At 72.5% G+C, this 56,889-nt stretch carries 54 protein-coding genes and 1 riboswitch (2 of these 55 running past the window's edge); of the genes, 46 read left to right on the forward strand and 8 right to left on the reverse strand.

All coding sequences use genetic code 11. The annotated features are described in order from the left end of the window. Both VR894_RS02645 and VR894_RS02650 read left to right on the forward strand, forming a co-directional pair. Positions 1-1,246 carry the 3' portion of a guanine deaminase gene (locus VR894_RS02645; protein WP_324649753.1) on the forward strand. It extends 83 nt beyond the left edge of the window, so 1,246 of the gene's 1,329 nt are visible here — the last part of the coding sequence; its start codon lies beyond the left edge, outside the window; its stop codon occupies positions 1,244-1,246. Then, complete coding sequence (locus VR894_RS02650; protein WP_324649754.1) at positions 1,243-2,673, forward strand: NCS2 family permease; 1,431 nt, start codon at positions 1,243-1,245, stop codon at positions 2,671-2,673. Before VR894_RS02645 ends, VR894_RS02650 begins: the two co-directional genes overlap by 4 nt. Before the next feature lie 88 nt (positions 2,674-2,761). On the opposite strand, the gene VR894_RS02655 is transcribed toward VR894_RS02650, so the two are convergent. Continuing rightward, positions 2,762-3,220, reverse strand: coding sequence for a SufE family protein (locus VR894_RS02655; protein ID WP_324649755.1), 459 nt, complete (start codon positions 3,218-3,220; stop codon positions 2,762-2,764). Between the two features lie 6 nt (positions 3,221-3,226). Then, positions 3,227-3,979: an IclR family transcriptional regulator gene (locus tag VR894_RS02660; RefSeq protein ID WP_324649756.1), complete on the reverse strand. Its 753-nt coding sequence runs from the start codon at positions 3,977-3,979 to the stop codon at positions 3,227-3,229. Positions 3,980-4,239: 260 nt separating this feature from the next. Between VR894_RS02660 and VR894_RS02665 the strand changes: the two genes are divergently transcribed. The 15 genes from VR894_RS02665 (at position 4,240) to allB (ending at position 23,507) form a co-directional block, all read left to right on the forward strand. Then, positions 4,240-5,763, forward strand: coding sequence for a xanthine dehydrogenase small subunit (locus VR894_RS02665; protein ID WP_324649757.1), 1,524 nt, complete (start codon positions 4,240-4,242; stop codon positions 5,761-5,763). Next, positions 5,760-8,333 (forward strand): xanthine dehydrogenase molybdopterin binding subunit, encoded by a 2,574-nt coding sequence (xdhB, locus tag VR894_RS02670; protein ID WP_324649758.1) that lies wholly within the window; start codon positions 5,760-5,762, stop codon positions 8,331-8,333. Before VR894_RS02665 ends, xdhB begins: the two co-directional genes overlap by 4 nt. A gap of 1 nt (position 8,334) precedes the next feature. After that, on the forward strand, positions 8,335-9,174 hold the full coding sequence (gene xdhC / locus VR894_RS02675; RefSeq protein WP_324649759.1) for a xanthine dehydrogenase accessory protein XdhC: 840 nt from the start codon (positions 8,335-8,337) through the stop codon (positions 9,172-9,174). Positions 9,175-9,268: 94 nt separating this feature from the next. Beyond that, positions 9,269-10,801, forward strand: a complete 1,533-nt coding sequence (locus VR894_RS02680; protein WP_324649760.1) for a nucleobase:cation symporter-2 family protein — start codon at positions 9,269-9,271, stop codon at positions 10,799-10,801. Then, complete coding sequence (locus tag VR894_RS02685) at positions 10,798-12,150, forward strand: 8-oxoguanine deaminase (protein ID WP_324649761.1); 1,353 nt, start codon at positions 10,798-10,800, stop codon at positions 12,148-12,150. Before VR894_RS02680 ends, VR894_RS02685 begins: the two co-directional genes overlap by 4 nt. A gap of 123 nt (positions 12,151-12,273) precedes the next feature. Beyond that, complete coding sequence (gene uraD / locus VR894_RS02690; protein WP_324649762.1) at positions 12,274-12,777, forward strand: 2-oxo-4-hydroxy-4-carboxy-5-ureidoimidazoline decarboxylase; 504 nt, start codon at positions 12,274-12,276, stop codon at positions 12,775-12,777. Beyond that, positions 12,774-13,112 (forward strand): hydroxyisourate hydrolase, encoded by a 339-nt coding sequence (gene uraH, locus VR894_RS02695; RefSeq protein ID WP_324649763.1) that lies wholly within the window; start codon positions 12,774-12,776, stop codon positions 13,110-13,112. Before uraD ends, uraH begins: the two co-directional genes overlap by 4 nt. A gap of 69 nt (positions 13,113-13,181) precedes the next feature. Further along, positions 13,182-14,114, forward strand: a complete 933-nt coding sequence (gene pucL / locus VR894_RS02700; protein ID WP_324649764.1) for a factor-independent urate hydroxylase — start codon at positions 13,182-13,184, stop codon at positions 14,112-14,114. Between the two features lie 66 nt (positions 14,115-14,180). Continuing rightward, positions 14,181-15,626: an NAD-dependent malic enzyme gene (locus VR894_RS02705; protein WP_324649765.1), complete on the forward strand. Its 1,446-nt coding sequence runs from the start codon at positions 14,181-14,183 to the stop codon at positions 15,624-15,626. After that, the gene (locus VR894_RS02710) at positions 15,623-16,885 is read left to right on the forward strand and encodes a DUF6986 family protein (protein ID WP_324649766.1); all 1,263 of its coding nucleotides are present in this window, start codon (positions 15,623-15,625) and stop codon (positions 16,883-16,885) included. The genes VR894_RS02705 and VR894_RS02710 overlap by 4 nt, the downstream gene beginning before the upstream one ends. A gap of 240 nt (positions 16,886-17,125) precedes the next feature. Beyond that, positions 17,126-17,941 (forward strand): hydroxypyruvate isomerase family protein, encoded by an 816-nt coding sequence (locus VR894_RS02715; RefSeq protein ID WP_416380791.1) that lies wholly within the window; start codon positions 17,126-17,128, stop codon positions 17,939-17,941. Positions 17,942-17,987: 46 nt separating this feature from the next. Then, the gene (locus VR894_RS02720) at positions 17,988-18,866 is read left to right on the forward strand and encodes a 2-hydroxy-3-oxopropionate reductase (RefSeq protein ID WP_324649767.1); all 879 of its coding nucleotides are present in this window, start codon (positions 17,988-17,990) and stop codon (positions 18,864-18,866) included. 24 nt (positions 18,867-18,890) lie between these two features. Continuing rightward, the gene (gcl, locus tag VR894_RS02725; RefSeq protein ID WP_324649769.1) at positions 18,891-20,666 is read left to right on the forward strand and encodes a glyoxylate carboligase; all 1,776 of its coding nucleotides are present in this window, start codon (positions 18,891-18,893) and stop codon (positions 20,664-20,666) included. 1 nt (position 20,667) lies between these two features. Further along, entirely contained in the window at positions 20,668-21,846 is a 1,179-nt protein-coding gene (locus VR894_RS02730; protein ID WP_324649770.1) for a glycerate kinase, read from the forward strand. After that, positions 21,843-23,507: an allantoinase AllB gene (gene allB / locus VR894_RS02735; RefSeq protein WP_324649772.1), complete on the forward strand. Its 1,665-nt coding sequence runs from the start codon at positions 21,843-21,845 to the stop codon at positions 23,505-23,507. The genes VR894_RS02730 and allB overlap by 4 nt, the downstream gene beginning before the upstream one ends. Before the next feature lie 85 nt (positions 23,508-23,592). Here the strand turns inward: allB and VR894_RS02740 are convergent, their stop codons facing one another. Next, positions 23,593-24,438, reverse strand: a complete 846-nt coding sequence (locus tag VR894_RS02740) for a bifunctional allantoicase/(S)-ureidoglycine aminohydrolase (protein WP_324649773.1) — start codon at positions 24,436-24,438, stop codon at positions 23,593-23,595. A gap of 155 nt (positions 24,439-24,593) precedes the next feature. On the opposite strand from VR894_RS02740, the gene bcp reads away from it, so the two are divergent. From bcp to prmC, 9 genes are all read left to right on the forward strand, one after another. Further along, a complete protein-coding gene (gene bcp / locus VR894_RS02745; RefSeq protein WP_324649774.1) occupies positions 24,594-25,070 on the forward strand; it encodes a thioredoxin-dependent thiol peroxidase in 477 nt (158 codons plus the stop codon). A gap of 26 nt (positions 25,071-25,096) precedes the next feature. Continuing rightward, positions 25,097-26,710: a malate synthase A gene (gene aceB / locus VR894_RS02750; protein WP_324649775.1), complete on the forward strand. Its 1,614-nt coding sequence runs from the start codon at positions 25,097-25,099 to the stop codon at positions 26,708-26,710. A 318-nt stretch (positions 26,711-27,028) separates the two neighbouring features. Continuing rightward, positions 27,029-28,330 carry a homoserine dehydrogenase gene (locus VR894_RS02755; protein ID WP_324649776.1) on the forward strand — a complete coding sequence of 434 codons (1,302 nt, stop codon included), beginning with the start codon at positions 27,029-27,031 and terminating at the stop codon, positions 28,328-28,330. Then, a complete protein-coding gene (gene thrC / locus VR894_RS02760; protein ID WP_324649777.1) occupies positions 28,330-29,406 on the forward strand; it encodes a threonine synthase in 1,077 nt (358 codons plus the stop codon). Before VR894_RS02755 ends, thrC begins: the two co-directional genes overlap by 1 nt. Positions 29,407-29,408: 2 nt before the next feature. Beyond that, positions 29,409-30,311, forward strand: a complete 903-nt coding sequence (gene thrB, locus VR894_RS02765) for a homoserine kinase (RefSeq protein WP_324649778.1) — start codon at positions 29,409-29,411, stop codon at positions 30,309-30,311. A 319-nt stretch (positions 30,312-30,630) separates the two neighbouring features. Then, positions 30,631-32,535, forward strand: coding sequence for a transcription termination factor Rho (gene rho, locus VR894_RS02770; RefSeq protein WP_416380803.1), 1,905 nt, complete (start codon positions 30,631-30,633; stop codon positions 32,533-32,535). Between the two features lie 118 nt (positions 32,536-32,653). After that, positions 32,654-32,863 (forward strand): 50S ribosomal protein L31, encoded by a 210-nt coding sequence (rpmE, locus tag VR894_RS02775; RefSeq protein WP_324649780.1) that lies wholly within the window; start codon positions 32,654-32,656, stop codon positions 32,861-32,863. A 149-nt stretch (positions 32,864-33,012) separates the two neighbouring features. Continuing rightward, positions 33,013-34,110: a peptide chain release factor 1 gene (gene prfA / locus VR894_RS02780; protein WP_324649781.1), complete on the forward strand. Its 1,098-nt coding sequence runs from the start codon at positions 33,013-33,015 to the stop codon at positions 34,108-34,110. Next, a complete protein-coding gene (prmC, locus tag VR894_RS02785) occupies positions 34,103-34,999 on the forward strand; it encodes a peptide chain release factor N(5)-glutamine methyltransferase (RefSeq protein WP_324649782.1) in 897 nt (298 codons plus the stop codon). The genes prfA and prmC overlap by 8 nt, the downstream gene beginning before the upstream one ends. Here the strand turns inward: prmC and VR894_RS02790 are convergent. The 5 genes from VR894_RS02790 to VR894_RS02810 are packed head-to-tail and all read right to left on the reverse strand — an operon-like array spanning position 34,953 to position 39,568. Then, a complete protein-coding gene (locus tag VR894_RS02790; protein ID WP_324649783.1) occupies positions 34,953-35,324 on the reverse strand; it encodes a VanZ family protein in 372 nt (123 codons plus the stop codon). The two genes, prmC and VR894_RS02790, sit on opposite strands and share 47 nt — an antisense overlap. Positions 35,325-35,338: 14 nt before the next feature. After that, positions 35,339-36,148 carry an ECF transporter S component gene (locus VR894_RS02795; RefSeq protein ID WP_324649784.1) on the reverse strand — a complete coding sequence of 270 codons (810 nt, stop codon included), beginning with the start codon at positions 36,146-36,148 and terminating at the stop codon, positions 35,339-35,341. After that, positions 36,145-37,878: an ABC transporter ATP-binding protein gene (locus VR894_RS02800; protein WP_324649785.1), complete on the reverse strand. Its 1,734-nt coding sequence runs from the start codon at positions 37,876-37,878 to the stop codon at positions 36,145-36,147. The genes VR894_RS02795 and VR894_RS02800 overlap by 4 nt, the downstream gene beginning before the upstream one ends. Further along, positions 37,875-38,942 (reverse strand): CbiQ family ECF transporter T component, encoded by a 1,068-nt coding sequence (locus VR894_RS02805; RefSeq protein ID WP_324649786.1) that lies wholly within the window; start codon positions 38,940-38,942, stop codon positions 37,875-37,877. The genes VR894_RS02800 and VR894_RS02805 overlap by 4 nt, the downstream gene beginning before the upstream one ends. Before the next feature lie 2 nt (positions 38,943-38,944). After that, complete coding sequence (locus VR894_RS02810; protein WP_324649787.1) at positions 38,945-39,568, reverse strand: hypothetical protein; 624 nt, start codon at positions 39,566-39,568, stop codon at positions 38,945-38,947. A gap of 120 nt (positions 39,569-39,688) precedes the next feature. Further along, a riboswitch (cobalamin riboswitch) is annotated at positions 39,689-39,759 on the reverse strand. Between the two features lie 92 nt (positions 39,760-39,851). Here VR894_RS02810 and VR894_RS02815 point away from each other — a divergent pair. From VR894_RS02815 to VR894_RS02910, 20 genes are all read left to right on the forward strand, one after another. Further along, positions 39,852-40,412, forward strand: coding sequence for a cob(I)yrinic acid a,c-diamide adenosyltransferase (locus tag VR894_RS02815; protein WP_324649788.1), 561 nt, complete (start codon positions 39,852-39,854; stop codon positions 40,410-40,412). Between the two features lie 63 nt (positions 40,413-40,475). Continuing rightward, entirely contained in the window at positions 40,476-41,234 is a 759-nt protein-coding gene (locus VR894_RS02820; protein WP_416380792.1) for an L-threonylcarbamoyladenylate synthase, read from the forward strand. Then, entirely contained in the window at positions 41,231-42,343 is a 1,113-nt protein-coding gene (locus VR894_RS02825; protein WP_324649789.1) for an MraY family glycosyltransferase, read from the forward strand. Before VR894_RS02820 ends, VR894_RS02825 begins: the two co-directional genes overlap by 4 nt. Next, a complete protein-coding gene (locus VR894_RS02830) occupies positions 42,340-42,783 on the forward strand; it encodes a hypothetical protein (protein ID WP_324649790.1) in 444 nt (147 codons plus the stop codon). The genes VR894_RS02825 and VR894_RS02830 overlap by 4 nt, the downstream gene beginning before the upstream one ends. A 332-nt stretch (positions 42,784-43,115) precedes the next feature. Beyond that, the gene (atpB, locus tag VR894_RS02835; RefSeq protein WP_324650045.1) at positions 43,116-43,817 is read left to right on the forward strand and encodes a F0F1 ATP synthase subunit A; all 702 of its coding nucleotides are present in this window, start codon (positions 43,116-43,118) and stop codon (positions 43,815-43,817) included. An 84-nt stretch (positions 43,818-43,901) separates the two neighbouring features. Then, the gene (gene atpE / locus VR894_RS02840) at positions 43,902-44,111 is read left to right on the forward strand and encodes an ATP synthase F0 subunit C (protein ID WP_324649791.1); all 210 of its coding nucleotides are present in this window, start codon (positions 43,902-43,904) and stop codon (positions 44,109-44,111) included. Then, on the forward strand, positions 44,111-44,692 hold the full coding sequence (locus VR894_RS02845) for a F0F1 ATP synthase subunit B (protein WP_324649792.1): 582 nt from the start codon (positions 44,111-44,113) through the stop codon (positions 44,690-44,692). Before atpE ends, VR894_RS02845 begins: the two co-directional genes overlap by 1 nt. Then, on the forward strand, positions 44,692-45,507 hold the full coding sequence (locus VR894_RS02850) for a F0F1 ATP synthase subunit delta (RefSeq protein WP_324649793.1): 816 nt from the start codon (positions 44,692-44,694) through the stop codon (positions 45,505-45,507). The genes VR894_RS02845 and VR894_RS02850 overlap by 1 nt, the downstream gene beginning before the upstream one ends. A gap of 58 nt (positions 45,508-45,565) precedes the next feature. Continuing rightward, positions 45,566-47,200, forward strand: coding sequence for a F0F1 ATP synthase subunit alpha (atpA, locus tag VR894_RS02855; protein ID WP_324649794.1), 1,635 nt, complete (start codon positions 45,566-45,568; stop codon positions 47,198-47,200). Between the two features lie 2 nt (positions 47,201-47,202). After that, on the forward strand, positions 47,203-48,096 hold the full coding sequence (locus tag VR894_RS02860) for a F0F1 ATP synthase subunit gamma (protein WP_324649795.1): 894 nt from the start codon (positions 47,203-47,205) through the stop codon (positions 48,094-48,096). Positions 48,097-48,141: 45 nt separating this feature from the next. Continuing rightward, entirely contained in the window at positions 48,142-49,617 is a 1,476-nt protein-coding gene (gene atpD, locus VR894_RS02865) for a F0F1 ATP synthase subunit beta (protein ID WP_324649796.1), read from the forward strand. 39 nt (positions 49,618-49,656) lie between these two features. Next, entirely contained in the window at positions 49,657-49,947 is a 291-nt protein-coding gene (locus VR894_RS02870; RefSeq protein ID WP_324649797.1) for a F0F1 ATP synthase subunit epsilon, read from the forward strand. Positions 49,948-49,956: 9 nt separating this feature from the next. Continuing rightward, positions 49,957-50,373 (forward strand): DUF2550 family protein, encoded by a 417-nt coding sequence (locus tag VR894_RS02875; protein ID WP_324649798.1) that lies wholly within the window; start codon positions 49,957-49,959, stop codon positions 50,371-50,373. 63 nt (positions 50,374-50,436) lie between these two features. After that, entirely contained in the window at positions 50,437-51,132 is a 696-nt protein-coding gene (nucS, locus tag VR894_RS02880) for an endonuclease NucS (RefSeq protein WP_324649799.1), read from the forward strand. Positions 51,133-51,369: 237 nt separating this feature from the next. Further along, positions 51,370-52,569 carry an N-acetylglucosamine-6-phosphate deacetylase gene (locus VR894_RS02885; protein ID WP_324649800.1) on the forward strand — a complete coding sequence of 400 codons (1,200 nt, stop codon included), beginning with the start codon at positions 51,370-51,372 and terminating at the stop codon, positions 52,567-52,569. Next, complete coding sequence (locus VR894_RS02890; RefSeq protein WP_324650046.1) at positions 52,569-54,035, forward strand: GH1 family beta-glucosidase; 1,467 nt, start codon at positions 52,569-52,571, stop codon at positions 54,033-54,035. Before VR894_RS02885 ends, VR894_RS02890 begins: the two co-directional genes overlap by 1 nt. Further along, a complete protein-coding gene (locus VR894_RS02895) occupies positions 54,035-54,319 on the forward strand; it encodes a hypothetical protein (protein WP_324649801.1) in 285 nt (94 codons plus the stop codon). Before VR894_RS02890 ends, VR894_RS02895 begins: the two co-directional genes overlap by 1 nt. Positions 54,320-54,409: 90 nt before the next feature. Further along, complete coding sequence (locus VR894_RS02900; RefSeq protein ID WP_324649802.1) at positions 54,410-55,276, forward strand: hypothetical protein; 867 nt, start codon at positions 54,410-54,412, stop codon at positions 55,274-55,276. Continuing rightward, complete coding sequence (locus VR894_RS02905; RefSeq protein ID WP_324649803.1) at positions 55,273-55,965, forward strand: aspartate/glutamate racemase family protein; 693 nt, start codon at positions 55,273-55,275, stop codon at positions 55,963-55,965. The genes VR894_RS02900 and VR894_RS02905 overlap by 4 nt, the downstream gene beginning before the upstream one ends. Before the next feature lie 306 nt (positions 55,966-56,271). Continuing rightward, on the forward strand, positions 56,272-56,889 hold the 5' portion of the coding sequence (locus VR894_RS02910; protein WP_324650047.1) for a sugar ABC transporter permease. 243 nt of this gene lie beyond the right edge of the window; the window shows 618 of its 861 coding nt (coding positions 1-618); it begins with the start codon at positions 56,272-56,274; the stop codon falls past the right edge of the window.

Raw genomic sequence — 56,889 nt, forward strand, 5'->3', positions numbered from 1 at the left:
CGTGCACGACGGCGTCGTCGTGGCCCGGACCGACCCGGCCACCGCCCGGGGGGCCTACCCGGGTGACGACGTCGTCGACCTGCGTGACGGTATCCTGCTGCCCGGGCTGGTCGACACCCACGTCCACTTCCCGCAGGTGCGGATCATCGGCGGCCTGGGGATGTCCCTGCTCACCTGGCTGCGAGACCGCGCGCTGCCCGAGGAGGCACGGCTCGCGGACACCGAGTACGCCCGCGGGGTGGCCCGCGACTTCCTCCGCTGCCTGGTGGGGTCGGGCACGACCACCGCGCTGGTGTTCGGCTCGCACTTCGCCGGCGCCGTCGACGCGCTCTTCGCCGAGGCCGAGCACACGGGGCTGCGCCTCACGTCCGGCATGGTGCTGAGCGACCGCATCCTGCGCCCCGAGCTGCTGCAGACGCCCGAGGCCGCGCTCGCGGCGGGGCAGACGCTGGCCGAGCGGTGGCACGGTCGGGGCCGCCTGAGGTACGCCGTCACCCCGCGGTTCTCGCTGTCCACGACCGCCGAGATGCTCGCGGTGTGTGCCGAGCTGATGGGGGACCCCGCCGAGGGCCGGCTCTTCACCAGTCACCTCAACGAGAACCAGGAGGAGGTCGCCGAGGTCCTCGGCCTGTTCCCGGGGAGCCGGCACTACGTCGACACCTACGACCGGCACGGCCTGGTCACGGAGCGGTCGGTCCTCGCCCACAACGTCCACCCCACCGACCACGAGCTCGAGGTGCTCGGGGCGGCCGGGGCGACGATCGCCCACTGCCCGTCGTCGAACGCGGCCCTGGGCAGCGGGCTGTTCCCACTCCGCCGGCACCTGGACGCGGGCGTGCGGGTCGCGCTCGGCTCCGACGTCGGTGCCGGCACGGGCTTCTGCCTCCTCAAGGAGGGCCTGCAGGCCTACTTCGTGCAGCAGCTGCTCGGCGCCCGGGGCTACCCGCTCACCGCCGCCGACCTGCTCCACCTCGCCACCCGCTCCGGCGCGACCGCGCTGGGCCTGGGTGACGAGGTGGGCGACCTCTCCCCGGGCAGGCAGTTCGACGCCGTGTGGGTGCGCCCGCAACCGGGCGGGACGCTGCGGACCGTCCTGCCGCACGCCGCGGACCCGACCGACGCGCTCGGCAGGCTCATCAGCCTCGGCTCACCCGCAGACATCTCCGCCGTCTGGGTCGGCGGCCAGCAGATCCACACCCCGCGACCAGTGCCGGTCGGCGGGGCCTCACCACAGGAGGCATCATGAGCACGACCAAGGAGCACGTACCCACGGGCGCGTCCGCGCCACGGCCGGACGGCACCCGCAAGGGCCGCCTCGCCGGTGGACCGCTCGACCGGTTCTTCGGTGTCACGGCAGCGGGCTCGACCTTCCCCCGGGAGGCCCGCGCCGGCCTGGTGACCTTCCTGACGATGAGCTACATCCTCTTCGTCAACCCCCAGATCCTCGGCGCGGCGATCGACGTCCCGAACGCCCAGGTCCAGCTGCTCATGACGACGGCCATCGCGGCCAGCGTCGGCTGCTTCCTCATGGGGATCGTCGCGCGCTACCCGTTCGCCCAGGCCCCCGGGATGGGGCTCAACGCGTTCTTCTCCTTCACCGTCGTCCTCGGCATGGGGGTGGAGTGGCAGACCGCGCTCGGCGCGGTGTTCATCTCCGGCGTCCTGTTCGTCATCCTCAGCGTCGTGGGCGCGCGCCGGGCGATCGTCATGGCCATCCCGCAGAGCCTCAAGCTCGCCATCATGGCCGGGATCGGCACCTTCCTCGCGTTCCTCGGGCTGCGCAACGCCGGCATCGTCGTCACGGACGAGGCCACGCTCGTCACGCTCGGGGACCTCAGCGCGCCCACCGCGTGGGTGGCGGTCGTCGGCCTCGTCATCATCGCCGTCCTGCTCCAGCTCAAGGTCAAGGGAGCGCTGCTGTGGGGCATCGGGGCGAGCTCCGTCATCGCGGTCCTCGCCGGCGCGCAGGTGTACGAGGGCGGGGAGGACGGCGCGCTCCAGGCCTTCCCCGGGTTCACCGACGGCGTCGTCGCGGCACCGGTCTGGCCCTCCGAGCTCGTCGGACAGCTCGACATCGCCGGGGCCGTGGGCCTGGGCCTGTTCACGGTGGTGTTCACCTTCTTCTTCGTCGACTTCTTCGACACGACCGGGACCCTCACCGGCCTGGCGCAGAAGGCCGGCTACCTCGACGAGCGCGGCGACATGCCGCGCGCCAAGACCGTCTTCGCGATGGACGGGGTCGCCACGATGTTCGGCTCCTTCATGGGCACCTCGACCACCGGCACCTACGTGGAGAGCGCCTCGGGCATCCAGGACGGCGGGCGCACGGGGGTGACCTCGACGGTCACCGGTCTGCTGTTCGTCGTGGCGATGTTCCTCTGGCCGCTCGCCGCGGCGATCCCCGGCGCGGCGACTGCGCCGGCGCTCATCCTCGTCGGGGCGATGATGATGGACGGGATCCGACACATCGAGTGGGACGAGATCTCCGAGGGTGTCCCGTCCTTCCTCGCCATCATCACGATGCCGCTCACCTTCTCCATCGCCAACGGGGTGAGCCTGGGCGTCATCAGCTACTGCGTCATCCAGGCGCTCACCGGTGGAGCGCGCAAGGTGCACCCGGTCCTCTACGTGGTGGCGGCGCTGCTCGCGGCCCGCTACATCTTCTTCGTGTGACCGGGAGCGCCGTGTCGCGGGGGGTGCGGCGTTGCGCGGGAGGGGCGGCACGGGCCGGCGGTGACTGTCGGCCCGTGCCGCTGCTCCGTCAGTCCGACACCCCTTGCGTGCCCACGGCCACCTGCCGCTGGACCCGTGCCAGCAGTGCCGTGAACCCGCGCAGCCGAAGTGGGCTCACCACTCCGTCCAGCCCGAGGGCGCCGGCGACGTCGCCAGGCAGAGCCAGCACCTCACTCGCCGGTGAGCCGTCGAGCGTCGTGTGCAGGACGCCTGCGAAACCGCGCGTGACAGGAGCGTGCGGCGCTGCAGCGACGTGCAGCCGGACCACGGCTCCGGCACCGCTGTGCTCGACGACCGCGAGCACCGACAGCGGGGACTGGCACTCCGTCACGGGCTCGAGCAGCTCGGGGTGGGAGCGGAGGTGCTCGGGCAGCTCGGGCAGGTCGTCGCCGAGCTCGATGAGCAGCGCGACGCGGTCCGGCGGTGCCAACGCCAGGAAGTCGCCGACGAGTGCGGCGAACCGGGCAGGCAGCGCGGCCTCGGACATCGGCGCTCAGCCCACCGAGAGCATCTCGGTGGAGATGTCGGCCGCGACCTCGTGAAGTAGCGGCACCGCTGCCTCGCCGAACTCGTACGTCACGCGGGCTGCGGGCCCCGAGACGGACAGGGCGGTCGGGGTCGGTGCTCCGGGAACCGGCACGGCGAAGCAGCGGACGCCGACCTCCTGCTCGCCGTCGTCGATGCCGTACCCACGTTCGCGCACGGCCGCCATCTCCTCGAGCAGCGCGTCGAGCGTGGTGATCGACTGCTCGGTCGCGGGCGGCATCCCGACCCGTCCGACGATCTCGCGGACGGTGTCGTCAGGCAGCTGGGCGAGCACCACCTTGCCCACGCCCGTGCAGTGGCAGTAGACGCGGCGTCCGACCTCGGTGAACATCCGCATCGAGTGCGAGGAGGAGGCCTGTGCGACGTAGACGGCCATGTCACGGTCGATCATCGCGAGGTTCGCGCTCTCACCCAGCTCGCGGACCAGGCGCTCCAGGTGCGGGCGGGTACCGGCGCCGAGCTGGCGTCCGGCGCTCTCGCCGAGGCGGATGAGCCGAGGGCCCAGCGTGTAGCGTCGCGAGGGCAGCTGGCGGGCGTAACCGCGCATGACGAGGGTGCGCATGAGCCGGTGGATCGTCGGCAGCGGCAGCTGCGCCGCGGCGGCGAGCTCGCTCAGCGCAGCGGAACCGCCGAGGTCGGTGAGCCCCTCGAGAAGGTCGATCACCCGGTCCACGGATTGGACGCTGGAGCCAGCCGACATGAGTCCTCCCGCACTTCGTCAGCAACGAAGGAGGGGCGATCGTCCCACCTTCCACACAACGGAAAGTCTATACCGATGTGGCGACCGCTCGGCGTGACATGTCGTCGACGGGGGATGCGACGCAAGGCCGAAAGCCCGGAGTGACTTATCATATCGCGGAAGTTTTCTTCCATTCATCTTGTGTGGCGCTTCGCGGAGGACTATCGTCCTGAACAAGCACCGTTGCTTGGGCGGTGGGGCAACTCGTCGAGGAGTGACACATGGACCGCAGGAGTATGACGGTCAACGGCCGCACCACGACGATGGACGTGTCCCCGCACGTGCGGCTGCTCGACTACCTGCGGGAGAAGGGTCTGACCGGCGCCAAGGAGGGTTGCGCGGAGGGGGAGTGCGGTGCCTGCGCCGTGCTCGTGGCTCGCCCCGACGGGGACGAGGGCACCCGATGGACCGCGGTCAACGCGTGTCTCCCGCCGGCGCTGGCCTTCGAGGGTCAGGAGATCCTCACCGCCGAGGGGCTGGGCACCGCCCCGGGCGCCTGCCGGGACGGCGATCTGCACCCGGTCCAGCGCGAGATGGCGGCGCGGGGCGGCTCCCAGTGCGGGTACTGCACGCCGGGCTTCGTCTGCTCGATGGCGGCGGAGTACTACCGTCCCGAGCGCACCCTGACCGACGGCGATGCCGCGACGTCCGACGACGACGCCGCGACGGGCCCGTCCGTCGTCGGTGCGGAGCACGCCGCGGACCACGAGGTCGGCCCGAACGGCTTCGACCTGCACGCGCTGTCCGGGAACCTGTGCCGGTGCACCGGGTACCGCCCGATCCGCGACGCTGCCTACGCGCTGGGCATGCCCGAGGAGGAGGACCGGGTGGCGCTGCGGCGGACCATGGCGGCCCCGCCGCCGCTGCCCACGCGCGTCGTCACCGCGGACACCGAGTTCGTCCGGCCGGCCTCGCTGGCCGAGTTGCTCGAGCGGTACGCGGAGAACCCTGACGCCGTCCTGGTGGCCGGTGCCACCGACGCCGGTGTGGACGTCAACATCCGGCACGCTCGCCCAGGCGCCGTCCTGGCCGTCGACCGGCTCCCCGAGCTGCGGACCCTGGAGATCGGCTCGGACACCGTGGAGATCGGGGCAGCCCTCACCCTCAGCGAGATCGAGCGCGGTCTGGCCGGGCGGGTCCCGCTGCTCGCCGAGTTCTTCCCACAGTTCGCCTCCCGCCTCATCCGCAACAGCGCCACACTCGGCGGGAACCTCGGCACGGCCTCGCCGATCGGCGACTCCGCCCCCGTTCTCCTGGCCCTGGACGCGGTGCTCGTGCTGGCGGGTACCGAGGGTGAGCGTGAGGTCCCGCTGGCCGACTACTTCACGGGCTACCGACAGACCGTCAAGGCGCGCGGGGAGATCATCCGCGCCGTGCGCATCCCCGTGCCGCTGGCCCGGCACACCGCGTTCTACAAGATCGCCAAGCGCCGCTTCGACGACATCTCGTCCGTGGCCGTGGCCATCGCCATGGAGCTCGACGGCGGCACCGTCTCCGAGGTGCGCATCGGGCTCGGCGGGGTGGCCGCCACCCCGATCCGGGCGCTCGCCACCGAGGACCTGCTGGCCGGGGCGGCGTGGGACGCAGCGACCGCCGCCCGCGCCGCGGCGTCGATGGCCGCCGAGGGCACGCCGATGGACGACCACCGTGCGTCCGCCCGGTACCGCGCGGCCATGCTCGAGCAGGCACTCCTGCGCTTCCACGCACAGTCCCAGCCGTCCACAGCCATGGAGGTGGCCCGATGACGTCCCTGGCCGACCGTCCCGTCAACCCGGTCGTCGGGCTGACCGTCTCGCACGAGAGCGCCGACCTGCACGTGACCGGTGCGGCGCTGTACACCGACGACCTCGTCGTTCGCACGCCCGCGGCGCTGCACGCCTGGCCCCTCCAGGCCCCACACGCCCATGCGCGCATCACCTCGATGCGCGTCGACCCCGCCTACGACGTCGACGGCGTCGTCAAGGTCCTCACCGCTGCGGACGTCCCGGGCGTCAACGACGCCGGCATCCACCACGACGAGCCGCTCTTCCCGACCGAGGCCCGCTACTTCGGCCACGCGGTGTGCTGGGTGCTCGGGGAGACCCTCGACGCCGCCCGCCGCGGTGCCGAGGCGATCGAGGTCGAGTACGAGACGCTGCCCTCCCTCCTCACGCTGAGCGAGGCGATCGCGGCCGGGTCCTTCCAGGGCGCCCAGCCGACGGTCTCGCGCGGGGACGCCGCCGGCGCGCTCCAGCGGGCCCCGCGCCGGTTCACCGGAGAGTTCGAGTTCGGTGGGCAGGAGCACTTCTACCTCGAGACCCATGCCGCCCTCGCGCACGTCGACGAGGCCGGGCAGGTCTTCGTCCACTCCTCGACGCAGCACCCGACGGAGACGCAGGAGATCGTCGCCCACGTCCTGGGTCTGACCTCCGCCGAGGTCACCGTCCAGCAGCTCCGCATGGGCGGCGGGTTCGGTGGCAAGGAGATGCAGCCGCACGGGCTGGCCGCGGTCGCCGCGCTGGGTGCGGTGCTGACGGGCCGTCCGGTGCGCCTGCGCCTCACCCGCACGCAGGACATGACGATGACCGGCAAGCGTCACCCCTTCCACGCCACATGGGAGGTCGGGTTCGACGAGGAGGGTCGGATCCTGGCCCTGCAGGCGACCATCACCGCGGACGGAGGATGGTCCCTCGACCTGTCCCAGGCGGTGCTCGGCCGCGCCCTGTGCCACATCGACAACGCCTACTTCATCCCCGACATCGAGGTCCTCGGCCGGATCGCGCGGACGAACAAGACCTCCCAGACCGCCTTCCGCGGCTTCGGTGGCCCGCAGGGCATGCTCGTCATCGAGGACATCCTCGGCCGGTGCGCGCCCGCGCTCGGGATCGACCCCGGCGAGCTGCGGAGCCGCAACTTCTACGAGCCCGGCCAGGCGACCCCCTACGGTCAGCCGGTCCGCCACGCCGAACGACTGCACGAGATCTGGGAGCAGCTGACGGACCGGGCCGACATCGCCCGTCGCCAGGCAGCGGTGGCCGAGTTCAATGAGACCCACGCCCACGTCAAGCGCGGGCTGGCGATGACCCCGGTGAAGTTCGGGATCTCCTTCAACCTCACCGCCTTCAACCAGGCCGGTGCCCTCGTCCACGTGTACAAGGACGGCTCCGTCCTCATCAACCACGGTGGTACCGAGATGGGTCAGGGGCTGTACACGAAGATGCGCCAGGTCGCGGCGACCGCGCTCGGAGTGCCCCTGACGGCGATCCGGCACGTCCCCACCCGGACCGACAAGGTGCCCAACACCTCCGCCACCGCCGCGTCCTCCGGCGCCGACCTCAACGGCGGCGCGATCAAGAACGCCTGCGAGCAGATCCGCGAGCGGCTCGCCGAGGTCGCGGCACGCAAGCTCAACATCCATCCCGACGACGTCCGCTTCGTCGACGGCAAGGTCACCGGCATCGGGTTCACCGACACCGAGATGTCCTTCGCCGAGGTGGTGCGCGCCGCCTACCTCCAGCGCGTGCCGCTGTTCGCCGCCGGGTACTACCGCACCGAGGGTCTGCACTGGGACTCCGCCCGCATGCAGGGGGAGCCGTTCAAGTACTTCGCCTACGGCGCGGCAGCCACCGAGGTCGAGGTCGACGGGTTCACGGGCGCCTACCGGTTCCTGCGCACGGACATCGTCCACGACGTGGGCGACTCCCTCTCCCCGTTGATCGACATCGGACAGATCGAGGGCGGGTTCGTCCAGGGCGCCGGGTGGCTGACCCTGGAGGAGCTGCGGTGGGACGTCTCGGACGGCCCCGGCCGCGGCCGCCTCGCCACCCAGGGGGCGAGCACGTACAAGCTGCCGTCCTTCTCGGAGATGCCCGAGCAGCTCAACGTCCACCTCTACGAGCGCGCCACGGAGTCCGGGGTGGTCTACGGCTCCAAGGCCGTCGGTGAGCCCCCGCTCATGCTCGCCTTCTCCGTCCGGGAGGCGCTGCGCCAGGCTGCGATGGCGTTCGGGCCGGCAGACCATGTACTCGAGCTCGCCAGCCCGGCCACCCCGGAGGCGGTCTTCTGGGCGGTGCAGGACGCGCGGGCCGCGGCTGACGGTCCGGCGACCGCCGAGGACGCCCGGGCCGACGCCGCGCCGGGGCCGGTCGAGGACGCCGACAACCTCGGGCTGGTTGCCTCGGGCGACGCCGTCGCTGCCGGACGGGACGGGCGCCTGGCCCACGCCGGCGGGGGGTTCACCGGCCACGGCGACGGTGCGGTCGACACCGGGCACCGGACCGTCGGTGCGGGCGCGGCGGGCAGCGGCGCGACCGTCGCGCGGGCGTCGGACGGCTGACATGGACTGGCTCGAGGCCGCCGCCCGGGTGCGCGCCGACGGCAGGTCCGCCGTGCTCGTCACGGTGTCCGCTGTGCGCGGGCACTCGCCCCGCGAGGCCGGGGCGAAGATGGTCGTCACGACCGACGGCTCCTTCGACAGCATCGGCGGGGGCAATCTCGAGGCGACGGTGACCGACCGCGCCCGGGAGCTGCTCGCGGCCGGTGCGCGCACACCGGAGACGATCACGATGTCCCTCAACGACCGGGTCACCACCCGGCACGGGCGGCAGTGCTGCGGCGGGGAGGTCACCGTGCTCCTTGAGCCGCTGCCCGCCCGCCCGACGGTCGCCGTCTTCGGGGTCGGGCACGTGGGCCTGGAGCTCGCGCGGATCCTCGCCCGGCACCAGCTCATCGTCCACCTCGTCGACTCCCGGGCGGACCAGCTCGACGACGCGGGGGAGCTGGTGGGGCAGATCGCCGACGTGCGGGTGCACCACGCCCCCGCGCCCGAGGCTGTCCTCGCCGACCTGCCCACCGGTGCGCACGTCTACGTCATGACCCATGACCATGCCGAGGACATGGTCCTGTGCGATGCGGCCCTGCGCCGGGGTGACCTCAGCGTCGGGCTCATCGGATCCCGGGCCAAGTGGGCCCGCTTCCGCAAGAAGCTCATCGAGGGCGGCCACCCACCCACCGCGGTCGACTCGATCACCTGTCCCATCGGCGTGGCGACGCTGACCGGCAAGTCCCCGGCCGTCATTGCCGTCTCCGTCGCTGCCGACCTGCTGGCCCGCCTCGCGGCCGACGCCGATCCCCGAGGCCCCACCCACGTCGCCGAGCTGCACGACGTCATCGGCTGACCACTCAGCCCACCACCTGCTCCCGCAGGACCCGCACGACATGTCCGTCATCACGCCTGCCCTGCGCAGGCACCGTCTCGACGAGGAGATCCCCATGAGTAGGAAAGCAGCAGTCCGGGCCGCGCGGCCCGAGGACGAGAAGCTCCCGATCGGCCGGTCGTTCACGTACGGCCTCCAGCACGTGCTCACCATGTACGGCGGCATCATCGCGGTGCCGCTCATCATCGGGCAGGCCGCAGGTCTCGACGACGGCGACATCGCCGTGCTCATCGCCTCGGCCCTGTTCATCGGCGGGGCAGCGACGGTCCTCCAGAGCTGGGGCGTCCGGTTCTTCGGGTCGCAGCTTCCCCTCGTCCAAGGCGTCTCCTTCGCCGGTGTGGCGACGATGCTCGCCATCCTCTCCGGTGGGGGCGGGATACCCGCCGTCATCGGGGCCGTGCTCGTCGCCGGCGCGTTCGGGCTCGTCGTCGCGCCGTTCTTCGCCCAGATCATCCGCTTCTTCCCGCCGGTGGTCACCGGGGTCGTCATCACGACGATCGGGCTCACCCTCATGCCGGTCGCTGCCGGTTGGGCGATGGGCGGCCAGGGCTCCCCGGACTTCGGCTCGGTGTCGAACATCGGGCTCGCGTTCCTCACGTTCGTCATCGTCCTGGTGCTGTCCAAGGTCGGCGTCGCCTCCATCTCGCGGCTGTCCATCCTGCTCGCGATCGTCATCGGCACGCTCATCGCCGCCGTCCTCGGCATGACCGACTTCTCGGGCGTCGGCGACGGTGCGGTCGTCGCCGTCCCGGAGATCTTCGCCTTCGGCGCGCCGACGTTCGAGATCGCCGCGATCATCTCGATGATCATCGTCGTCCTCGTCACCATGACCGAGACGACGGCCGACATCCTCGCCGTCGGGGAGATCATCGGCACCGACGTCGACTCCAAGCGCATCGCCGACGGGCTACGTGCGGACATGCTCTCCTCGACGGTCGCCCCCGTGTTCAACTCCTTCACCCAGACCGCGTTCGCCCAGAACGTCGGTCTCGTCGCGATCACCGGCATCAAGTCCAGGTTCGTCGTCGCGGCGGGTGGCGTCATCATGCTCGTCCTCGGGCTCCTGCCGGTGCTGGGCCGGGTCGTCGCGGCGATCCCCACCCCGGTGCTCGGCGGCGCGGGTGTCGTCCTGTTCGGCACGGTCGCCGCCGCCGGCATCCGGACCCTGGCCAAGGTCGACTACGAGGGCAACATGAACCTCGTCATCGTCGCGTCCTCGCTCGCGTTCGGGATGATCCCGATCGTCGCGCCGACGTTCTACGACGGGTTCCCCGACTGGTTCACGACGATCTTCCACTCCGGCATCTCCTCCGCCGCCGTCATGGCCGTCCTGCTCAACCTGCTGTTCAACCACTTCCGCGCCGGGACACCGACGAACCCGTCCGTCGTCGCGGCCCGCGGGGTCCGGTACATCAGCCCCACGGTCCTCGACGCGCTCGAGGACGGCGACACCGTCCGGAACGGCAAGCTCGTCGACTCCACCGGCGCCGAGATCCCCGTCGCCGGGAAGAACGGCACGCAGGGCGAGGGCTCCCAGGTCAGGCGCGAGGCCGCTCCCCGCAAGGGCAGGCGGGGTGGTCGCCGATGACCGCCCGTACCTGGATCCGCAGCCCGCTGGCCGTCCTCACCCCGGGTGAGGACGCCCGCGGCGGGATCGTCGTCGAGGGGGGCCGGATCATCGAGCTGCTGGCCGACGGCGCGGAGCCCGCCACGCCGTGCGAGGAGGTCGTCGACGCCAGGGAGCACGTCGTCATCCCCGGCCTCATCAACACCCATCACCACTTCTACCAGACCCTCACCCGGGCCTGGGGCCCGGTGGCGAGCGTCGAGCTCTTCCCCTGGCTGACGAACCTCTACCCGGTGTGGGCGCGGCTCACCCCCCGCGACCTCGAGCTCGCCACCACCGTGGCCCTGGCCGAGCTCCTGCTCTCCGGGTGCACGACGGCGGCCGACCACCACTACCTGTTCCCGGGCGGCCTCGACGACGCGATCGACGTCCAGGTATCGGTGGCCCGCCGCCTCGGCATGCGGGCGCACCTCACGAGAGGCTCGATGAGCCTGGGCCAGGACGACGGCGGCCTGCCACCACAGTCCGTCGTCCAGGCAGCCGACACGATCCTCGCGGACTCGCGACGCCTGGTCGAGACGTACCACGAGCGGGGGGAGGGCGCGCAGATCCAGGTCGCGCTCGCCCCGTGCTCCCCGTTCTCCGTCACCCGGGAGATCATGCGCGACTCCGCCGTGCTCGCGGAGGAGCTCGACGTGCGGCTCCACACCCACCTCGCCGAGACCCTGGACGAGGAGGACTTCTGCCTCCAGATGTTCGGGATGCGCACGGTGGACTACCTCGAGTCGGTCGGGTGGCTCGGGGACCGCGCCTGGCTGGCGCACGGCATCCACTTCGACGACGGCGAGATCGCGCGCCTGGGGGCGGCCGGGACGGCGGTGGCGCACTGCCCGACGTCGAACATGCGCCTGGCGTCGGGGACCTGCCGGGTCCTCGAGCTCGAGGAGGCGGGGGTCCCGGTCGGGATCGGCGTCGACGGCTCGGCGTCCAACGACTCCTCGAACATGATCGAGGAGGTGCGCCAGGCGCTCTACATCCAGCGGCTGCGCTACGGCGCCGCCGCCGTGACTCCCGAGCAGGCGCTGGGCTGGGCAACCCGCGGTTCCGCCAGAGCTCTCGGCCGGGAGGACCTGGGGGAGATCGCCGTCGGCAAGCAGGCCGACCTGGCGCTGTTCCGGCTCGACGGCCTGCGGTTCTCCGGGAGCCACGACCCGCTCTCCGCGCTCCTCCTGTGCGGGGCGGACGCGGCGGACCGGGTCATGGTCGCGGGGCAGTGGCGCGTCGTCGACGGTGCGATTCCCGGGCTCGACGTCGAGGCGCTCGTCGCCGAGCACTCCACCGCGGCCCGGCGGATGGTCGCGGAAGTGTGACCCCGCGGCGGGTGCCCCCCGGCGTGGGCCTGGGCGACCCTTGACAGGGATCGCGCGATCGACCTAGATTCGCTGGACGGAATCGTGCTTTCATTGCGTGGAACGACGAGGAGAGGCGGCTCGATGACGAGAAGCGCACTGCAGGACTTCAACACCGCCGACGGCACCGTCGCCCGTCAGCTCCTGCTCGCCTGCGCCGCCGTCCCGCGATGGGCGGACCAGGTCGCGGCGGGCCGGCCGTACGCCGACGTCGAGGCGGTGCTCGACGCGGCCCGCGCCGCCGCCTCACCGTGGACCGACGAGGAGATCGACGCCGCGCTGGCACGCCACCCGCGGATCGGGGAGCATGCCGAGGGGCGGGAGGCAGACGCCGCGCACTCGCGCCGCGAGCAGTCCGGTGTGGACATGTCGGACGCGAGCACGGCCGAGCGGCTGCGTGCGGGCAACCGCGCCTACGAGGAACGCTTCGGTCACGTCTTCCTCATCCGCGCCGCGGGCCGCAGCGCCGAGGACATCCTCGCCGCCCTCGACGAGCGGCTGACCAACGACGAGGCCACCGAGCGTCGCATCGCCGCCGACCAGCTGCGTGAGATCGCCGTCCTTCGACTCCAGGGAGAGCTGTCATGACCTCGCACGTCACCACCCACGTCCTGGACGCCACGACCGGCGTCCCCGCCGCCGGGGTCGGGGTGAGCCTGTCCCGGGTCGAGGGTGACACCGTCACCGTGGTCGCCTCCGGCGTGACCGACGAGGACGGGCGCAACCGCGAGCTCGGCCCGGAGCGGCTGGATCCCGGCATCTACCGGATGAGCTTCGCCACCGGTGAGTACTTCGCCGCGCAGGACGTGGCGACCTTCTACCCGTCGGTGAACATCGACTTCGTCGTCGAGGAGGGGCGCGACCACTACCACGTGCCCTGCCTGCTCAGCCCGTTCGCCTACTCCACGTACCGAGGCAGCTGACCCCGGCCCGGCACCGATGCCGGGCCAACCGCTCGTGCACGACCGTCGCAACTACCGAAGGAGCTAGCCATGACCGCCACCAGCCAGCAGACCGGGACCGTCGTCCTGGGGGAGAACCAGTACGGCAAGGCCGAGGTCCGCGTCATGAAGGTGGACCGGGACCAGCCGCGCCACCGGATCACCGAGCTGTCCGTCACCTCCCAGCTGCGTGGTGACTTCGCCGCGGCCCACACCGAGGGCGACCAGGGCCGGGTCGTGCCCACCGACACGCAGAAGAACACCGTCTTCGCCCTCGCCAAGGACGGCATCACCTCACCGGAGGACTTCGCCATCCGGCTGTCCGAGCACTTCACCAGCAGCTTCGACTGGGTCGCCGGCGGACGCTGGGAGGTCAAGGAGTACGCGTGGGCGCACATCCCGTCCTCGCTGACGACCAACGTCGCCGACGGCGAGCACGACCACGCGTTCGTCAAGGGCGGGACCGAGACGCGCACCGCCGTCGTCCAGCGCGACGGCGACGAGGTCTTCGTCGTGGCCGGCCTGGAGGACCTCCGCGTGCTCAAGTCGACCGGCTCGGAGTTCCACGGCTTCCCCCGGGACCGCTTCACCACCCTGCAGGAGACCACCGACCGCATCCTCGCCACCTCGGTGACCGCCCGGTGGCGCTACACGAGCGCCGACCTCGACTTCAACGCGGTCTACGCCGACGTCCGCCGGGTGCTCCTGGAGACCTTCGCCGACGTCCACTCCCTCGCTCTGCAGCAGACGCTCTTCCAGATGGGCAAGGCTGCCCTCGAGGCCCACCCGGAGATCGCCGAGATCCGCTTCTCGATGCCCAACCTTCACCACTTCCTCGTCGACTTCACGCCCTTCGGCATGGAGAACCCGGGTGAGGTCTTCTACGTCGCCGACCGGCCCTACGGGAAGATCGAGGCCGAGGTCCGCCGCGAGGGTGCGGCCGGCGAGCCGCGCGCATGGGACACCGTCGCCGGCTTCTGCTGAGCCCAGGCCGCCGCGGCCTTCCCGTCCAGACTCACCGCATGCTGAAACGTCCCCGAGAGGAACCCCATGGCCCTGCCCAGTCCCAGCTACACCATCACGTTGCGGGTGGAGGCGCCGGCGACGCAACGCGCGACGAGTGAGATCGTCCACGAGGCGACGACGGCGGGAGCCTCGGTCATGGGTGTGGACATCGCCCAGTCCCACGCGGACAAGCTGGTGGTGGACCTGACGCTCGACACGGTGGACGCCGAGCACGGCGAGCGCGTCGTCGATGCGCTCAACGCACTCGAGGGCGTACGTGTGCTCAAGGTGTCGGACTCGACCTTCCTCATGCACCTGGGCGGGAAGATCGAGGTGACCCCGAAGGTGCCGCTCAAGACCCGGCGGGACATGTCCCGCGCGTACACCCCCGGCGTGGCCCGGGTGTGCCTGGCGATCGCCGACCACCCGGAGGACGCCCGGCGCCTGACCATCAAGCGGAACACCGTGGCCGTGGTCACCGACGGCACCGCGGTGCTCGGGCTCGGTGACATCGGCCCGATGGCCGCGATGCCGGTCATGGAGGGCAAGGCGGCGCTGTTCAAGGAGTTCGCCAACGTCGACGCGTGGCCGCTGGCCCTCGACACCACGGACACCGAGGAGATCATCGCCATCGTCAAGGCGATCGCTCCCGGCTTCGGCGGGGTGAACCTCGAGGACATCTCCGCCCCGCGGTGCTTCGAGATCGAGGCGCGACTGCGCGAGGAGCTCGACATCCCCGTGTTCCACGACGACCAGCACGGCACGGCGATCGTCGTGCTCGCCGCCCTCATCAACGCCCTGCGCGTGGTGGGCAAGGCCATCGAGGACGTGCGGATCGTGGTCTCCGGCGTCGGGGCGGCCGGCTCGGCGATCATCAAGCTCCTCATGGCCCAGGGTGCGCGCGACATCATCGGCTGCGACCGGCACGGCGCCCTGTCGGTGGCGACCGCCGGCGACGACCCCCACCGACAGTGGATCGTCGAGCACACCAACCCGTCCGGCTTCACGGGCACCCTGAAGGAGGGGCTGGTCGGTGCCGACGTCTTCGTCGGTGTCTCGGCCGGGAACATCCTCACCGGCGCGGACGTCGCCCGGATGAGCACCGACGCGATCGTGTTCGCGCTCGCCAACCCCACGCCCGAGGTCGACCCGATCGAGGCCGGCGAGAGCGCAGCAGTCGTGGCCACCGGGCGCAGTGACTACCCGAACCAGATCAACAACGTGCTGGCCTTCCCCGGCCTCTTCCGTGGGCTGCTGGACGCCGGGGCCGCCCAGATCACCGACGAGATGCTCCGCGTCGCCGCGGTGGCGATCGCCGAGGTCGTCGGCCCGGAGGAGCTCAACCCCGCCTTCGTCATCCCGGGCGTGTTCGACACCCGGGTCGCCGAGGCAGTCGCCGAGGCGGTCAAGGCCGAGGGGCTCAAGGAGATCGCCTCCCGCGGCGTCGAGCCGGAGGACTACGACCAGCTCTCCCAGCGGATCTCCCGATGAGGACGTCACTCGACCCGACGACGCTCGCCGCCGTGGAGTCCCACCTCACCGCCGCGGACGAGCACCTCGCCCGCGCCTACCCCGGGGACGACGGCTCCCGGCAGCCGGTCCACACGGTCTACGTCCCCGCCGACCGGTACCACGCCGGACTGGCCCACGAGTGGGGAGAGCAGGCCCGTCGGCTGCTCGCCGACCACGGGGGCACGGGTGTGCTGCTCGACGCCGTCGGCGTGCGGGCGGACCTGCGCGACGTGGTCGCCAGCCAGGTCGAGGAGAAGCTCTCCCGGGAGCCCGTCGAGGACCTGCGGGTCGACCTCGAGGACGGCTACGGCGACCACCCCGACGACGACGAGGACCGCACCGTCCTCGCCGCGGCGACGGCGCTGCGCCAGGACGTCGCCGCCGGGACCGCCACCCCGTTCCTCGGCATCCGCTTCAAGTCCTTCGAGCGGGACACCCGCGCGCGCGGCCTGCGCACCCTCGACATCTTCGTCAGCGAGCTCGCGGGCACGGGCGAGCTGCCGGATGGGCTGGTCGTCACACTGCCCAAGGTCACGTCCGTCGAGCAGGTCGAGGCGATGGTCCTGGTCTGTGACCGACTGGAGGTCGCCGCCGGCCTCCCCGCCGGCCGGATCCGCTTCGAGGTCCAGATCGAGACGCCGCAGGCGATCCTCGACTCCACGGGGACCGCCATGGTCGCGCGTCTCGTCCATGCCGGCGCCGGGCGGGTCAGTGGACTGCACTACGGCACCTACGACTACTCCGCGTCGCTCGGCATCGGCGCGGCCTACCAGTCCCTCGAGCACCCGGCCGCCGACCACGCCAAGGCCGTCATGCAGCTGGCCGTCGCGGGCACCGGCGTCCGACTCTCCGACGGCTCGACCAACGTCCTGCCCGTCGGCGACGGCGACCAGGTGCGCATCGCCTGGGCAAACCACGGGCGGCTCGTGCGCCGGTCCCTCGAACGCGGCTACTACCAGGGGTGGGACATGCACCCCGGGCACCTGCCCAGCAGGTTCGCCGCCACCTACGCCTTCTTCCGCGAGGGCTTCGCGCCCGCCGCGGCACGGCTACAGGCCTACGTGAGAAAGCAGGAGGGTGCAGTCATGGACGAGCCCGCCACCGCCCGGGCGTTGGCGTGGTTCCTGCGCCGGGGCCTGGACTGCGGCGCCCTCGGCGCCGACGAGGTCTCCGACCGTGCCGGCCTCGGGCCCGCGGATCTCTCACGCATGCTCACCCCTTCAGGGGCGGAGAGCTGACGTGCGGCCCCGTGTCGGTGCGCGGCTACAGGCCGGGCGGTTCGGCTGGTGCCGGCACCGCGGCACGGCCCGCGGTGCGTGAGCCACTGGGCGGCTGAGTGCAGCTGCCCCACGGCCCGATCGGAGCGGTGCTCCGGTCGGGCCGTTCTGCTCCGTCCGGAGCTCTTGACTCCCTTCGGGGGCGGCCGTACTGTTTCAACACGAGAAACTTATCTTTCACAATCCGGAAAAGAGTCGAGGATGACGGCGAAGATCCCGTACACCGTGAACTGCTCGATCCTGCTCACCGAGCTCCCGCCGAGCGAGCGACCCGCCGCCGCGCGGGCTGCGGGGTTCGACGGCGTGGAGTTCTGGTGGCCCTTCGCCACGTCCACCCCGGCCGCGGACGAGGTCGACGCGTTCGTCGCGACGCTCCGGGACGCCGGCGTGCAGCTGACCGGCCTCAACTTCAACGCCGGTGACATGCCCGGAGGTGACCGGGGCCTCATCTCCTGGCCGGAGCGCTCGGCCGAGCTGCGCGAGAACCTCGATGTCGTCGCCACCATCGGCGAGCGCACCGGGTGCCGCGCCTTCAATGCGCTGTACGGCAACCGGGTACCCGGTGAGGACCCCGCAGCTCAGGACGAGCTCGGTACTGAGAACCTCGCCCTCGCCGCCTCTGCGGTGGCACGCATCGGTGGGACGGTGCTGCTCGAGCCCGTCTCCGGCGCCGACGCCTACCCCCTCAAGACCTCTGCCGACGTCGTCGCCGTCCTCGACCGGGTGCGCGACGAGCACGGTGCCTCGAACCTCGGGCTGCTGCTCGACGTCTACCACCTCGCCGTCAACGGTGCCGACGTGGAAGCGGAGACCGAGGCGTACCGCGAGCGGATCGCCCACGTCCAGATCGCCGACGCCCCCGGGCGGGGGGCTCCCGGTAGCGGAGAGCTGCCGATCCGTCGGTGGATCGACGAGCTGCGTGGCGGTGGCTACTCCGGGCCGGTCGGCCTGGAGTACAAGACCGCGGACGCCGACCCCTTCGCCTGGCTCCCGCGCGCGGAGCGCGCTACCCGCTGAGCCGGGCACTCGACCACCCCACACCTCGACCCGGAAGGGAAGCACGATGAGCACCATCGCCTTCATCGGCCTCGGCATCATGGGCAGCCCGATGGCCGTCCACCTGCAGAACGCGGGTCACGCCGTCGTCGGCTACAACCGCAGTCCGGAGAAGACCGAGCCGCTCGTCGCCGCCGGCGGCCGGGCGGCCGCATCGGTGGCGGAGGCCGTCAGGGACGCCGACGTCGTCGCCATCATGGTGCCTGACTCCCCGGACGTCACCGAGGTCCTCGCCGCCGACGACGGCGTTCTCGCCAGCGCCCGGCCCGGCACTCTCCTCATCGACTTCTCCTCCATCCGCCCCGACGTCACGGTGACGCTCGCCGGGCAGGCCGCCGAGCGCGGCTTCCGCTACCTCGACGCCCCGGTCTCCGGTGGTGAGGCCGGTGCCAAGAACGCTGCCCTGTCGATCATGGTCGGCGGCTCGGCGGAGGACTTCGCCGCTGCCGGGGACGTCTTCCAGGCGGTGGGCAAGACCATCGTGCACGTCGGGCCGACTGGGTCCGGGCAGACCGTCAAGGCCGCCAACCAGCTCATCGTCGCCGGCCACATCGCGCTGCTCGCCGAGGCAGTCGTCTTCCTCGAGGCCTACGGCGTCGACACCGCCGCCGCCGTCGAGGTCCTCGGAGGCGGGCTGGCCGGGTCTGCGGTACTCAACCAGAAGGCGTCGAAGATGCTCGACCGCGAGTTCACCCCCGGGTTCCGGATCGACCTCCACCACAAGGACCTGGGCATCTTCACCTCCGCCGCCCGTGAGGAGGGCGTCGTCGCCCCTGTCGGGGCGCTCGTCGCCCAGCTCATGGCCGCCGCCCGCGCGACCGGCGACGGCTCGCTCGACCACTCCGGCCTTTTCCGTGCGATCGCCCGCCTGTCCGGGCGCGAGTGACCTGAACCAGACTAAGGAGACATGATGCCTCGGATGAGAGCAGTCGACGCCGCGGTCGCCATCCTCGAGAAGGAGGGCGCCACCCAGACCTTCGGTCTGCCCGGTGCGGCGATCAACCCCTTCTACGACGCCATGCGCAGGCACGGCGGCATCAAGCACGTCCTCGCGCGGCACGTCGAGGGCGCCTCGCACATGGCCGACGGCTACACGCGTGCCGCCCACGGGAACATCGGCGTGTGCATCGGCACCTCGGGACCCGCCGGCACTGACATGATCACCGGTCTGTACGCCGCGTGGGCGGACTCGATGCCGATTCTCTGCATCACCGGGCAGGCGCCCGTCGCCAAGCTCGACAAGGAGGACTTCCAGGCGGTCGACATCGCCTCGATCGCCGCCCCGGTCACCAAGATGGCCAGGACCGTGCTCGAGGCCGGGCAGGTGCCCGGCGTCTTCCAGCAGGCGTTCCAGCTCATGCGGTCCGGGCGTCCCGGCCCCGTCCTCATCGACCTGCCGATCGACGTCCAGATGACCGAGATCGACTTCGACCCGGACACCTACGAGCCGCTGCCCGTGCTGCGCCCCGAGGCGAGCCGCGCCCAGGTCGAGAAGGCCCTCGACATGGTCCTCGCCGCTGAGCGCCCGCTGCTCGTCGCCGGCGGTGGCGTCGTCAACGCCGGCGCGGAGGCCGTGCTCGTGGAGCTGGCCGAGATGCTCAACGTCCCGGTCATCTCCACCCTCATGGGCTGGGGTGCCATCGCCGACGACCACCCGCTGTCGGCCGGCATGGTCGGCATCCAGACCTCGCAGCGATACGGCAACGCCACGTTCCTCGAGTCCGACGTCGTCCTCGGCGTCGGCAACCGGTGGGCCAACCGGCACACCGGCGGGCTGGACACCTACCGTCGTGGCCGCACCTTCGTCCACGTCGACATCGAGCCCACCCAGATCGGTCGCGTCTTCACCCCCGACTACGGCGTGGTCTCCGACGCCGGTGCCTTCCTCCGCACCGCGCTGGAGATCGTGCGAGAGCGCCGGGCCGCGTCCGTGCTCCCGGACTACACCCAGTGGGTGAGCGACAGCCAGCTGCGCAAGCGCACCCTGCAGCGCAAGACCCACTTCACCGACATCCCGATCAAGCCCCAGCGCGTCTACCAGGAGATGAACCGCGCCTTCGACCGCGAGACCGTCTACGTGACGACCATCGGCCTGTCGCAGATCGCCGGCGCTCAGTTCCTCCACAGCTATGCCTCCCGGCACTGGATCAACGCGGGGCAGGCCGGCCCCCTCGGCTGGACCGGGCCCGCAGCGCTGGGCGTGGTCGCCGCGCTGCCGGCGAAGAACGTCGTCGCGCTGTCCGGCGACTACGATTTCCAGTTCATGATCGAGGAGCTCGCCGTCGGTGCGCAGCACCACCTGCCCTACGTCCACGTCGTCGTCAACAACGCCTACCTGGGCCTGATCCGTCAGTCCCAGCGGGCCTTCGACATGGACTACCACGTCTCCCTCGCCTTCGAGAACATCAACTCCGCCGAGACCGACGGGTACGGTGTCGACCACGTCAAGGTTGCCGAGGGGCTGGGCTGCAAGGCCATCCGGGTCAAGGACCCGGAGGACCTCGAGGGTGCCTTCGCCCGGGCCAGGGCGATGGCGGAGGAGTTCCAGGTGCCCGTCGTCGTCGAGGTGATCCTCGAGCGCGTCACCAATATCGCCATGGGTGTCGAGCTCGACGGCGTCAACGAGTTCGAGGACCTGGCCCTGTCGGCCCAGGACTCCCCGACCGCGATCGCACTGCTGGACTGACATGTCGCCGCGCGTGCTCCTCGCCCCCGACAAGTTCAAGGGTTCGCTCAGCGCCGCCCAGGTGGCCGCGCACCTCGCGGCCGGCCTGCGGAGGGCCCACCCCGGCATCACGGCGGACGAGCTGCCCGTGGCGGACGGGGGTGAGGGGACCGTCGAGGCGGCGCTTGCGGCCGGCTACCAGCCGGTCGGGCTCACGGCCACCGGCCCCCTGGGCGCGCCGGTCCCCACCCGCTACGCCCGCCGAGGTGCCACGGCCGTCGTCGAGATGGCGGCCGTGACCGGCCTGGAGATGGTCGAGCCGAGCACGACGACGGCTCGGACGGCCACCTCCCGCGGGCTCGGCGAGCTCGTCGCCCACGCCCTCACGGCCGGCGCCACCACTGTCGTCATCGGCGTGGGCGGATCGGCGAGCACCGACGGCGGCGCCGGGATGCTCGCCGCGCTGGGAGCGCGCCTCACCGGCCCCGCCGGGCGGCTGCCCGACGGCGGCGGCCCGCTGCGCGACATCGTCGCCGTCGACCTCTCCGGCCTCCACCCGCGGCTGGCCGCCGCCGAGATCGTCCTGGCCAGCGACGTCGACAACCCCCTGCTCGGCCCCGCCGGCGCCGCGGTCGTCTACGGCCCGCAGAAAGGCGCCGACAGCGGGACGGTTCGCGAGCTCGAGGATGGGCTCACGGCCTGGGTCGCGGCCCTCACGGCGGCGGAGGTGGACGGCGCGCGGGAGCACGCCGAGGCGCCGGGCGCCGGGGCGGCCGGGGGAGTCGGGTACGCAAGCCTCCTCCTCGGCGCGACCCGCCGACCCGGCGTCGAGGAGGTTCTCGACCTCACGGGCTTTCACGACCACCTCTCCAGGGCGGACCTGGTCGTCACCGGAGAGGGAAGCCTCGACGAGCAGTCCCTGCACGGCAAGACCCCGCTCGGCGTGGCCGCGGCAGCCGCGGCCGCCGGCGTCCCCACCATCGCCGTGTGCGGGCGCACCACCCTCACACCCGCCCAGGCGGCCGAGGCCGGTATCCGGGCTGTCTACGCCCTCACCGACATCGACCCCGACGTCACCCGATGCATCGCGCAGGCCGGCCCGCTCCTCGAGCGTCTTGCCGAGCGGATCGCCGCCGAGCAGCTCCGCCCGACCACGCGCCTCACCAGCAACCGTGAACCCTCCGGAGGAGATCCCAGATGAGTGACGAGAAGCGTGGCGAGCAGGCCGCCGACGAGGAGGCACCGACCGGTTCCCAGGGGACCGGCCAGTCGGCCGCCCACGGTGACACGACGTCGCTCACCGACGTCGCTCGCGACAACGCGGCCTCCTCGGTGACGACGTCGGGGCGCGGGGCCGCCGCGTTCGAGGCGGAGCAGGCCCGCAAGGAGGCGGTCAGCGAGGACGTCAACGACCCGGAGCGCATCCGCGCCCAGATCCGCGAGTTCCGCCGTGAGCACGGCCTCGCGGACACGGCCGACGGAGCGACGACCGGCGCCACCGGATCCGGCGCCGTCGTGGGCGACCGCAGCCGCTTCGACCTCGTCGTCCGCGGCCGGCGCGTCCTGGGGAGGGCGGGCTTCCAGCCCCGCGAGGTGGGGGTGGTCGACGGCCGGATCGCCGCGATCGAACCTCTCGGTTCCGGTCTGCACGGCGAGCGGGTCGTCGAGCTGAAGGACGACGAGACGCTCATCAGCGGTCTCGTGGACGCTCACGTGCACGTCAACGAGCCCGGTCGCACCGACTGGGAGGGCTTCGCCAGCGCCACCCGCGCAGCAGCCGCCGGTGGTGTCACCACGATCCTCGACATGCCGCTGAACTCCATCCCCTCGACGGTGAACGGGCCGGCGCTGGAGTACAAGCGCCTCGTCGCCGCACCGCAGGTGTTCGTCGACGTCGGGTTCTGGGGCGGGGCGATCCCCGGCTCCAAGGCTCACCTGCGCGAGCTGCACGACGAGGGCGTCTTCGGCTTCAAGTGCTTCCTGCTGCACTCCGGTGTCGACGAGTTCCCCCATCTCGAGCCGGACGAGCTCGAGGAGTACCTCGAGGAGCTCACCGGCTTCGGCGCCATGATGATCGTCCACGCGGAGGACTCTCGGGCCATCGATCGGGCGCCCCACGCGGAGGGCGACCACTACCGGAGGTTCCTGGCATCCCGCCCGCGGGGAGCGGAGAACCTCGCGATCGCCGAGGTCATCGAACGAACCCGATGGACCCGTGGTCGCGCGCACATCCTGCACCTGTCCTCCTCGGACGCCCTGCCGATGATCCGCAGCGCGAAGGCTGACGGCGTCGACCTCACCGCGGAGACGTGCCCGCACTACCTCACCCTGCTGGCGGAGGAGATCCCCGACGGCGCGACCGCCTACAAGTGCTGCCCGCCCATCCGCGAGGTCGACAACCGCGAGCAGCTGTGGGAGGGGCTGCTGGACGGGACCATCGACTACATCGCCAGCGACCACTCTCCCTCGACGCTGGAGCTCAAGGATCTCGACAACGGTGACTTCGGTGTGGCCTGGGGCGGAATCTCCTCGGTCCAGCTGGGCTTGCCGATCATCTGGACCGAGGCGCGGCGCCGCGGCATTGCCCTCGAGCAGGTCGTCGAGTGGATGTCCGCCCGTCCCGCCGCCCGCGCCGGCATGCTCCGCAAGGGCAGGCTCACGCTCGGCTACGACGCGGACCTGGCGGTGTTCGCCCCCGACGCCACCTTCGTCGTCGAGGCCGGCAGGCTGCACCACAAGAACCCCATCACCCCCTACGAGGGCAAAGCGCTGTCCGGCGTCGTCCGCCGCACCTTTGTCCGGGGCGCCGAGGTGGACTTCCAGACGCCCCACGGGCGCCTCCTCCGCCGCGGCGAGGCCTGAGCCCCACACCGGACCACGCGCCGTCGGCCGCCCCGGGCGAGGCTGACCGCCGGCTGCCGGGACGTGGCGGGCCGATGGCCGCGTCTCAGCGGTGCATGCCACCGAGCCCGAGCCGGACGTGCCGGTTGACGTCCTTGTACAGCAGGTAGCGGAAGGGCCTGGGCCCGCCGGCGTAGCAGGCCTGAGGGCAGAAGGCGCGCAGCCACATGAAGTCGCCGGCCTGCACCTCCACCCAGTCCTCGTTGAGCCGGTAGACGGCCTGGCCCTCGAGGACGTAGAGCCCGTGCTCCATGACGTGGGTCTCGGCGAACGGGATGATCCCACCGGGCTGGAAGGTCACGATCGTCACGTGCATGTCGTGCCGCACGTCGTTCGGGTCCACGAACCGCGTGGTGGCCCACTTTCCCTCCGTGTCCGGCATCGGGGTCGGCTCGACTTCCTGCTCGTTCGTCACGAAGGACTCGGGCACGTCCACCCCGTCGACCCGCTGGTACGCCTTGCGGATCCACATGAACCGCACGGGTTCCGAGGCGTGGTTGCGAGCCGTCCACTCCTCGCCGGGCGCGAGGAAGGCGTACCCGCCCGGCGTCATGCGGTGCTCTGCGCCGGGGGCCCTCAGGGTGAGCGTCAGCTCGCCCTCCATGACGAACAGGACGGCCTCGGCGCCGGGATCGTCCTCGGGGCTGTCGGAGCCTCCGCCCGGTGCGACCTCCATGAGGTACTGGGAGAACGTCTCGGCGAAACCCGTCAGCGGTCGGGCGAGCACCCACAGGCGCGTGCCCTCCCACAGTGGCAGGTTCGACGTGACGATGTCTCGCTGAGTGCCCCGGGGGATGACGGCGTACGCCTCGCGGAACATGGCCCGGTCCGTCAGGAGGTCGGTCTGCGGCGGGTGGCCGCCGTGGGTGGCCCAGTAGGTGCGCTCGGCCATGGGTGGCTCCTCTCGGGACGCGGAGGAGGCCTTCCGAGAACCGGTCCGCCCACCGCGCAGGTCACGGCAATGTCGCTCACATGGTCCCACGCGGTGATGCGTCTCTGGACCTAGATATGGAATGATGCTTCCATAGTCCGAAAAGGAGAGGTGTTATGGCGAAGCTCACAGCGGGGGACACCGCCCCCGACTTCACGCTGCCCGATTCCGACGGCGACCAGGTCACGCTCAGCGAGCGGATCGCCGCGGCGGAGCGCGGCGTCGTCGTCTACTTCTATCCCAGGGCGGGCACCCCCGGGTGCACGACGGAGGCCTGCGACTTCCGGGACAACCTCGCCTCGCTCGCGGGGGCGGGCTACGCCGTCATCGGCATCTCGGCCGACCCGCTCGAGGACATCCGGGCCTTCGTCGAGGCGGAGCGCCTCACCTTCCCGCTGCTCTCCGACGCCGACCACGCGGTCGCCGACGTCTACGGCGCGTGGGGCCTCAAGACCGTCGGCGACCGCACCGTCGAGGGCGTGCGCCGCTGCACCTTCGTCGTCGAGCGTGACGGCACGATCCGCAGCGCACAGTACGACGTCGACGCGCAGGGGCACGTCGCCGCACTCCGCGACCAGCTGGTGCGCGCCTGAGCGCCCACGCGGGAACCCACCGAGCCATGACAAACGAAGGAGACAACGTCGTGAACCTTCCCGACGGCCTGACCATCACCAAGGAGTCGGGCGAGCGTGACGCCGAGGTGCTGACGCCGGCGGCCCTCGAGCTCATCGTCGAGCTCCACCGGGCGCTCGGCGACCGGCGCCTGGAGCTGCTCGCCGCCCGCGGTGAGCGACTGCAGCGGATCGCCGCCGGCGGGACGCTCGACTTCCTGCCCGAGACCGCGCACATCAGGGAGGACGACTCGTGGCGTGTCGCCCCGCCCGCCCCCGGGCTCGTCGACCGCCGGGTCGAGATCACCGGCCCGACCGACCGGAAGATGACGATCAACGCGCTCAACTCGGGCGCCAAGGGATGGCTCGCGGACCAGGAGGACGCCAACACCCCGCAGTGGAGCGCGGTCGTGGGCGGACAGCTCAACCTCCTCGACGCCATCAACCGGACGATCGACTTCACCGCGCCCGATACGGGTAAGGAGTACAAGCTCCGTCCCGATGACGAGCTCCCGACGATCATCGTCCGCCCCCGTGGGTGGCACCTGCCGGAGAAGCACATCCTCGTCGACGGGCGCGAGGCATCGGGGTCCCTCGTCGACTTCGCCCTCTACGCCGCGACGGCGGGCCGGCGGCAGATCGAGAAGGGCATGGGCCCCTACTTCTACCTGCCGAAGATGGAGTCCCACCTCGAGGCCCGGCTGTGGAACGACGCGTTCGTGCTCGCCCAGGACGCGCTCGGCATCCCGCAGGGCACCATCCGCGCCACGGTCCTCATCGAGACCCTCCCGGCGGCCTTCGAGATGGAGGAGATCCTCTACGAGCTGCGCGACCACTCCGCGGGCCTCAACGCCGGGCGGTGGGACTACCTCTTCTCGGTGATCAAGACCTTCCGCACGCGGGGCGAGGAGTTCCTCCTCCCGGACCGCAACCAGATCACCATGACGGTGCCCTTCATGCGTGCCTACACCGAGCTGCTCGTGCGTACGTGCCACAAGCGCGGGGCGCACGCCATCGGCGGGATGGCCGCGTTCATCCCCAGCCGGGACGAGGAGGCGAACGAGGCGGCCTTCGCCAAGGTGCGCGCCGACAAGACACGTGAGGCCAACGACGGCTTCGACGGCTCGTGGGTGGCCCACCCCGGGATGGTGGACCTGTGCAAGGAGGTCTTCACCTCCGTACTCGGCGACCGGCCCAACCAGATCGACCGCACCCGCGAGGAGGTCGAGGTCTCGGCGGCCGATCTCCTCAGCGTCTCGCAGACGCCCGGGACGGTCACCGAGGAGGGGCTGCGCAGCAACATCTCCGTCGGGATCCAGTACCTCCACGCCTGGCTCGGCGGGCTCGGCGCGGTCGCGATCTTCGACCTCATGGAGGACGCCGCCACTGCGGAGATCTCCCGCTCGCAGGTGTGGCAGTGGCTGCACAACGGCATCACGCTCGCGGACTCCGGTGAGCAGGTGACCCGCGAGCTCGTCGACCGGCTGGTCGAGGAGGAGGTCGCCAAGCTGCCGGGCGACGCCGCCGACTACGCAGAGGCGAGGGCGACCTTCCTCGAGGTCGCCGTCGCGGACGACTACGTCGACTTCCTCACCCTGTCCGCGTACGAGCGGATGCCGTAACCGCCCTCCGACCTGCCCCCCACCTCACCGAGAGCCGGATTGTCGCGCGACAATCCCGCTCTCGGCGTGAGGGGGCCCTGCCCCGTCCCGCCGTCATCTCGCGGAGCGTGGGATTCTGCGCGCGACAACTCTGCTCTCGACGTGGGGAGCGACAACTCTGCTCTCGACGTGGGGAGGGACAACTCTGCTCTCGACGTGGGGAGGGGTGGGCACGCCGACCAGCTCTTCTCCTCGTCCACCGCCGAGGAGTGGACCCGGTCCACGACGACGGGCGCGCACCCCTATCCTGGCCGCGGCACCGAGACAGAGGAGTAGTCGATGAGTGAGCGGGCGCTACGCGTCGCCGTGCTCGGGTGCGGGACCGTCGGGACCGAGGTGGTGCGCCTCCTGCACGAGCAGGCCGCCGACCTCACCGCGCGCACCGGCGCCCGCCTGGAGGTCGTGGGGATCGCCGTGCGGGACACCACCGCACCGCGCGCCGAGGTCGTCGACACCCGGCTCCTGACGACGGACGCCGCGGGCCTCGTGCGTCGCGCCGACCTTGTCATCGAGCTCGTCGGCGGCATCGAGCCGGCCCGGTCGCTCGTCCTCGAGGCACTCGGCTCCGGCGCGAGCGTCGTCACCGCGAACAAGGCGCTGCTCGCCGCGCACGGCCCCGAGCTCTACGAGGCCGCCGAGTCCGCGGGCGTGGACCTCTACTTCGAGGCCGCGGTCGCCGGAGCGGTCCCCGTCGTGCGGGGCGTGCGCGAGTCCTTCGCGGGCGACCGCGTCGACCGGGTGCTCGGGGTCGTCAACGGCACGACGAACTTCATCCTCGACGAGATGACCTCCCGGGGCGTGGGCTTCGGCGAGGCGCTCGCCGACGCCCAGGCCCTCGGCTACGCCGAGGCCGATCCCACCGCGGACATCGACGGCCACGACGCCGCCGCGAAGATCGCGATCCTCGCCTCGCTCGCCTTCCACACCCGGGTGAGCATCGACGACGTCCCCGTCGAGGGGATCCGCTACGTCACCGCCGCGGACGTCGAGGCCGCGGGCCGGGGCAAGCACGTCATCAAGCTGCTCGCCATCGCCGAGCGGCGGATGACGACGGACGGCGAGGGCATCTCCGTGCGCGTGCACCCCGCCCTCCTGCCGCTCGACCACCCGCTCGCCGCGGTGCACGGCGCCTACAACGCCGTCGTCGTCGACACCGAGGCTGCCGGCCGGCTCATGTTCTACGGGCAGGGCGCCGGGGGAGCGCCGACGGCGTCCGCGGTCCTCGGCGACGTCGTCGCCGCGGGACGCAACCGGGTGTCCGGCGGGCGCGGCCCGAGCGAGTCGCGGTACGCCGCGCTGCCGCTCCTCGGCGGGGACCAGGTGACGACCCAGTTCCAGCTGCGGCTCGAGGTCGCCGACGTCCCCGGCGTCCTCGCGGCGATCGCCGGGACCTTCGGCGAGCACAAGATCTCGATCCAGACCGTGACCCAGGAGCAGGCCAGCGCCGTCGACGGTGCCGCCGTGCTCATCGTGGTCACGCACCGTGCCAGCGAGGCTGCGCTGGCCGCGACGGCGGACGCCGTCGCCCGAATTCCGTCGGTCAAGCGAGTGCTGGCCGTGACCAGGGTGGAGGACGTCTGATGGCACACCAGTGGCGTGGCGTGATCACCGAGTACGCCGACCGGCTGCCGATCGAGCCGGGAGACCCCGTGGTCACCCTCGGGGAGGGCGGCACGCCGCTCGTCCCGGCCCCCGTGCTGAGTGCACGCGTCGGCGCCGAGGTTCACGTCAAGGTCGAGGGCGCCAACCCCACCGGGTCCTTCAAGGATCGCGGCATGACGATGGCGATGTCGAAGGTCGCGGCCACCGACACCGAGATGGTCGTGTGCGCCTCCACCGGAAACACCTCCGCCTCCGCGGCCGCCTACGCCGTGCGGGCGGGGCTGCGTTGCGCCGTCGTGCTGCCCGCCGGCAAGATCGCCGCGGGCAAGCTCGCCCAGGCGATCGTCCACGGGGCGACGCTCGTGGCCGTCGACGGCAACTTCGACGACTGCCTCACCATCGTCCGCTCGCTCGCCGAGGACTACCCTGTGGCGCTGGTCAACTCGGTCAACCCGTTCCGGCTGCAGGGCCAGAAGACGGCGGCCTTCGAGGTCGTCGACGCGCTCGGCGACGCACCGGACATCCACGTGCTGCCCGTCGGGAACGCCGGCAACATCTCGGCCTACTGGATGGGCTACCTGGAGTATGCGAGCGACGCTCCCGGCCTGCCCGCGCGCGCCACCCGCACCCCGCAGATGTGGGGGGTGCAGGCCGAGGGCGCCGCGCCGCTCGTCAAGGGCGCTCCCGTGGAGCACCCCGAGACCATCGCCACCGCCATCCGGATCGGCAACCCGGCGTCGTGGACGCTCGCGGAGGCCGCCCGCGACGAGTCCGGGGGTTGGATCGACGCGGTGAGCGACGCGCAGATCCTCGACGCGCAGGCGCTGCTGGCCCGTGAGGTCGGGGTGTTCGTCGAGCCCGCCTCCGCGGCGAGCGTGGCCGGACTGCTCCAGGCCGCCGAGCGCGGCCTCGTGCCCGCCGGGGCCACGATCGTGTGCACGGTGACCGGCAACGGCCTCAAGGACACCGCGACCGCGCTCGGCGCCACCGTCGTCGACCCGGAGGTCGTCGCGCCGCAGCCCGCCGCCGCGGCCCGGGCCCTCGGGCTCGCCTGACCGTGGCACGGCTCGCTCGCGACACGGTGCGGGTCGAGGTCCCCGCCACCAGCGCCAACCTCGGCCCCGGCTTCGACGCGCTCGGCATCGCCCTCGGCATCGTCGACGACATCGACGTCCGGGCGACCACCGGCCTCACCCACGTCACGGTGACCGGCAGTGGTGCGGGCTCGCTGCCGGAGGGGGAGAACCACCTCGTCGTGCGGGCCGTCCGGGCGGCGCTCGACCACGCCGGGGCCCCCCAGGCCGGGCTCGAGCTGCGCTGCCACAACCGCATCCCGCACGGCCGCGGCCTGGGGTCCTCGGCCGCCGCCGTCGTCGGCGGGCTGGTCGCGGCGCGCGGGCTCGTCGCCGAGCCCGAGGCCCTCGACGACGACACCGTCCTCGCCCTGGCCACCGAGTTCGAGGGGCACCCGGACAACGCGGCACCGGCGATCCTCGGTGGCGCGACGGTGGCGTGGTCCGACGCGCGCGGCCCGCGAGCGGCTCGGCTCGACGTCGGGCCCCACGTGCGTCCGACCGTGCTCGTCCCGCCGGGTGAGCTGCTCACCGGCACGGCCCGCTCCGTCCTGCCCCGGCAGGTGAGCCACGAGGACGCCTCCTTCAACGCCGGGCGCTCCGCGCTGCTCGTGCTCGCGCTCGACCAGCGTCCCGACCTCCTCCTCCCGGCCACCGAGGACCGTCTGCACCAGCGCCAGCGCGCGGTCGTCATGGAGGAGTCGCTCCGGGTCGTCGACACCCTGCGCGAGCTGGGGCTGCCCGCCGTCGTGTCCGGGGCCGGCCCCAGCGTGCTCGTGCTCGCGGAGACCGACGAGGCCCACGTCGCCGCCTTCGTCCGGCACGGCTGGCGGGTGTACACCCCGGGTGTCGCCGACCGGGGTGCGCGCATCGTCACCGGCGACTGACCGCGGTCGCGACCGGTCGAGTCGCGGGCCCACCAGGCGCGTGGGAACACCTCTGGCGCCGCAGCCCGGCTGTTACACTCGTCGTGCACCGGCTCTGCAACGACCGCATCCCCGTGTGGGCCTCCCGTGATCGAGCCGGGGTACACCCCGATCTCATGTCGCGCTCTGCGGTCATCGAGCGGAACTCCACACACATACCCGGCACTCTCGCGTGCCGATCACCTGGCCCCGTGGGGGCGCCGAGGGAAGGAACCTCGTGACAGAACAGCTTGATGCCGCCGCTACCCCGACCGGGTCCGCGCGCGGCTCGCTGAGCACCATGCGGCTGGCCGAACTCCAGGCGCTGGCCGGCGAGATGGGACTCAAGGGCACCGCCCGGATGCGCAAGGGCGACCTCGTCGCCGCGATCCGGGAGGCCCGTGGCGGTGACGGCAAGCCCGCCAACGGGCAGGCGGGCGCCACGCGCGCCGCCGCGGCGGCCCGTCCGGACGCGGCCCCCGAGCAGCAGACGACGACGCCGGCCGCCGCGCCGTCGTCGTCCACCGCGCCGGCCGCCGACACCGCCCAGGCCGACGCGCCGCGCACCACCCCGCGCCGTGGCCGGCGCTCCTCGGTCGCCGCCGGTGAGCCGACCCGCGCACCGGAGACCTCCGGCGCAGCCGAGCCGACCCGGGCACCCGAGCCCACCCGGGCTCCCGAGCCCACCCGGGCGCCGGAGCGGGCCGAGCAGCCCGCCCTGCCCGTCGAGGACGCACGGGAGCGCGGCACGCAGCAGCGCGGCCAGCGCCGCGAGCGCCAGCAGTCCGAGCCGACGCTCGACGAGCTGCCCACCGGCCGCCGCCAGCGTGAGCCCGTCGACCGTGACCGCGCCGTCAAGGCCCTCGAGGAGATCGAGCTGCCCGCACCGCGCGACGAGGCCGACGAGCCGCGCAAGGGCGAGGAGCAGCGCCGCGGCGAGCAGCGCCGCGCCGACCAGGACTCCCAGGAGCGCGGCGGACGCAACCGCCGGCGCAACCGCGACCGCAACCGCAAGCGCCGCTCGGGCGCCGACTACGTCGGCGACGAGGAGCCGGAGGTCACCGAGGACGACGTCCTCCTGCCGGTCGCCGGCATCCTCGACATCCTCGAGAACTACGCCTTCGTCCGGACCAGCGGCTACCTCCCCGGCGCGAACGACGTCTACGTCTCGCTGAACCAGGTCAAGAAGCACGGCCTGCGTCGCGGCGACGCCATCACCGGCGCGGTGCGCCAGCCGCAGGACGACCAGCAGCGGCAGAAGTTCAACGCCCTCGTGCGGCTCGACTCGGTCAACGGCGCGCCCGTCGAGGCGATGCGCCAGCGCCCGGAGTTCGCCAAGCTCACGCCGCTCTACCCGCAGGACCACCTGCGCCTGGAGACCGGTGCCTCGGCGATCACGCCGCGGATCATCGACCTCGTCGCCCCGATCGGCAAGGGCCAGCGCGGCCTCATCGTCGCGCCGCCGAAGGCCGGCAAGACCATCGTCATGCAGCAGATGGCCAACGCGATCACGACGAACAACCCCGAGGTCCACCTCATGGTCGTGCTCGTCGACGAGCGGCCCGAAGAGGTCACCGACATGGAGCGCACGGTCAAGGGAGAGGTCATCGCCTCGACCTTCGACCGTCCCGCCTCCGACCACACGGTCGTCGCCGAGCTCGCCATCGAGCGGGCCAAGCGGCTCGTCGAGCTGGGCCAGGACGTCGTCGTGCTCCTCGACTCCATCACCCGCCTGTCCCGTGCGTACAACCTCGCGGCCCCCGCCTCCGGCCGGATCCTGTCCGGTGGGGTGGACGCCTCGGCGCTCTACCCGCCGAAGCGCTTCTTCGGTGCGGCGCGCAACATCGAGAACGGCGGGTCGCTGACCATCGTCGCCTCGGCGCTCGTGGAGACCGGCTCGAAGATGGACGAGGTGATCTTCGAGGAGTTCAAGGGCACCGGGAACATGGAGCTGCGGCTCTCCCGGCAGCTCGCCGACAAGCGCATCTTCCCCGCGGTCGACGTCAACGCCTCCGGCACCCGCCGCGAGGAGCTGCTCCTGTCGGCCGAGGAGCTGAAGATCGTCTGGAAGCTGCGCCGCCTCATGGGTGGCCTCGACCAGCAGCAGGCGATCGAGCTGCTGCTCGGCAAGATGCGCAACACGAGCTCGAACGCGGAGTTCCTGCTCACCGTGCAGAAGACCACACCGGGCTCGGGTCACGACTGAGCCCCGGACGTGGGATGATTTCTCGTCACTGCGGCGTTCTGACCAGGACGCCGGCTTGCGGTTCACGGCGCGCGCGCAGCGCGTCGACCCGGGAGCACAGCACACCAAGGAGAGACACATGAAGCAGGGCATCCACCCCGAGTACGTCACCACCACCGTGACGTGCACCTGTGGGAACACCTTCGAGACCCGCTCGACCGCCACCAGCGGCAAGATCAACGCTGACGTCTGCAGCGCCTGCCACCCGTTCTACACGGGCAAGCAGAAGATCATGGACACCGGTGGCCGCGTCGCTCGCTTCGAGCAGCGCTACGGCAAGCGCAAGTAGCACACGTCAAGCGCCGGTGGGACCATCCCACCGGCGCTGTCGTCTGCCCGGGGGCCACACCCGGCACCGTGTGGGATGCCGGTCCGCTCAGGACCGGACGTCCACACGCTCCGGCCACGGCCGGACGCAGGACCCGAGAGGAGAGCGCTGTGAGCGATGACTTCGCGGCCGTCGAGCCGATGATCGCCGAGCACGCCGAGATCGAGCGCGCGCTCGCGGACCCCGGCGTGCACGCCGACGCCGGGCGCGCCAAGCGCCTGGGCCGCCGCTACGCGGAGCTCACCCGCGTCGTCACCGCCTACACCGACTGGCGACGGGCCGCTGACGACGTCGGTGCCGCGGCCGAGCTCGCCGAGGTGGACGAGTCCTTCGCGGCCGAGCTGCCGACCCTGCGTCAGGCCGCCGACGACGCCGCGGAGCACCTGCGCAGCGTGCTGGTCCCGCGCGACCCCGACGACGGCCGGGACGTCATCCTGGAGATCAAGGCCGGGGAAGGCGGGGAGGAGTCCGCGCTCTTCGCGGGGGACCTCCTGCGGATGTACCTGCGGTACGCCGAGCGGCGCGGGTGGAGCACCCAGCTGCTCTCCGCCACCGAGTCCGACCTCGGGGGGTACAAGGACGTCGCCGTGGCGGTGAAGTCCCGCGGAGCCCTGGAGGACGCCGCCGACGGCGTGTGGGCCAGCCTCAAGTACGAGGGCGGCGTCCACCGGGTCCAGCGGGTGCCCGTCACCGAGTCCCAGGGCCGCATCCACACCTCGGCGGCCGGCGTGCTCGTGCTGCCGGAGGTCGACGACCCGGGCGAGGTGGAGATCGACCAGAACGACCTGCGCATCGACGTCTACCGCTCCTCGGGCCCGGGCGGGCAGAGCGTCAACACCACCGACTCCGCCGTCCGCATCACCCACGTGCCGACCGGCATCGTCGTGTCGATGCAGAACGAGAAGTCCCAGCTGCAGAACCGCGAGGCCGCGATGCGCGTGCTGCGGGCGCGGCTGCTCGCCGCCCGCCAGGAGGAGGCAGACGCCGCGGCGTCGGCGACCCGCCGCTCGCAGGTGCGCACCGTGGACCGCTCGGAGCGGATCCGCACGTACAACTACCCCGAGAACCGCATCGCCGACCACCGCACCGGCTTCAAGGCCTACAACCTCGACCACGTGCTCGACGGCGACCTCGCCGCCGTCATCGCCTCCGCCGTCGAGCTCGACGCCGTCGAGCGGCTCGCCGCGGCCGCCGAGCCGAATGCCTGACCCGGCACCCACCGGCGCCGTCCGCGGCGGCGACGGTCCGGCCGGTCCCGTCTCCTGGCGCGACGCGGTGCGGGCGGCCACGGAGCTGCTCGCGGCTGCCGGGGTGCCCTCCCCGGACGTCGACGCGCGGCTGCTGGCCGAGCACGTCACCGACGCCGCGCTCGTGGTTGCGGGCCCGCCGACGGGGGAGCAGCTCGCCGCCTTCGCCGGCCTCGTCGACCGGCGACGCCGCCGCGAGCCGCTCCAGCACCTCACCGGTGAGATGTTCTTCCGCTACCTCCGTCTCACGTCCGCGCCGGGCGCCTTCGTCGTCCGGCCCGAGACCGAGCTCGTCGCCGAGGAGGCGATCGCCGCGGCCCGGCAGCACGCGGCGCCCCGCGTCGTGGACCTGTGCACCGGCTCGGGTGCCATCGCCCTCGCCGTCGCGACGGAGGTGCGCTCCGCCGAGGTCTGGGCCGTGGAGCTGAGCGCCGATGCCCTGGCCGTGGCCCGCGGCAACGTCGCCGCGCTGGCCCCGCACGTCACCCTCGTCGCCGGGGACGCCGCGACCGCGCTCCCCGAGCTGGACGGCACCGTCGACGTCGTCGTCTCCAACCCGCCCTACGTGCCGCCCGACGCCGTCCCGCGGGACCCGGAGGTGCGCGAGCACGACCCGGACCTCGCGCTCTACGGCGGGGGGGCGGACGGTCTCGACGTCCCCCGCGCCGTGCTGCGGAGCGCGGCCCGGCTGCTGCGGCCCGGCGGGACCGTGGTCATGGAGCACGCGGAGGTGCAGGCCGCCGCGGTCCGGGAGGCCGCGGCCGGGACGGGGGCCTTCGTCGACGTCCGGACGGTGCGCGACCTCAGCGGCCGGGACCGGATGGTCGTCGCCCGCCGCGCCGGCGCCTGACCAGCTTCGCGAGCGCCCAGCCCAGCCCCACCCCGACGACGTCGGCGACCGAGTCCCACACGTCGCCCGAGCGCGCCGGCAGCAGCAGGTGCTGGACCACCTCGCTCACGACGGCATGGCCCAGGGCGATCGGGACGACCCACCGCGCCGGGATCCCCGCCCACATCGCAGCGGCGACGACGAGCGCGAAGACCCCCGCGTGGGCGAGCTTGTCGGAGCCGGGGACGCCGGCCGCGCCGACGCTCGGCACCCGCGGCGCGTACAGCACGGCGAGGTGGACGACGACGGCCAGCGCGAGCACCGCGCGGCGCAGGTGAGCGGACATCGGGGAGAAGTCTCTCACCCGCTGAGGTCCGCCGGCCGGTCGACCCGGACGTCGGGCGGGGGAGCGAAACCGGCACGGACGGCGCCGCGGCGCAGGGTCGCGAGGACCGGCCTGCCGACGACGACGATGCCGAGCGCCGTCGTCGTCGCCCGCCCGATCTCCCAGACGAGGGAGGTCGCGAGGCTGTAGAGGACGAAGCGGTGGAGGTTCTCACCGAGCCCACCGCCCGGGACGAAGGACAGCTCGGTCCCGAGGCCGAGCTGGAAGGGCCAGAAGGAGAAGTTCATCGCCAGCCCGTACGCGAAGGAGGCGAGCACGCCGTAGCCGACGAGCAGGGCGATCTCCCGCCTGCCGCGCACCCGGCGCGGCAGTAGCCCGGCGCCCATCGCCAGCCAGGACGCCGCGAGCATCTGGTAGGGCAGCCACGGCCCGACCCCGCCGGTGAGCAGCGCGGAGGCGAACAGCGTCGTGGAGCCCAGCACGAAGCCGAAGCCCGGTCCCAGCACCCGGCCACCGAGGACGAGCGGCAGGAACACCGTCTCGATTCCCGCCGTCCCCGCCGCCAGGGGCCGCAGGACCGCCCCGACGGCGGAGAGCAGCCCCAGCAGGGCCACCGCCTTGACGTCGATGCCGCCGTCGGAGATGGCGACGAGCAGCACGGTGAGGACGAGGAGGAGCACCACGCCGAGGACGACCGGGATGTGGGCGACGTCCGTGGTCGGCACGGTGAGGGCGAGCGGCCACAGGAAGATGAGCAGGCCGACGACGCCCGTCACGGCGAGTGCCGCGAGGGTCCGCGGAGGGAGGGGGACCGCCGTCGTCATCGTGCCCCCTCGAGCGCGTCGCGGACCTCGGCGACGGTGAGGTACCCGAGCGGGTGGAGGATCTTGGCGGTCTGCGGCGCGAACGTCGGCGAGGCGACGAGGATGTCGCGGGCCGGGCCGTCCGCGACGACCTCACCCTGGGCCAGGGTGACGACGCGGTCGGCGCAGCCGGCGACGAACTCGACGTCGTGGCTGGTGAGGACGACGGCGCCGCCCGCCGCCGCGCGCGCGGCGAGCAGCGCGGCGAGCCGGGTCTTCGCGGCGTAGTCCAGGCCGCGCGTCGGCTCGTCGAGCAGCAGGACGGGCGGGTCGGCGGCGAGCTGGACCGCCAGGGCGAGGGCGAGGCGGCCGCCCTCGGAGAGCTCCTGCGGGTGGGTGTCCGGGCTGGTGCCGGGCGCCAGGTGCTCGAGCAGGGCGGCCGTCGTGCCCGGCGCGACTCCCGCGTCGGCGGCGGCGCACTCGGCGCCGACGGACTCGGCGTAGAGGAGGTGGCCGGGTGTCTGGGGGACGAGCGCGACGTGCCGGCGAGCCGCGGCGGGGGAGAGGGTGGCGGGGTCGGGCGCGTCCGGGGCGGCCGGCAGCCGCACCGTGCCCGCCGACCGTGAGCCGGTTCCCTGCAGCGCCCAGAGCAGCGAGGACTTGCCCGAGCCGTTGCGACCCATGACGGCGACCACCTCACCCGCCCGGACGTCGAGGTCGAGCCCGCGGACGGCGTCGACCGGCCCGTAGGTGACGCGCAGTGCGCGCGCGCTGAGCAGCGAGGGTCCGCCGATGGCGCGCCCGCCCACGTCCTCCTGGCCGCCGGCGGCCTGGGTCGCCCCGTTCACTCCTCGGTCGCCCCTGTACGCCGGTCCCGCTGACGCGAAGGGACGACCCGGGCGGGAGGGCGCGGGGACGTGGGCCGTGGTGGGCGTCCCCGCACCGAGCGCGTCCCGCAGGCCGGTGGCCCGGCGGCGGGCGTCGCGGACGGACAGGGGCAGCGGGTCCCAGCCCGCGAGCCGCCCGAGCTCGACAACCGGCGGGGCGACGGCGGACTCGGCGAGCACCGGGCCGGGAGCGCCGTGCACCGCGGTGCCGTCGGCCCGGACGAGGAGCACGGTGTCGGCGAACTGGGTGACCCGTTCGAGGCGGTGCTCGGCGAGCAGCACGGTGACACCGAGGTCGTGGACGAGCCGGGTGATCGCTGCCAGCACGTCCTCGGCGGCCGTCGGGTCCAGCGCCGAGGTGGGCTCGTCCATGACGAGCACCCGCGGCTGGGCCGTCATGACCGCGCCGATGGCGACGCGCTGCTGCTCCCCGCCGGACAGCTCGAGCAGCGCACGGTCCCGCAGCGGGGCCAGCGCCAGCAGGTCCAGCGTCTCCTCCACCCGCTTGCGCATGACAGGTCCCGGCAGTCCGAGCTGCTCGAGGCCGAAGGCGAGCTCCTCCTCGACGGTGTCGGTGACGAAGCCCGTGAGCGGGTCCTGGGTGACGACGCCGACGACGTCGGCCAGCTGCCGCGGCAGGTGGGTGCGGGTGTCCCGGCCGGCGACCGTGACGCGGCCCTCGAGCAGCCCCCCGGAGAAGTGGGGGACGCGGGCGCAGGCCGCCCCGAGGAGCGTGGACTTCCCGGCCCCGGTCGGGCCCACGACCAGGCACAGCTCCCCCTCCTCGACCGTGAGGTCGACGTCGCGGAGCGCGGGCCCGTCCCCCGTGGGGTAGGTGACGCTCACCGACTCGAAGCGGATCATCGCCCGGCCTCCGTCCGCAGCGCGGGCAGTGCCAGGACCGCGGCCGCGGCCACCACGCCGAGGGGGAGCCCGGGCCACTCGAGCGGACCGGTGCGCGTGGGCTCGTCGGCGACGCCGACGAGGACGGCGGCGAGCGCACCACCCAGCGCGAGGAGCGTCTCGCGAGCCGTCCACGGCACGGGCCGGTAGCGCGTGCGGCGGACGCGGCGGGACGCCAGGGCAGCGGCGCCGGCCCCGACGGCGGCCGCGAGCAGGAGCACGGGCGCACCGAGCCAGCGGGGCATCGTCCCGTCGAGGAGCCCGTAGGTACCGAGCCCGGCGAGCAGGAGGGACAGGACGAGGACGAGGTTGAGACCACGCGAGGCCGCCGCCCGGGTGTGCGCGTACCCCCGGGAGTCCATCGACGCGGCCAGCGCGATCGCCCGGTCCATGGCGTCGTGCAGCACCGGCTGGACGTACTGCAGCGCGGCGCGGACGCCGCGCGTCTCCACGCCCCGCAGGCGGCGGGCGCGCCGGACACCCTGCAGCGATGTGGCCAGCTGAGGGGTGACGGTCACCGCGATGACGACGGCGGTGCTGAGGTCGTGCAGGGCGCCCGGCAGGTGACGCAGCACGTGCTTGGGGTTGGCCAGCGTGTTGGCCGCGCCGAAGCACACGATGATCGCCGCGAGCCCGAGGGCCGCGTAGAGCGCGGCGAGCAGCCCGGGCGCCTGGACCGGTCCGAGGAGGGAGATGCCGCCCGCCCAGTCCGGCAGCGGCAGTTGCGGGAGGGGCAGCAGCACCGGGCCACCGGTCCGCAGCCCGAAGAGCGTGTGGAACGTGAGCCGCAGGACGACGACCGCCGCCGCGACGGCGAGGTAGACCCGGAACACGCGCGCCCACGGGGAGGGGCTGCGACGCCGCAGGACGACGACGACCACCGCTCCGGTCAGCAGCACCACCGCCACCGGGTTGTCGGTCCGGGTGACGGCGACGCACGCCCCCGCCGCCCACGCCCACCAGGCGAGCGGGTGGACACCGGTCCCGCGCACCCGGCCGCGGGACGGCGCGGCGACGGCAGGCACGGTCAGCGCCTGCGTGAGCGCACCACGAGCGCGGCCACGACGGCGAGCGCGGCCACGCCGCCGAGGGCCCACCACAGTGCGGTTGGCGCGCCGGCGTCGGTGGCGTCGTCCGCGTCGGCCGTCGGCTCGTCGGCCACCGGCTCCTCGTCCGCAGCCTCCTCGTCGGCGGTGTCGCCGGGCTGTGCGCCGGCGTCTGCCGCCGCCACCTCGGCGGGGGAGAGCCCCGGCCCGGTCGTGCCGTCGTTGTACCGCCAGCCCTCGACGTCGCCGGGGGCCGGGTCGACGGAGTCGGCACCCTCGAGGTGGGCGACCCACTGCCCGTCCTCACCGGCCCAGTAGGACCAGAACGAGCCGTCGAACTCCTCCGGGCAGGGGTCGGGGCGGGCGTCGATGGCGCAGATCATCCCGGGGATCGAGTCGGTCGGCGTGAAGCCGGCCTGCTCAAGAGCCTCCCGGCCGCTCGCCGGGTCCCCGGCGGCGCATCCGACCTCCACCTCGCCGCCCACGTCGGTGAGGTCGACGACGACGGCGACGCCGTCGGTGCAGTCCGCCGCGCCCGTCGACAGCGGCGCGATGCCCGTCAGACCGAGGACGACACCGGCGACGCCGGGGAGGAGGAGTGACATGACACGCCTTTCGGACGGCGGTCCCAGGACGACGCCCGGACCGCCGCGCACGCAGGTGCCGGCGTCTCGGGCTCGCTCCGCAGACCGCGACGGATGAGAGCCGATCTCTGCACTGTCCGAGGTGCTCCGGCTCGTCGAGACATGTCTCGACCTACGGTTGCGGGTCAGCGCCGGACTTCGACCGGCTTCCCCTCGATCAGGCCTGGGCCGACCATAGCCCGCGCCCGCACCGCGACGGAAGCGACCACGGTCCCACGTGCCCCCGCCGTGCCATGCTGCGGCCATGGCAGCACGTATCTACACCCGCCACGGTGACGACGGCACGACCGGCCGGTTCCTCGGCGGCCGGATCTCCAAGGCCTCCCCGCTCGTGGCCGCCTGCGGTGACGTCGACGAGGCCGTCGCGGTCCTCGGCATCGCCCGCGCCGGCTGCCGCGCGGCCGGGCTCACCGCGCTCGCGGAGCTCGTGCTCCGGCTGCAGCGGGAGCTCTTCGTCGTCGGCGCCGACCTCGCGACGCACCCCGAGCGGCGGCACAGGCTGGAGCCGGGAGTGTCCGTCGTGACCGACGACATGACCGGAGCCCTCGAGACGCTCATCGACGACCGCCTCGCGGCCAACCCCCTCCAGCCGGTGTTCCTCGTCCCGGGGACGACGGCCGCCTCGGCCCAGCTGGACCTCGCGCGCACGGTCGTCCGTCGGGCTGAGCGCCACGCCGTGGGCGCCCGGGACGCGGGCGAGCACGTCTCCGACCCCGTGCTGCGCTACCTCAACCGGATCTCCGACCTCCTCTTCGTGCTGGCCCGGGACGCCAGCGGGCCGGAGGCCGAGCCGGTCAGCCACTGAGGCACCCGGTGAACGCCGGCCCGATGTCCTCCTCGCAGCGGAGCGCGTGGGAGGATCCGGTACGTGAGCGTGTACGACTGCACCGTGCCGGAGACCCGCGGCGAGGGCATCGAGGCCGCGGCGACGGCCCTGTCCCGCGGGAGCCTCGTCGTCCTGCCGACCGACACCGTCTACGGCCTGGGCGCCGGGGCCTTCGACCCCGAGGCCGTCGCGGCCCTCCTCGCCGCCAAGGGGCGGGGGCGCCAGCACCCGCCGCCCGTCCTCGTGCCCTCCCCGGCGACGCTCGCCGGCCTGGCCACCGAGGTGCCCGCCGCGGTCCACGACCTCGTCGCGGCCTTCTGGCCCGGGCCCCTCACCGTCATCTGCCGCGCGCAGCCCACCCTCGCCTGGGACCTCGGCGAGACCGGTGGCACCGTCGCGCTGCGGATGCCCGACGACGAGGTCGCCCTCGCCCTGCTGACCCGGACCGGCCCGCTCGCCGTCTCCAGCGCCAACCGGCACGGACAGCCCTCCGCCACCACCGTCCTGGAGGCGGCCACCGCCCTCGGTGACCGGGTCGAGGTGTACCTCGACGGGGGACCCTCCCGTGGAGGAGTGGCCTCCACGATCATCGACGCCACCGGGCCCACCCTGCGCATCGTGCGGGCCGGCGCCCTGAGCCGGGAGGAGCTCGCCGCCGTCGTGCCCGAGCTCGCCGAGCCGCAGGGTGCCGAGGCGGACGCCACCGACACCTCCGACCGTGGGACGCCCGCTGCCGACGGCAGCCCCGGGGACGTCGGCGCGGCCGGTGACGTGGAGAGGGACGGTGCCGACGGGCCGTGAGGGTCTACCTGCTCGTCATGCTCGTCGCGGCGGTCGTGACGTTCATCGCCACGCCCGTCGCGCTGCGGCTGGCGAGGGCGACGAACGCGCTGACCCCGGTGCGCGCGCGGGACGTCCACACGACACCCACGCCGCGGCTCGGCGGCCTGGCGATGCTTGCCGGGTTCGGGGTCGCGCTGCTCTTCGCCTCCCGGGTGCCCTTCCTCGACGGCGTGTTCACCACCGCTCAGCCGTGGGCGATCCTCGGCGGCGCGGCACTCGTGTGCCTCCTCGGCGTGGCGGACGACGTGTGGGACCTCGACTGGATGACCAAGCTCGCCGGGCAGATCCTCGCCGCCGGGCTTATCGCGTGGCAGGGCGTGCAGCTCATCACCTTCCCCGTGTTCGGGCTGACGATCGGCTCGGCCCGGCTGTCCCTCGTCGCGACGGTCCTCGTCGTCGTCGTCGCGATCAACGCGGTGAACTTCGTCGACGGGCTGGACGGGCTCGCGGCCGGGATGATTGGCATCGGGGGACTGGCCTTCTTCGGCTACACCTACCTCCTCACCCGCGCCGCCACCCCGGCGGACTACTCCAACCTCGCCACGGTGGTGATCGCCGCCGTCGTCGGGACGTGCGTGGGGTTCCTGCCCCACAACTTCCACCCCTCCCGGATCTTCATGGGCGACTCCGGGTCGATGTTCCTCGGCCTCACCGTCGCGGCCGCCGCGATCACAGTCACCGGGCAGATCGACCCCGCCGTGTTCACCGCCGGCCAGGTGCTGCCCGCCTTCGTGCCGATCCTGCTGCCCGTCGCAGTGCTGCTGCTCCCGCTGCTCGACATGACGCTCGCCGTGCTCCGCCGGCTGCGCGCGGGGAACTCGCCGTTCAAGCCCGACCGGATGCACCTGCACCACCGCCTGCTGTCCTGGGGCCACAGCCACCGGCGCGCGGTGCTCGTCATGTACCTGTGGACCACCGTCATCTCGTTCGGCGCCGCGGCGCTCGTCGTCTTCGACACCCAGGTGGTGCTCGTCGTCAGCGGCGTGTTCGTCGTCGTCGCCCTGCTCGTCACCGTCGGCAAGCTCCCCGGGCTGCGCCGGTCCCGCCACGCGAAGGAGTCCGTATGACCACCCCCAACCCCCTGAGCGACATGTTCCGCACGGTGCTCCGGCGGATGACGGTGCTGCTCGCCGCACTCGCCGTCGGCGGGTGCGTCGTCGGCTACCTCGCCGCCGGGATGCCCGGCCTGTGGGGTGGGGCGCTCGGCGCCGGCATCGTCGCCTTCTTCATGCTGACGACGGCGGCCGTCATGCTGGCCACCGCCGACAAGCCACTGCAGACGGCGAGTGCCAGCTTCGTCGGGAGCTGGCTGGTGAAGATCCTCGTCGTCTTCGTCGTCCTCGTGCTCGTGCGGGACCGGGACTTCTACCACCCCCTGGTGTTCTTCGTCACACTGACCCTCGGGATCCTCGGCTCGGTGACGATCGAGATGGTCGGCGCACTCAAGGCACGCGTCCCGTACGTGGATCCCGGCGCCCGGCGGGACGACCGGCAATCGGGCGGCTGACCAGCACCCGTACCCACACCGCGCGGTCGCGGGTTCGGCTCGGTCCTCGCTGCGGGGGTCCGAGGGGTCGCTGGGACCGAGGTCCCACCCGTGGTGCGCTCCGGGGGCTCGTCCGAGGCCGTCGCGGGAATACGTTAGGCTTACGGCGATCCTGAACACCGCGGTCCAGTCGCCGCACATCACGACACTCACCCTGGGGGTTCGTCCTGTCTGCCGTCGCGACCCTCCCCCTCCTGACCGCCGGCCTCCACACCGCAGCGGGCGAGGGGGAAGGCTTCCACGCCCCGACCCTCGGGGAGTTCTTCCCGCCCGCGATCCTCTTCGAGGGCACGCTGTTCGAGTTCAACCGGATCATGCTCGTGCGCCTCATCGCCACGGTGGTCCTCGTGTCGGTCTTCTGGCTCGCCGCGCGCCGCGCGAAGCTGACCCCCGGTCGCTTCCAGGGCGCGGTCGAGATGGCGCTGGACCTGGTCCGCGTGCAGATCGGTGAGGAGGTGCTGGGCAAGGAGGGCGCCCGCCGCCACACCCCGGTCCTCACGTTGATCTTCTTCGGTGTCCTCGCCATGAACATCACCGGCATCATCCCGTTCCTCAACATCGCGGGATCCTCGGTGGTCGGTGTCCCCTTGATCTTCGCGCTCATCGCGTTCGTCGCCTTCGTCACCGCCGGGGTGCGCTCCCAGGGGGCCGGGGGCTACCTGAAGTCCTCCCTCTTCCCCCCGGGCGTGCCGAAGGCCATCTACGTCATCCTCACGCCGATCGAGATCCTGTCGACGTTCATCCTGCGGCCGGCGACGCTGACGATCCGACTCCTCGCCAACATGGTCGCGGGGCACATCCTGCTCGTGCTCTGCTTCGGCGCCACCCACTTCCTCTTCTTCGAGGCTGCCGGTGCTCTCAAGGCCCTGGGTGGGCTCACCCTGGCCGCCGGCATCGCCTTCACCTTCTTCGAGCTGTTCATCGCCGTTCTGCAGGCCTACATCTTCACCCTGCTCACCGCGGTGTACATCCAGCTCTCGGAGGAAGCTCACTGACCTGCCCCGGCCCGGTCATCACCGGTCGGGCCAACTGTCAACGTGCCGGGCCTGAGCCTGGGACAACAACGGAAGGAAAACGCTGTGGAGATCACCGGCGACATTGCCACCATCGGGTACGGCCTGGCCACGATCGGCCCGGGTATCGGTCTCGGTATCCTGGTGGGCAAGACGCAGGAGGCGACCGCCCGTCAGCCCGAGCTGGCCGGCCCGCTGCGCGTCAACATGTTCATCGGTATGGCCCTCGTCGAGGCCCTGGGCCTCATCGGCCTCGCTGCGGGCTTCGTGTTCTGATGCTGCCGGCGGCACTGGTCCACGCGGCGGAGGAGCAGCCGAACGTCCTGCTCCCCGCGGACTACGACATCGTCTGGTCCCTGGTCAGTATCGGCGTCGTCGCACTCGTCCTGCTCAAGTACGTCCTGCCGGTCTTCACCCGGATCCTCGACGAGCGCACCGAGAAGATCGAGGGCGGGCTCAAGGCCGGCGAGAACGCCCGGGCCGAGGCCGAGGCGCTGCGCGCCGACATCGATCGCGAGCTCACCCAGGCCCGGGTCGAGGCTGCCCGCGTGCGGGAGCAGGCCCAGGAGGACGCGAAGGTGATCGCCGCCGAGGTCAAGGCCAAGGGCCAGGCCGAGGCGGAGCGCATCATCGAGGGCGCGACGCGGCAGATCGAGGCGGAGCGTCAGCAGGCGTCCGCCACCCTGCGGAACGACATCGGCTCGCTGGCCACGACGCTCGCGGAGCGTATCGTCGGAGAGTCGCTGGCCGACGAGCAGCGTCGACAGCGCGTCATCGACCGGTTCCTCGACGAGCTCGACGCACAGACCGACCGCGTCCCCGGTGGGGAGAAGGTCGCAGGAGTGACGGAGGCGTGATGCGTGCGAGCAGCCAGGCCGCGCTGAACGCGGCGAGCGAGCGGTGGGAGGTCTCCCTCCGAGAGGCGGGGGAGCGCGGGCGCGAGCTCGGCACCCAGCTCTTCGAGGTGGCCGACACCCTTGCCTCGTCGGGTTCGCTGCGGCGCGCCGTGTCCGACCCCTCCCGGTCGGGCGACGCCAAGGCCCGCCTGGTGGCGCAGCTGTTCGACGGGAAGGTCGCCCCCGAGGTCGTCGACCTGCTCGCCGGCATGGTCCGCTCGCGGTGGTCCGCCGACGAGGACCTCGGCCTGGCGGCCGAGGAGCTCGGCGTGACCTCCGTGCTCGCGGCCGCGCAGTCGCGAGGCGCGCTGCTCGAGGTGGAGGAGGAGCTGTTCCGCACCGAGCGGCTGCTCGCCTCCAGCCGTGAGCTCCGCGCGGCGCTCGCCGAGCGGGACATCGACCCGCAGCGGCGTGCCGGGCTGCTCGACTCCCTCATCGCCGAGCGCGCGTCCGACGAGACCCGCATGCTCGTGCGGCGTCTCATCACGACGCCGCGGGCCGGGTCGCTGAGCAGCGCACTCCGGCACATCGGTGAGCTCGCCGCGTCCCGGCGGGACAGGCTCGTCGCGAACGTGACGGCCGCCTCGCCGCTCACCCAGGCGCAGGAGGCGCGCCTGGCGGAGATCCTCGAGCGGGCCTACGGCCGCGCCGTACAGGTCAACGTGGGCATCGACCCGCAGGTCCTGGGCGGCATGCGGATCCAGGTCGGCGCCGAGGTCATCGACGGCACCACGCTCACCCGCCTTCAGGACGCCCGACGCCGGTTCGCCGGCTGACCCAGACCCGCATCACTGACGAACCGCGACCACCGGTCGCCAAGGAGAAGGAACTGCAATGGCCGAGCTGACGATCAAGCCCGAGGAGATCAGGGCGGCGCTGGACAGCTTCGTCGACTCCTACCAGCCGACCGAGGCCGTGGGTGAGGAGGTCGGTCGCGTCACCGTCGCCGGTGACGGCATCGCACGCGTCGAGGGCCTCCCCGGCACCATGGCCAACGAGCTGCTGCGTTTCGAGGACGGCACCCTGGGCCTCGCCCTCAACCTCGACGTGCGTGAGATCGGCGTCATCGTCCTCGGTGAGTTCACCGGGATCGAGGAGGGGCAGACCGTCCACCGGACCGGTGAGGTGCTCTCCACGCCCGTCGGGGACAACTTCCTCGGGCGCGTCGTCGACCCGACGGGCAAGCCGATCGACGGCCTGGGCCCGATCGAGGCGGAGGCGATGCGCGCGCTGGAGCTCCAGGCGCCCGGCGTCATGCACCGCAAGAGCGTGCACGAGCCGCTGCAGACCGGCATGAAGGCCATCGACTCGATGATCCCGATCGGTCGTGGCCAGCGTCAGCTCATCATCGGCGACCGTGGGACGGGTAAGACGGCCATCGCCGTCGACACGATCCTCAACCAGAAGGCGAACTGGGACAGCGGCGACCCGGACAAGCAGGTCCGCTGCGTGTATGTCGCGATCGGTCAGAAGGGCTCGACCATCGCCTCCGTGCGTGGTCGCCTCGAGGCGGCCGGCGCGCTGGAGTACACGACGATCGTCGCGGCCCCGGCGTCCGACCCCGCGGGCTTCAAGTACATCGCCCCCTACACCGGCTCGGCCATCGGCCAGCACTGGATGTACCAGGGCAAGCACGTCCTCATCGTCTTCGACGACCTGTCCAAGCAGGCCGAGGCCTACCGCGCCGTGTCCCTCCTGCTGCGTCGCCCGCCGGGCCGTGAGGCCTACCCGGGAGACGTGTTCTACCTGCACTCCCGGCTGCTCGAGCGCTGCGCGAAGCTCTCCGACGAGCTCGGCGCGGGGTCGATGACCGGTCTGCCGATCATCGAGACCAAGGCGAACGACGTCTCGGCGTACATCCCGACGAACGTCATCTCGATCACCGACGGACAGATCTTCCTCCAGTCGGACCTGTTCAACTCCGACCAGCGTCCCGCCGTGGACGTCGGTATCTCGGTGTCCCGCGTGGGTGGTGACGCCCAGGTCAAGGCGATGAAGAAGGTCTCCGGCACGCTGAAGATCACCCTCGCCCAGTACCGCTCCATGGCGGCCTTCGCGATGTTCGCCTCGGACCTCGACCCGACGACCCGCCAGCAGCTCACCCGCGGTGAGAAGCTCATGGAGCTCCTCAAGCAGCCGCAGTACTCCCCGTTCCCGGTCGAGGACCAGATCGCCTCCATCTGGGCCGGCACCAACGGCTACCTCGACGACGTCGAGACGAGCGACGTGCGTCGCTTCGAGTCCGAGATGCTCGACCACCTGCGCCGCACGACCGAGGTCCTCCAGACGCTGGCGACGACCGGCAAGCTCGAGCAGGAGACCGAGGAGGCGCTGCGCACCGGCGTCGAGGAGTTCCGCAAGGGCTTCCTCGCCGGTGAGGGCACGCTCTCCTCCGAGCCGTCCGCCCCCGAGCCCGACCCGCTGGTGGAGACCGAGCAGGAGCAGATCGTCGCCGAGAAGCGGGGCTGACAGTGGGGGCCCAGCAGCGCGTCTACAAGCAGCGGATCCGCTCCACGCAGACGCTGAAGAAGATGTTCCGCGCGATGGAGCTCATCGCCGCCTCGCGGATCGGGCGTGCCCGGGACCAGGCCACCAAGGCCAGCCCGTACGCGATCGCCCTCACCCGGGCGACCTCGGCCGTCGCGGCCCACGCGCACGTCGGGCACCCCATCCTGCGGGAGCGCTCCGACACCAACCGCGTGGCCGTGCTCGTCCTCGCCGCGGACCGCGGGATGGCCGGCTCCTACACGGCCAGCGTCCTGCGGGCAGCGGAGCAGCTCACCGAGCGGCTCACCGCGGAGGGCAAGGAGATCGACCTCTACGTCGTGGGCCGTCGCGGCATCGGCTACTTCACCTTCCGTGACCAGACGATCGTCAAGAGCTGGGAGGGGCAGTCGGACAAGCCCGACGCCGCGCTCGCCCGGGACATCTCCGAGACGCTCCTCCAGGCCTTCCTCGCCCCGGCCGACGCCGGTGGCGTCGCCGAGCTCCACATCGTGTTCACCAAGTTCGTCTCGATGGTCAGCCAGGAGCCGTTCGTGCGGCGCATGCTGCCGCTCGAGGTCGTCGAGGGCGTGGCGGAGGCCGGTGCCAAGCCGCTGCCCCTGTACGAGTTCGAGCCGTCCGCGGACGCCGTCCTCGACCAGCTGCTGCCGCTGTACGTGCGCAGCCGCATCTACAACGCGCTCCTGCAGGCCGCGGCCTCCGAGCTGGCCAGCCGCCAGCGTGCGATGCACACCGCGGTCGAGAACGCCGAGGACCTCATCGGCACCTACACCCGCCTGGCCAACACGGCGCGACAGGCCGAGATCACTCAAGAGCTCACCGAGATCGTCTCGGGAGCCGACGCACTGGCAGCGAGCTGAACGTGCGTACCCAGTCCACTGCCGGCACACCGAAGGAAAACTGACATGACTGCCACGACGACCGACTCCCGCACCGAGCAGGCCGCGCCCGGCGTCGGCCGGATCGCCCGGGTGACCGGACCGACGATCGACGTCGAGTTCGCGCCCGACGAGATCCCCGCGATCTACAACGCGATCGTCGCGACGGTGGACAAGTCCACCATCGGCCAGGGCGAGGGCACGCTGGACATGACCTTCGAGGTCAACCAGCACCTCGGCGACAACCTCGTGCGCGCCGTCGCGCTCAAGCCCACCGACGGCCTGGTCCGCGGCATGGAGGTCCGTGACACGGGTGGTCCGATCACCGTCCCGGTCGGTGACATCACACTCGGGCACGTCTTCTCCGTGACCGGTGAGCCGCTCAACCTCGAGGAGGGCGAGCGGCTGGAGGTCACCGAGCGCTGGCCCATCCACCGCAAGCCCCCGGCCTTCGACCAGCTCGAGTCCAAGACCCAGATGTTCGAGACGGGCATCAAGGTCATCGACCTGCTCACCCCGTACGTCCAGGGTGGCAAGATCGGGCTCTTCGGTGGTGCGGGCGTCGGCAAGACGGTCCTCATCCAGGAGATGATCCAGCGCGTGGCTCAGGACCACGGTGGTGTGTCGGTGTTCGCCGGTGTCGGTGAGCGCACCCGTGAGGGCAACGACCTCATCGTCGAGATGGAGGAGGCCGGCGTCTTCGACAAGACCGCGCTGGTCTTCGGCCAGATGGACGAGCCGCCGGGCACGCGTCTGCGGGTTGCCCTGTCCGCGCTGACGATGGCGGAGTACTTCCGCGACGTGCAGCAGCAGGAGGTGCTGCTCTTCATCGACAACATCTTCCGCTTCACCCAGGCCGGCTCGGAGGTCTCGACGCTGCTGGGCCGCATGCCCTCCGCGGTGGGCTACCAGCCGAACCTCGCGGACGAGATGGGCATCCTCCAGGAGCGCATCACCTCCACGCGTGGACACTCCATCACCTCGCTGCAGGCCATCTACGTGCCCGCCGACGACTACACCGACCCGGCGCCGGCCACGACCTTCGCCCACCTCGACGCCACCACCGAGCTCTCGCGTGACATCGCCTCCCGCGGCCTCTACCCGGCCGTGGACCCGCTGACCTCGACGTCGCGCATCCTCGACCCGCAGTTCGTGGGCCAGGAGCACTACGAGGTCGCCACCCGCGTGAAGTCCATCCTCCAGAAGAACAAGGAGCTCCAGGACATCATCGCGATCCTCGGTGTGGACGAGCTCTCCGAGGAGGACAAGATCGCCGTGGCGCGTGCGCGCCGCATCGAGCAGTTCCTCTCGCAGAACACCTACACCGCGGTGAAGTTCACCGGTGTCGAGGGCTCGACCGTCCCGGTCGCGGAGACCGTCGAGGCCTTCCGTCGGATCGCCGACGGCGAGTACGACGAGATCCCGGAGCAGGCGTTCTTCAACATCGGTGGCATCGAGGACCTCGAGCGCAACTGGTCCAAGATCCAGGGCGAGTCCCGCTGACCCGGCTCGGTCGGCGACCGAGCCCGTGAAGGAGTGCAGGTGGCACTGACGGTGCAGATCGTGGGTCCGGACCGGACCCTGTGGAGTGGTGACGCGGCTGCTGTCAGCGTGCCGGCCGCCGAGGGCGCGCTCGGTATCCTGCCCGGGCGTCAGCCCGTGCTCGCCGTGCTGCGGCCCGGCACGGTCCACATCAGCCAGGCGGGGGGCGCCACGGAGTCGGTCGACATCCTTGGCGGGTTCGTGTCGCTCGACGACGACGACGTCATGATCGTCGTCGATGAGCAGGACGAGCGGCGCGCGGACTACGCCGAAGCCGCCGTCGAGCACTAGGGGCCGGCCGTGGGCTGGGCGTGGGTGCTGTGGCTCCTCGTCCTGCCGGCCGTGCTCGCGCTGCTCGTCGGGCTGTGGCTCCTCGTCCGCGCGCGTGGGTTGAGCAGGGTGGTCGGTTCCTTCGACTGCGCGTGGCGGGCCGCCGAGTCCCAGGACTGGGCGAGCGGTGTCGCCGTCTACGGCGTCGACCGCATCGACTGGTACCGGATCGTGTCTCTGCGCCCCGGCCCGGCGGCCCGGTGGCTGCGTCGTGACCTGGTCGTCGCGCCGTCGCGGCGCGTGCTGCCCGGCAGCTCGTGGGGCGCGGTTGAGGTGGAGTGCCGCGTCGGGGGCGACTCGTTCTACCTCGCCCTGGAGAGCGCCGCGCTCTCCGGGCTGACGAGCTGGCTGGAGTCCAGCCCGCCCGTCGACCGCGGCGCTGCCTGACCGCCAGGCGGCCGACTGGACAGTTCTCGTGCCGCGGAGCGGCCCGACCGGAGGAGTCTCGACGTGCGTACCGTGATCGCCCGCTGCTCGGTGGACTACACCGGCCGGCTCGACGCCCACCTCGCCCTCGCGACCCGTCTGCTCATGGTCAAGGCCGACGGCTCGGTGCTCGTCCACTCCGACGGCGGCTCCTACAAGCCGCTCAATTGGATGAGCCCGCCGTGCCGGCTCGTCGTCACCGAGCCCGACGCGGAGGACGCCGCCGCCGGTGTGCGGGAGGTGTGGACCGTGCAGCAGACGAAGAGCGACGACCGTCTCGTCGTGCGGATCCACGAGGTCGTCCACGACGTCGTGCACGACCTCGGGGTGGACCCGGGTCTGGTCAAGGACGGTGTCGAGGCGCACCTCCAGCAGCTGCTGGCCGACCAGATCGAGCTGCTCGGCCCGGGGCACCGGCTCGTGCGGCGGGAGTTCCCGACCGCGATCGGGCCGGTCGACATCCTGGCCCGGGACCCCCACGAGCGGGCGGTCGCCGTGGAGATCAAGCGGCGCGGGGAGATCGACGGCGTCGAGCAGCTCACCCGGTACCTCGAGCTGCTCAACCGTGACCCGCTGCTCACCCCGGTCCAGGGGGTGTTCGCGGCGCAGGAGATCAAGCCGCAGGCGCGCGTGCTCGCCGAGGACCGGGGCATCCGCTGCCTCGTCCTGGACTACAACGCGATGCGCGGCCTGGACGACCCCGGCACCCGCCTCTTCTGACCGACGCGGTCCCGCGCGGCGGGATCGTGTCGGGTCGGCAGGTCATTCCGGCAGGTCCCGCCGCGCGCGGGCGCACCACGGCCGGGCGCGGAGGGCGGGAGACCCGCGCTGGGTCACGGCCGGCACCCCTCTCCGCCGAGAGCTGGATCGTGTGCGCGAGCGGGGTACACGATCCAGCTGTCGGCGGAGGTGGCGCGGTGCGAGCTCGACGACGGTGCGCCAGGGCAGAATGGGGACATGACTGCAGCGATCCGGGGCCGTGTCGTCACACCCGACCGTCTCATCGACGACGGCGTCGTCGTGCACGACGGCGGGACCCTCACCTGGGTGGGGCCCGTCGCCGAGGCCCCCGCCGACCTGCGGGAGATCGTCGCGGCCGCACCGGCCGGGGAGGGCTACGTCCTGCCCGGACTCGTCGACCTCCACTGCCACGGCGGCGGCGGGGCGAGCTTCCCCGACGCCGAGGACGCCGCGACCGCCCGGACGGCCGTGGCCGAGCACCTGCGCCACGGCACGACCTCCCTCGTCGCCTCGCTCGTCACCGCACCGCCGGAGACGCTGCGCGCCCGCACCGCGACGCTCGTCGAGCTCGCGGAGGCCGGCGAGATCGCGGGTATCCACTTCGAGGGGCCGTTCATCTCCGCGGACAGGTGCGGGGCGCAGAACCCGGCCGCCATCCAGGCGCCGGACCCCGCCCTGACCAGGGAGCTGCTCGAGCTCGGCCGCGGGCACGTCGTGACGATGACCGTCGCCCCCGAGGCGCCGGGCGTGACGGGGGAGGGCGGGGTGAGCCACACCCTCGTCGCCGGCGGGGCGCTGCCGTCCTTCGGTCACACCGTCGCGACCGCCGAGGAGGCCCGGGCCGCCGTCGCCGAGGCCGTCGACCAGCTCGACGGCGAGGCCGCGGCCCGCTCGGCCCGTCCCACCGTCACCCACCTGTGCAACGGGATGAACCCGATGCACCACCGCGCCCCCGGCCCGATCCCGGAGTTCCTCGCCGCGGCCCGCGACAGTCGCCTCGTGCTCGAGCTCATCGCCGACGGCACCCACCTCGCCCCGTCGCTCGTGCGCAACGTCCTGGAGATCGCCGGCCGGGACAACGTCGTCCTCGTCACCGACGCGATGGCCGCCGCGGGCATGCCCGACGGCGACTACCAGCTCGGCTCCCTCGCCGTCACCGTCGCCGACGGCGTCGCGCGGCTGACCGACGGCGGCTCGATCGCCGGCGGCACCGCCCACCTCCTCGACGTCGTCCGCACGACGGTGGCCGGCGGGGTGGACCTCGTCGACGCCGTCTACGCGGCCGCCACCGGGCCCGCCGCCGTCCTCGGGGACGGGACCGTCGGTGCCCTCGAGGCAGGCAGACGGGCCGACGTCGTCGTCACGGACAACGAGCTGCGACCCGTCGAGGTCGTCCGGAACGGAGTGATCGTGTGATGTGGCAGGACTTCCGCTGGGGGGTGGCCACCGCCTCCTACCAGGTCGAGGGCGCGGCCCGCGAGGACGGGCGCGGCCCGTCCATCTGGGACACCTTCTCCCACACCCCGGGGCGGGTGCTGGGCGGGGACACCGGTGACGTGGCCGTGGACCACTACCACCGGTGGCGCGAGGACGTGGCCCTCATGTCCGACCTCGGGGTGCAGGCCTACCGCCTGTCCATCTCCTGGCCCCGGGTCCAGCCGGGTGGCCGCGGCCCGCTCAACCCCCGCGGCGTCGCCTTCTACCGCGAGCTCCTCGACGAGCTGCTGGCCCACGGCATCGCCCCCGTCGTCACGCTCTACCACTGGGACCTGCCGCAGGAGCTGGAGGACGCCGGCGGCTGGCCGGACCGCGAGACCGCCTACGCCTTCGCCGAGTACGCCCGGCTCATGGCGCGCGAGCTGGGGGACCGGGTCGCGTTGTGGATGACGGTCAACGAGCCGTGGTGCGCGGCGTTCCTCGGCTACGCGTCGGGCGTCCACGCCCCGGGCCGCACCGACCCGGCCGCCGCGCTCGCCGCGGCGCACCACCTCAACCTCGGCCACGGGCTGGCCACCGAGGCGATCCGTGCCGAGCTCGGCGAGGACACCCCCGTCTCGGTCGCGCTCAACCTCCACGTCACCCACCCCGCCGACCCCGAGTCGGGCGCGGACCTGGAGGCGGTGGCCCAGATCGACGCCGTCGGGAACCACGTCTTCCTCGGCCCGCTCATGGACGGCAGCTACCCCACGCGCTTGCTGCGCGACACCGAGCACCTCACCGACTGGTCCTTCGTGCGGCCCGGCGACCTCACGACCACCCGCCAGCGGCTCGACGTGCTGGGCGTGAACTACTACTCCACCCAGCTCGTGCGCCGGTACGACGGCGACGGGAGGGCACCCCGCGCCGACGGGCACGGTGCGGTGGCGGCCTCCCCGTGGGTGGGGGCCGACGACGTCGAGTTCCTTCCCGTCGACCCGCCCCACACCGCGATGGGCTGGAACATCGCGCCCGACGCGCTGCGGGAGCTGCTGCTCGCCCTCGACAACGCCTACCCCGACCAGCCACTCCTCGTCACCGAGAACGGCGCGGCCTTCGACGACGGCGTCTCCCCGGACGGCCGGGTGCACGACACCGCCCGGGTGGCCTACCTCCACTCCCACGTCACGGCGGTGCTCGCCGCCCGCGACGCCGGGGCGGACCTGCGCGGCTACCTCGCGTGGTCCTTCATCGACAACTTCGAGTGGGCCTACGGGTACTCCAAGCGGTTCGGGATCGTCCGGGCCGAGGAGGGCACGCTCGAGCGCGTGCCGAAGGACTCCGCGCTCTGGTACCGCGAGCTCATCCGCAGGGGGTCGCTGCCCGGGGTGGAGGAGGCGGCGGCACTGCCGTCGCTGCGGACGGACGACGACGGCGCCCCGGCTGCGTCGTCGTCGGCGCCCTGATGGCACGGGCCCGGCGCGGGCACAAGCGTCCCTACGGGGAGCCGCACGTCCCGCTCGACCCCGACCGCATCGGCTCGGTCCCGCGCACCGAGACCGGCCCCGGAGGGGAGCCCTACACCGTGCGCGCGGTGCGTGGTGGCGACAAGGACTACCGGTGCCCCGGCTGCCACCAGCTCGTGCCCGCCGGGACGGCCCACGTCGTGGCGTGGCCGACCCAGCCCATCCTCGGTGCCGGCCTGGAGGAGCGGCGCCACTGGCACACCGCCTGCTGGCGGCGGGCCTAGGGGTCGCGCGCCGCTGTCGAGGCCCGCGTCGTTGACAGCCTGCTCGGCGCGGCCCCAGGATTGACGCACTGCGCCGAGGAGGGAGCAGCCGTGACGACGAGCCTCGACGCCATCGCGCGTGGGTCCGGTGGCCTCGCCATGGTCGCGATGGACCAGCGGGAGAGCCTGCGGCACATGTTCGACGAGGCCGGCGCGGGCCGGCCGCCGGACAGCGAGCTCGTCGACTTCAAGCTCGCGGTCGCCGCGCGTCTCGGCCCGCTGGCCTCGGGGTTCCTCATCGACCGCCACTACGGCTTCCGCGAGGCGCAGGCCCTGCTGCCCGCGTCCGTCGGGCTCATCCTCGCCGTCGACGCGCTGCAGCAGGAGCCGGGGGGCCCGGTGGAGGACACCGACCTCGACACCGACGCCCTGGCCCTGGACCTCGCCGGCGTCAGCGCGCTCAAGCTGCTCGTCATCTGGCGGCGTGACGACCGGCGCGAGGCCCGGGTCGAGCTCGCCCGCCGGTTCGTCGCGGCGGCCCGGGAGCACGGGGTGCTGTCCGTCCTGGAGCCCGTCGTCCGCGCGGCACCGGGGGAGGAGGACTTCGACCCGGAGGCGGCGATCCGGGAGGCCGCCCGCGAGCTCTCCCCGCTGGGGCAGAGCCTGTACAAGGTCCAGGTCCCGCTCGCCGGACGGGCCGAGCCCCGGCAGCTGCAGGACGCCTGCGCCGCCCTGGCGACCGACGTCACCGGCCCCTGGGTCGTGCTCTCCCAGGGCGTGCACCGCGACGACTTCCTCGACGCGGTCACCGCCGCGTGCCGCGCCGGTGCGTCCGGGTTCCTGGCGGGACGGGCGCTGTGGAGCGACGTCGTCGGACACCCGGACGTCCCGGCCCGGCTGGCCGAGGTGTCCGTCCCCCGCCTCGAGCGCCTCACCGCCGTCGTCGACGCGTACGCCCGGCCGTGGACCGAGGCATGAACCGGCCGCTCGTCGTCGGGCTCGTCCACACCGTGCCCGCGCTCGCCGGCACCTTCGAGCAGCTCCTCACCGCGGCGGCGCCCACCGTGCGGACGATCCACGTCGCCGACGCCTGGCTGCTGCGCACGGCCATCGACACGGGGGTCGACGAACGGGTGCACGAGCGTGTCGCCGAGCACGCCGCCCACCTCGCCGGGTCGGGCGCACGGGCGGTGCTCCTCACCTGCTCCTCGATCGGTGAGACCGCGGCCGGTGCCGCCGAGCGTGCCGGACTCCCGGTGGTCCGGGTGGACGAGCCGATGGCGCACGACGCCGTCGACCTCGCCGTGGCAGCGGGGCGCGCCGCCGGCAGGCCGGGACGCGTCGCGGTGCTCGCCACGCTGAGCTCCACGCTCGGTCCCACGGGCCGGCTCGTCGACGACGCCGTCACGCGGTCGGGAGCACGGGTGACGGTCACGGCCACCGTCGTCGAGGGCGCTGCCGCGGCCCGGGCCGCGGGTGACCACGCCGGGCACGACGCGCGGGTGCGGGCGGCCGTTGCCCGGTGCGCCGAGGAGAGCGACGTCGTCGTCCTCGCCCAGGCCTCGATGGCCGCCGCGCTCGACGGCGACACCGACGGGACCCCGGTGCTCTCCTCCCCGTCGGGCGGGGTCGGTGCGCTCCTCGAGGCGGCGCGCGGCGCACCCTGAGTCGCGCGCCTGGGCGGGGGCCGGGGCGAGTGCTTGCCGGTGTCGGGGGACGGCGTTACTCTCCGAATCTGGCAACGTTGCCAGGCCGAGGTGAGGGGTGGCGATGACGATGGGGTGGTATCTCGGCGTCCTCGGGGCGCACGGTGGCTGAGTCGATCACGGGGTGGTATCTCGGCGTCCTCGGGGCGCACGGTGGCTGAGTCGATCACGCAGGGTGCGGGTGCGTCACCGCAGACGGCCCGCGCGTCGCGGCGCGCCCGCAAGGGCAAGGTCAAGTACAACCGCCGTGAGGCGCTGGCCGGGCTGATGTTCATCTCGCCGTGGATCCTGGGCTTCCTCATCTTCACGGCCGGCGCGATGATCTGGAGCCTGTTCATCGCGTTCAGCGACTACAGCCTGGCGACGGGCGAGATGCGCCCCGTCGGCACCCGGAACTTCGAGAACCTCATCGACGACCCCCGGGTGCGGGTCTCGCTGGCCAACACCCTGTTCTACGCCGTCATGCTCGTGCCGCTGGAGATCCTCTTCGCGCTCGGGCTGGCGATGCTGCTCGCGCGTCTCGGCCGGGGCAGCGGGGTGTTCAGAACCATCTACTACCTGCCGAAGATGACCCCGGCTGTCGCCACGGCCGCGGTCTTCTTCCTCCTGCTCAACGGCAACACCGGTGCGATCAACCAGGGCCTGGCGGCCGTCGGGATCCAGGGGCCGCAGTGGCTCGTCGACCCGGACTGGGTCAAGCCCTCGATCGTGCTTATGTCGCTGTGGGCGGTCAGCGGCACGATGGTCATCTTCCTCGCGGCCCTGAAGAACGTGCCGCGGGAGCTCTACGAGGTCGCCTCCATCGACGGCGCCGGGCCCGTGCGCCAGTTCTTCTCCATCACGCTGCCGATGATCTCCCCGGCGCTGTTCTTCAACATCATCGTG

Origin of the sequence: Georgenia sp. H159 (assembly GCF_035607575.1) — a bacterium.
GTDB lineage: Bacteria > Actinomycetota > Actinomycetes > Actinomycetales > Actinomycetaceae > Oceanitalea.

What these genes read in the sequence shown, in the direction of transcription:
- thrC (WP_324649777.1), top strand. Translation starts at nt 28,330, where the DNA reads ATGGCACACCAGTGGCGTGGCGTGATCACCGAGTACGCCGACCGGCTG.
- VR894_RS02905 (WP_324649803.1), top strand. Translation starts at nt 55,273, where the DNA reads ATGAACCGGCCGCTCGTCGTCGGGCTCGTCCACACCGTGCCCGCGCTC.
- VR894_RS02815 (WP_324649788.1), top strand. Translation starts at nt 39,852, where the DNA reads ATGGCAGCACGTATCTACACCCGCCACGGTGACGACGGCACGACCGGC.
- rho (WP_416380803.1), top strand. Translation starts at nt 30,631, where the DNA reads ATGCGGCTGGCCGAACTCCAGGCGCTGGCCGGCGAGATGGGACTCAAG.
- VR894_RS02720 (WP_324649767.1), top strand. Translation starts at nt 17,988, where the DNA reads ATGAGCACCATCGCCTTCATCGGCCTCGGCATCATGGGCAGCCCGATG.
- uraD (WP_324649762.1), top strand. Translation starts at nt 12,274, where the DNA reads ATGACGAGAAGCGCACTGCAGGACTTCAACACCGCCGACGGCACCGTC.
- allB (WP_324649772.1), top strand. Translation starts at nt 21,843, where the DNA reads ATGAGTGACGAGAAGCGTGGCGAGCAGGCCGCCGACGAGGAGGCACCG.
- VR894_RS02710 (WP_324649766.1), top strand. Translation starts at nt 15,623, where the DNA reads ATGAGGACGTCACTCGACCCGACGACGCTCGCCGCCGTGGAGTCCCAC.
- VR894_RS02795 (WP_324649784.1), bottom strand. Translation starts at nt 36,148, where the DNA reads ATGACGACGGCGGTCCCCCTCCCTCCGCGGACCCTCGCGGCACTCGCC.
- pucL (WP_324649764.1), top strand. Translation starts at nt 13,182, where the DNA reads ATGACCGCCACCAGCCAGCAGACCGGGACCGTCGTCCTGGGGGAGAAC.
- VR894_RS02705 (WP_324649765.1), top strand. Translation starts at nt 14,181, where the DNA reads ATGGCCCTGCCCAGTCCCAGCTACACCATCACGTTGCGGGTGGAGGCG.
- VR894_RS02810 (WP_324649787.1), bottom strand. Translation starts at nt 39,568, where the DNA reads ATGTCACTCCTCCTCCCCGGCGTCGCCGGTGTCGTCCTCGGTCTGACG.
- bcp (WP_324649774.1), top strand. Translation starts at nt 24,594, where the DNA reads ATGGCGAAGCTCACAGCGGGGGACACCGCCCCCGACTTCACGCTGCCC.
- VR894_RS02650 (WP_324649754.1), top strand. Translation starts at nt 1,243, where the DNA reads ATGAGCACGACCAAGGAGCACGTACCCACGGGCGCGTCCGCGCCACGG.
- VR894_RS02715 (WP_416380791.1), top strand. Translation starts at nt 17,126, where the DNA reads ATGACGGCGAAGATCCCGTACACCGTGAACTGCTCGATCCTGCTCACC.
- VR894_RS02730 (WP_324649770.1), top strand. Translation starts at nt 20,668, where the DNA reads ATGTCGCCGCGCGTGCTCCTCGCCCCCGACAAGTTCAAGGGTTCGCTC.
- rpmE (WP_324649780.1), top strand. Translation starts at nt 32,654, where the DNA reads ATGAAGCAGGGCATCCACCCCGAGTACGTCACCACCACCGTGACGTGC.
- atpD (WP_324649796.1), top strand. Translation starts at nt 48,142, where the DNA reads ATGACTGCCACGACGACCGACTCCCGCACCGAGCAGGCCGCGCCCGGC.
- VR894_RS02755 (WP_324649776.1), top strand. Translation starts at nt 27,029, where the DNA reads ATGAGTGAGCGGGCGCTACGCGTCGCCGTGCTCGGGTGCGGGACCGTC.
- VR894_RS02680 (WP_324649760.1), top strand. Translation starts at nt 9,269, where the DNA reads ATGAGTAGGAAAGCAGCAGTCCGGGCCGCGCGGCCCGAGGACGAGAAG.
- VR894_RS02885 (WP_324649800.1), top strand. Translation starts at nt 51,370, where the DNA reads ATGACTGCAGCGATCCGGGGCCGTGTCGTCACACCCGACCGTCTCATC.
- VR894_RS02685 (WP_324649761.1), top strand. Translation starts at nt 10,798, where the DNA reads ATGACCGCCCGTACCTGGATCCGCAGCCCGCTGGCCGTCCTCACCCCG.
- xdhB (WP_324649758.1), top strand. Translation starts at nt 5,760, where the DNA reads ATGACGTCCCTGGCCGACCGTCCCGTCAACCCGGTCGTCGGGCTGACC.
- xdhC (WP_324649759.1), top strand. Translation starts at nt 8,335, where the DNA reads ATGGACTGGCTCGAGGCCGCCGCCCGGGTGCGCGCCGACGGCAGGTCC.
- VR894_RS02740 (WP_324649773.1), bottom strand. Translation starts at nt 24,438, where the DNA reads ATGGCCGAGCGCACCTACTGGGCCACCCACGGCGGCCACCCGCCGCAG.
- VR894_RS02800 (WP_324649785.1), bottom strand. Translation starts at nt 37,878, where the DNA reads ATGATCCGCTTCGAGTCGGTGAGCGTCACCTACCCCACGGGGGACGGG.
- VR894_RS02830 (WP_324649790.1), top strand. Translation starts at nt 42,340, where the DNA reads ATGACCACCCCCAACCCCCTGAGCGACATGTTCCGCACGGTGCTCCGG.
- atpA (WP_324649794.1), top strand. Translation starts at nt 45,566, where the DNA reads ATGGCCGAGCTGACGATCAAGCCCGAGGAGATCAGGGCGGCGCTGGAC.
- gcl (WP_324649769.1), top strand. Translation starts at nt 18,891, where the DNA reads ATGCCTCGGATGAGAGCAGTCGACGCCGCGGTCGCCATCCTCGAGAAG.
- VR894_RS02660 (WP_324649756.1), bottom strand. Translation starts at nt 3,979, where the DNA reads ATGTCGGCTGGCTCCAGCGTCCAATCCGTGGACCGGGTGATCGACCTT.
- uraH (WP_324649763.1), top strand. Translation starts at nt 12,774, where the DNA reads ATGACCTCGCACGTCACCACCCACGTCCTGGACGCCACGACCGGCGTC.
- aceB (WP_324649775.1), top strand. Translation starts at nt 25,097, where the DNA reads ATGACAAACGAAGGAGACAACGTCGTGAACCTTCCCGACGGCCTGACC.
- VR894_RS02790 (WP_324649783.1), bottom strand. Translation starts at nt 35,324, where the DNA reads ATGTCCGCTCACCTGCGCCGCGCGGTGCTCGCGCTGGCCGTCGTCGTC.
- VR894_RS02895 (WP_324649801.1), top strand. Translation starts at nt 54,035, where the DNA reads ATGGCACGGGCCCGGCGCGGGCACAAGCGTCCCTACGGGGAGCCGCAC.
- prmC (WP_324649782.1), top strand. Translation starts at nt 34,103, where the DNA reads ATGCCTGACCCGGCACCCACCGGCGCCGTCCGCGGCGGCGACGGTCCG.
- VR894_RS02665 (WP_324649757.1), top strand. Translation starts at nt 4,240, where the DNA reads ATGGACCGCAGGAGTATGACGGTCAACGGCCGCACCACGACGATGGAC.
- VR894_RS02850 (WP_324649793.1), top strand. Translation starts at nt 44,692, where the DNA reads ATGCGTGCGAGCAGCCAGGCCGCGCTGAACGCGGCGAGCGAGCGGTGG.
- VR894_RS02655 (WP_324649755.1), bottom strand. Translation starts at nt 3,220, where the DNA reads ATGTCCGAGGCCGCGCTGCCTGCCCGGTTCGCCGCACTCGTCGGCGAC.
- VR894_RS02845 (WP_324649792.1), top strand. Translation starts at nt 44,111, where the DNA reads ATGCTGCCGGCGGCACTGGTCCACGCGGCGGAGGAGCAGCCGAACGTC.
- VR894_RS02890 (WP_324650046.1), top strand. Translation starts at nt 52,569, where the DNA reads ATGTGGCAGGACTTCCGCTGGGGGGTGGCCACCGCCTCCTACCAGGTC.